51 protein-coding genes, 1 rRNA gene and 1 riboswitch (1 of these 53 running past the window's edge) are annotated in these 57,671 nt (G+C 55.7%); of the genes, 13 read left to right on the top strand and 39 right to left on the bottom strand.

The genetic code is table 11. From position 1 onward, the window contains the following. The 5 genes from AC3WJN_RS15400 to AC3WJN_RS15380 form a co-directional block, all read right to left on the bottom strand. Positions 1-228, bottom strand: partial view of a cytochrome c oxidase subunit II gene (locus AC3WJN_RS15400; protein WP_005833289.1) — the beginning only. 240 nt of this gene lie to the left of the window's left edge; the window shows 228 of its 468 coding nt (coding positions 1-228); it begins with the start codon at positions 226-228; its stop codon lies beyond the left edge, outside the window. Positions 229-252: 24 nt separating this feature from the next. After that, complete coding sequence (locus tag AC3WJN_RS15395; RefSeq protein ID WP_005833287.1) at positions 253-420, bottom strand: cytochrome c oxidase subunit 2A; 168 nt, start codon at positions 418-420, stop codon at positions 253-255. A 205-nt stretch (positions 421-625) separates the two neighbouring features. Beyond that, a complete protein-coding gene (locus AC3WJN_RS15390) occupies positions 626-2,323 on the bottom strand; it encodes a YcdB/YcdC domain-containing protein (RefSeq protein ID WP_026558299.1) in 1,698 nt (565 codons plus the stop codon). A 160-nt stretch (positions 2,324-2,483) separates the two neighbouring features. After that, entirely contained in the window at positions 2,484-3,140 is a 657-nt protein-coding gene (locus tag AC3WJN_RS15385; protein ID WP_005833283.1) for a response regulator, read from the bottom strand. Then, the gene (locus AC3WJN_RS15380) at positions 3,115-4,206 is read right to left on the bottom strand and encodes a PAS domain-containing sensor histidine kinase (RefSeq protein ID WP_005833281.1); all 1,092 of its coding nucleotides are present in this window, start codon (positions 4,204-4,206) and stop codon (positions 3,115-3,117) included. Before AC3WJN_RS15380 ends, AC3WJN_RS15385 begins: the two co-directional genes overlap by 26 nt. Before the next feature lie 175 nt (positions 4,207-4,381). On the opposite strand from AC3WJN_RS15380, the gene AC3WJN_RS15375 reads away from it, so the two are divergent. Both AC3WJN_RS15375 and AC3WJN_RS15370 read left to right on the top strand, forming a co-directional pair. Next, positions 4,382-4,897, top strand: coding sequence for a GNAT family N-acetyltransferase (locus AC3WJN_RS15375; RefSeq protein WP_005833279.1), 516 nt, complete (start codon positions 4,382-4,384; stop codon positions 4,895-4,897). 88 nt (positions 4,898-4,985) lie between these two features. Next, a complete protein-coding gene (locus AC3WJN_RS15370) occupies positions 4,986-6,167 on the top strand; it encodes an MFS transporter (RefSeq protein ID WP_005833276.1) in 1,182 nt (393 codons plus the stop codon). A 132-nt stretch (positions 6,168-6,299) separates the two neighbouring features. Here the strand turns inward: AC3WJN_RS15370 and AC3WJN_RS15365 are convergent, their stop codons facing one another. After that, entirely contained in the window at positions 6,300-7,292 is a 993-nt protein-coding gene (locus AC3WJN_RS15365; RefSeq protein WP_005833274.1) for a copper amine oxidase N-terminal domain-containing protein, read from the bottom strand. 542 nt (positions 7,293-7,834) lie between these two features. On the opposite strand from AC3WJN_RS15365, the gene AC3WJN_RS15360 reads away from it, so the two are divergent. Continuing rightward, entirely contained in the window at positions 7,835-8,167 is a 333-nt protein-coding gene (locus AC3WJN_RS15360) for a hypothetical protein (protein ID WP_327920133.1), read from the top strand. 98 nt (positions 8,168-8,265) lie between these two features. On the opposite strand, the gene yunB is transcribed toward AC3WJN_RS15360, so the two are convergent. From yunB to AC3WJN_RS15280, 16 genes are all read right to left on the bottom strand, one after another. Beyond that, entirely contained in the window at positions 8,266-8,967 is a 702-nt protein-coding gene (gene yunB, locus AC3WJN_RS15355; RefSeq protein ID WP_327920135.1) for a sporulation protein YunB, read from the bottom strand. Positions 8,968-9,013: 46 nt separating this feature from the next. Next, entirely contained in the window at positions 9,014-11,818 is a 2,805-nt protein-coding gene (locus tag AC3WJN_RS15350) for a calcium-translocating P-type ATPase, SERCA-type (protein WP_007782603.1), read from the bottom strand. 172 nt (positions 11,819-11,990) lie between these two features. Beyond that, the gene (locus tag AC3WJN_RS15345) at positions 11,991-12,251 is read right to left on the bottom strand and encodes an HPr family phosphocarrier protein (RefSeq protein WP_005835578.1); all 261 of its coding nucleotides are present in this window, start codon (positions 12,249-12,251) and stop codon (positions 11,991-11,993) included. Between the two features lie 16 nt (positions 12,252-12,267). Next, positions 12,268-14,184, bottom strand: a complete 1,917-nt coding sequence (locus tag AC3WJN_RS15340) for a PTS fructose transporter subunit IIABC (protein WP_005835577.1) — start codon at positions 14,182-14,184, stop codon at positions 12,268-12,270. Positions 14,185-14,197: 13 nt separating this feature from the next. Further along, the gene (gene pfkB / locus AC3WJN_RS15335; RefSeq protein WP_005835575.1) at positions 14,198-15,112 is read right to left on the bottom strand and encodes a 1-phosphofructokinase; all 915 of its coding nucleotides are present in this window, start codon (positions 15,110-15,112) and stop codon (positions 14,198-14,200) included. Continuing rightward, complete coding sequence (locus AC3WJN_RS15330; RefSeq protein ID WP_007782597.1) at positions 15,109-15,861, bottom strand: DeoR/GlpR family DNA-binding transcription regulator; 753 nt, start codon at positions 15,859-15,861, stop codon at positions 15,109-15,111. The genes pfkB and AC3WJN_RS15330 overlap by 4 nt, the downstream gene beginning before the upstream one ends. A 238-nt stretch (positions 15,862-16,099) precedes the next feature. Further along, a complete protein-coding gene (locus AC3WJN_RS15325; RefSeq protein ID WP_007782594.1) occupies positions 16,100-17,704 on the bottom strand; it encodes a methyl-accepting chemotaxis protein in 1,605 nt (534 codons plus the stop codon). Between the two features lie 428 nt (positions 17,705-18,132). Then, on the bottom strand, positions 18,133-18,873 hold the full coding sequence (locus tag AC3WJN_RS15320; RefSeq protein ID WP_007782591.1) for an MntP/YtaF family protein: 741 nt from the start codon (positions 18,871-18,873) through the stop codon (positions 18,133-18,135). Positions 18,874-19,111: 238 nt separating this feature from the next. Further along, the gene (locus AC3WJN_RS15315) at positions 19,112-20,071 is read right to left on the bottom strand and encodes a sporulation protein (protein ID WP_005832237.1); all 960 of its coding nucleotides are present in this window, start codon (positions 20,069-20,071) and stop codon (positions 19,112-19,114) included. A 35-nt stretch (positions 20,072-20,106) separates the two neighbouring features. After that, entirely contained in the window at positions 20,107-21,021 is a 915-nt protein-coding gene (locus AC3WJN_RS15310; RefSeq protein WP_007782587.1) for an arginase family protein, read from the bottom strand. Then, positions 21,011-21,790, bottom strand: coding sequence for a hypothetical protein (locus AC3WJN_RS15305; RefSeq protein WP_007782586.1), 780 nt, complete (start codon positions 21,788-21,790; stop codon positions 21,011-21,013). Before AC3WJN_RS15305 ends, AC3WJN_RS15310 begins: the two co-directional genes overlap by 11 nt. 12 nt (positions 21,791-21,802) lie before the next feature. Further along, positions 21,803-24,130 carry a histidine kinase gene (locus AC3WJN_RS15300; protein WP_007782583.1) on the bottom strand — a complete coding sequence of 776 codons (2,328 nt, stop codon included), beginning with the start codon at positions 24,128-24,130 and terminating at the stop codon, positions 21,803-21,805. 15 nt (positions 24,131-24,145) lie between these two features. Beyond that, the gene (gene kdpC, locus AC3WJN_RS15295; RefSeq protein ID WP_007782580.1) at positions 24,146-24,706 is read right to left on the bottom strand and encodes a potassium-transporting ATPase subunit KdpC; all 561 of its coding nucleotides are present in this window, start codon (positions 24,704-24,706) and stop codon (positions 24,146-24,148) included. Between the two features lie 34 nt (positions 24,707-24,740). Beyond that, positions 24,741-26,780, bottom strand: a complete 2,040-nt coding sequence (gene kdpB, locus AC3WJN_RS15290) for a potassium-transporting ATPase subunit KdpB (RefSeq protein WP_007782577.1) — start codon at positions 26,778-26,780, stop codon at positions 24,741-24,743. Between the two features lie 27 nt (positions 26,781-26,807). Further along, positions 26,808-28,481 carry a potassium-transporting ATPase subunit KdpA gene (gene kdpA / locus AC3WJN_RS15285; protein WP_007782574.1) on the bottom strand — a complete coding sequence of 558 codons (1,674 nt, stop codon included), beginning with the start codon at positions 28,479-28,481 and terminating at the stop codon, positions 26,808-26,810. 50 nt (positions 28,482-28,531) lie between these two features. Beyond that, the gene (locus AC3WJN_RS15280; RefSeq protein WP_353505650.1) at positions 28,532-28,588 is read right to left on the bottom strand and encodes a potassium-transporting ATPase subunit F; all 57 of its coding nucleotides are present in this window, start codon (positions 28,586-28,588) and stop codon (positions 28,532-28,534) included. A 619-nt stretch (positions 28,589-29,207) separates the two neighbouring features. Next, positions 29,208-29,351: riboswitch (cyclic di-AMP (ydaO/yuaA leader) on the bottom strand. Positions 29,352-29,628: 277 nt separating this feature from the next. Here AC3WJN_RS15280 and AC3WJN_RS15275 point away from each other — a divergent pair. Next, complete coding sequence (locus AC3WJN_RS15275; RefSeq protein ID WP_005832223.1) at positions 29,629-30,000, top strand: Na-translocating system protein MpsC family protein; 372 nt, start codon at positions 29,629-29,631, stop codon at positions 29,998-30,000. Positions 30,001-30,055: 55 nt separating this feature from the next. On the opposite strand, the gene AC3WJN_RS15270 is transcribed toward AC3WJN_RS15275, so the two are convergent. The 10 genes from AC3WJN_RS15270 to AC3WJN_RS15225 form a co-directional block, all read right to left on the bottom strand. Next, positions 30,056-31,111 carry an ABC transporter ATP-binding protein gene (locus tag AC3WJN_RS15270; RefSeq protein ID WP_005832222.1) on the bottom strand — a complete coding sequence of 352 codons (1,056 nt, stop codon included), beginning with the start codon at positions 31,109-31,111 and terminating at the stop codon, positions 30,056-30,058. Further along, positions 31,108-32,850: an ABC transporter permease gene (locus tag AC3WJN_RS15265; protein WP_007782567.1), complete on the bottom strand. Its 1,743-nt coding sequence runs from the start codon at positions 32,848-32,850 to the stop codon at positions 31,108-31,110. The genes AC3WJN_RS15270 and AC3WJN_RS15265 overlap by 4 nt, the downstream gene beginning before the upstream one ends. Then, the gene (locus tag AC3WJN_RS15260; protein ID WP_005832219.1) at positions 32,840-33,931 is read right to left on the bottom strand and encodes an ABC transporter substrate-binding protein; all 1,092 of its coding nucleotides are present in this window, start codon (positions 33,929-33,931) and stop codon (positions 32,840-32,842) included. Before AC3WJN_RS15260 ends, AC3WJN_RS15265 begins: the two co-directional genes overlap by 11 nt. Before the next feature lie 35 nt (positions 33,932-33,966). Then, on the bottom strand, positions 33,967-34,746 hold the full coding sequence (gene surE, locus AC3WJN_RS15255) for a 5'/3'-nucleotidase SurE (protein ID WP_005832217.1): 780 nt from the start codon (positions 34,744-34,746) through the stop codon (positions 33,967-33,969). Positions 34,747-34,761: 15 nt separating this feature from the next. Beyond that, a complete protein-coding gene (locus AC3WJN_RS15250; RefSeq protein ID WP_007782563.1) occupies positions 34,762-35,544 on the bottom strand; it encodes a sugar phosphate isomerase/epimerase family protein in 783 nt (260 codons plus the stop codon). Continuing rightward, entirely contained in the window at positions 35,520-36,341 is an 822-nt protein-coding gene (locus AC3WJN_RS15245) for a PHP domain-containing protein (RefSeq protein ID WP_005832214.1), read from the bottom strand. The genes AC3WJN_RS15250 and AC3WJN_RS15245 overlap by 25 nt, the downstream gene beginning before the upstream one ends. 249 nt (positions 36,342-36,590) lie before the next feature. After that, positions 36,591-36,791: a copper ion binding protein gene (locus AC3WJN_RS15240; protein ID WP_005832212.1), complete on the bottom strand. Its 201-nt coding sequence runs from the start codon at positions 36,789-36,791 to the stop codon at positions 36,591-36,593. A 68-nt stretch (positions 36,792-36,859) separates the two neighbouring features. Beyond that, complete coding sequence (locus AC3WJN_RS15235) at positions 36,860-39,277, bottom strand: heavy metal translocating P-type ATPase (RefSeq protein WP_005832210.1); 2,418 nt, start codon at positions 39,275-39,277, stop codon at positions 36,860-36,862. A gap of 203 nt (positions 39,278-39,480) precedes the next feature. After that, positions 39,481-40,407, bottom strand: coding sequence for a pseudouridine-5'-phosphate glycosidase (locus tag AC3WJN_RS15230; protein WP_005832208.1), 927 nt, complete (start codon positions 40,405-40,407; stop codon positions 39,481-39,483). Between the two features lie 3 nt (positions 40,408-40,410). Next, a complete protein-coding gene (locus tag AC3WJN_RS15225; protein ID WP_007782554.1) occupies positions 40,411-41,511 on the bottom strand; it encodes a carbohydrate kinase in 1,101 nt (366 codons plus the stop codon). Positions 41,512-41,688: 177 nt separating this feature from the next. Between AC3WJN_RS15225 and AC3WJN_RS15220 the strand changes: the two genes are divergently transcribed. The 5 genes from AC3WJN_RS15220 (at position 41,689) to AC3WJN_RS15200 (ending at position 44,688) form a co-directional block, all read left to right on the top strand. Next, positions 41,689-42,123, top strand: a complete 435-nt coding sequence (locus AC3WJN_RS15220) for a MarR family winged helix-turn-helix transcriptional regulator (protein WP_005832205.1) — start codon at positions 41,689-41,691, stop codon at positions 42,121-42,123. Between the two features lie 124 nt (positions 42,124-42,247). Then, positions 42,248-42,874, top strand: coding sequence for an FMN-dependent NADH-azoreductase (locus AC3WJN_RS15215; RefSeq protein WP_007782549.1), 627 nt, complete (start codon positions 42,248-42,250; stop codon positions 42,872-42,874). Between the two features lie 77 nt (positions 42,875-42,951). Beyond that, the gene (locus AC3WJN_RS15210; protein ID WP_005832202.1) at positions 42,952-43,338 is read left to right on the top strand and encodes a DoxX family protein; all 387 of its coding nucleotides are present in this window, start codon (positions 42,952-42,954) and stop codon (positions 43,336-43,338) included. A gap of 59 nt (positions 43,339-43,397) precedes the next feature. Continuing rightward, the gene (locus tag AC3WJN_RS15205; RefSeq protein WP_007782545.1) at positions 43,398-44,174 is read left to right on the top strand and encodes a pirin family protein; all 777 of its coding nucleotides are present in this window, start codon (positions 43,398-43,400) and stop codon (positions 44,172-44,174) included. 199 nt (positions 44,175-44,373) lie between these two features. Then, positions 44,374-44,688 carry an MFS transporter gene (locus AC3WJN_RS15200; protein WP_007782542.1) on the top strand — a complete coding sequence of 105 codons (315 nt, stop codon included), beginning with the start codon at positions 44,374-44,376 and terminating at the stop codon, positions 44,686-44,688. Between the two features lie 175 nt (positions 44,689-44,863). Here the strand turns inward: AC3WJN_RS15200 and scpC are convergent, their stop codons facing one another. Next, positions 44,864-46,375: a succinyl-CoA:acetate CoA-transferase ScpC gene (scpC, locus tag AC3WJN_RS15195; protein WP_035317175.1), complete on the bottom strand. Its 1,512-nt coding sequence runs from the start codon at positions 46,373-46,375 to the stop codon at positions 44,864-44,866. 150 nt (positions 46,376-46,525) lie between these two features. Then, a complete protein-coding gene (locus AC3WJN_RS15190) occupies positions 46,526-47,197 on the bottom strand; it encodes a LytTR family DNA-binding domain-containing protein (RefSeq protein ID WP_005832196.1) in 672 nt (223 codons plus the stop codon). A 227-nt stretch (positions 47,198-47,424) separates the two neighbouring features. Here AC3WJN_RS15190 and AC3WJN_RS15185 point away from each other — a divergent pair, with 227 nt between their 5' ends. The 4 genes from AC3WJN_RS15185 (at position 47,425) to menC (ending at position 53,489) form a co-directional block, all read left to right on the top strand. After that, entirely contained in the window at positions 47,425-49,446 is a 2,022-nt protein-coding gene (locus AC3WJN_RS15185; RefSeq protein ID WP_005832195.1) for a sigma-54 interaction domain-containing protein, read from the top strand. A gap of 180 nt (positions 49,447-49,626) precedes the next feature. After that, positions 49,627-51,045 carry a YfcC family protein gene (locus AC3WJN_RS15180; RefSeq protein WP_005832193.1) on the top strand — a complete coding sequence of 473 codons (1,419 nt, stop codon included), beginning with the start codon at positions 49,627-49,629 and terminating at the stop codon, positions 51,043-51,045. 96 nt (positions 51,046-51,141) lie between these two features. Beyond that, positions 51,142-52,284: a M20 peptidase aminoacylase family protein gene (locus AC3WJN_RS15175; protein ID WP_005832192.1), complete on the top strand. Its 1,143-nt coding sequence runs from the start codon at positions 51,142-51,144 to the stop codon at positions 52,282-52,284. Positions 52,285-52,340: 56 nt separating this feature from the next. Next, on the top strand, positions 52,341-53,489 hold the full coding sequence (gene menC, locus AC3WJN_RS15170) for an o-succinylbenzoate synthase (protein WP_005832191.1): 1,149 nt from the start codon (positions 52,341-52,343) through the stop codon (positions 53,487-53,489). Between the two features lie 75 nt (positions 53,490-53,564). Here the strand turns inward: menC and AC3WJN_RS15165 are convergent, their stop codons facing one another. The 5 genes from AC3WJN_RS15165 to AC3WJN_RS15145 all read right to left on the bottom strand — a co-directional run. Continuing rightward, positions 53,565-54,473, bottom strand: coding sequence for a hypothetical protein (locus AC3WJN_RS15165; protein WP_007782530.1), 909 nt, complete (start codon positions 54,471-54,473; stop codon positions 53,565-53,567). A 141-nt stretch (positions 54,474-54,614) separates the two neighbouring features. After that, positions 54,615-54,908 (bottom strand): HesB/YadR/YfhF family protein, encoded by a 294-nt coding sequence (locus tag AC3WJN_RS15160; RefSeq protein ID WP_005832187.1) that lies wholly within the window; start codon positions 54,906-54,908, stop codon positions 54,615-54,617. A gap of 142 nt (positions 54,909-55,050) precedes the next feature. Next, a complete protein-coding gene (locus AC3WJN_RS15155; protein ID WP_005832186.1) occupies positions 55,051-56,340 on the bottom strand; it encodes a sensor histidine kinase in 1,290 nt (429 codons plus the stop codon). Then, on the bottom strand, positions 56,340-57,014 hold the full coding sequence (locus AC3WJN_RS15150; protein ID WP_005832185.1) for a response regulator transcription factor: 675 nt from the start codon (positions 57,012-57,014) through the stop codon (positions 56,340-56,342). The genes AC3WJN_RS15155 and AC3WJN_RS15150 overlap by 1 nt, the downstream gene beginning before the upstream one ends. A gap of 307 nt (positions 57,015-57,321) precedes the next feature. Continuing rightward, positions 57,322-57,671: ribosomal RNA gene (locus AC3WJN_RS15145) — 23S ribosomal RNA — on the bottom strand; the annotation flags it as partial.

The following is a 57,671-nucleotide window of genomic DNA, read 5'->3' as shown; positions in this document are numbered from 1 at the left end:
GAAGGCAAACGCCGTCATGTAAGCGTCGTACTCCTTGTCCCCTACCTGCTTCAGCCCCGGTTTGTCAAAAGGAGGGGTTTCCATCACCTGTTCGGGGTCGATCATTTCCATACTGCTTGGCGGGGCCATCCCCATCGCAAACGCATTGACGCACAGCAACAGGACAAACAGCGCCAGTCCGCCCGCACCAAGCATCAGCCATATTTTTTCATAACGGTGCAAATGCATAAGTATCCTCCTTCTCTTCCTCTATTACGCCCGGTCCAGGAAAAGCCCGAATACACCCAGCCAACCGACGAGAATGATGCCTCCCACAATTAACACAGCGGCAAACGTTCCCTTCAGTTCCTCTTGCTCTGGCTGTGTCTTTTTTTCTTTTGATTTTTTGCCTTGTTTCAATTTGTCGATTTGCGTCTCCATCGCACTGTTCTCCTTTCTGTGTGCCGCGCAGGCGCATCATATCTTTCACGCCTTCATTCTACCCCTGGGACCAGTTGGAAGTAATTCGGGGAAATCCCCTAAAATGATCAGGGAAACTCCTGATTCTGCCCGGTTTGTGTCACAGGTTCGACAAAAAAAGCCGATTTCTGCAAGAGCAGATCGGCTTTAACGGTTTTGGAGAGGCTTACCGGTATTTGATTTCGATCAATTTTCCAGTAGTGGCGTCGACGAAGCGGTAGCTGTCCTCCCGTTTTCGCTGATAGACCAGTTTCGGCTCAGGTGCGCGCTGATCTTCGTACTGTTCCCAGTAATACACCAGCTCCAGCTCGACTTCCTTTTGATACGTTTCTTTGGCTTCCTGGGCGCTGACCAGCTTCGTGGCAGCAGGCAAGGCGATGTCAGGGTGGATCGGGTGGAAACTCAGCCCTGTAACCGCGCCTGTCACCTGATCGATGCCAACCCGGTAAAATTCATCCGACACGGGGATTCCGTTGCGTTTCCCCTGAAAATTGAAGTAATACTCACGCGGCTCGTTCCTTTTTTCCAGCTTGCTTTTGTCCACCCAGTCCGGGATTGCTTCATCATGTCTGAACGTAAACAGCGTCAGCTCGGAAACAGCCGGATCGAGGTATGGCTGCAGCGCGGCAATCGCTTTTTTCCGCGCTTCGTCGACGCTGATTTTTTGCTTTTGCTCCTGTCTTTCCGGCAGGTACAGATGAAAGTCGATCAGGCGGTCGCTGGCAGCATCAGTCGTAAGCGTAATGGTTTCAAAAGCCTGATTGGCCTTTTCCGTGAAGTCCATCCAGTGGTACGACTCAATCGCCTGCAGTCCTTCCCGCAGATTGTCCTTGTGATCGTCGTATTCAAAAGTAGCGCCTGCAACGTCAATGCCAAACTGCGACTTCAGCCATTGCTCGGCCTCTTTTTGCGAAGCGATTTTGATGGTCTTCCCTTCTCCTTTTACCTGAACGCTCTCCTTGGCCTGCTGGTCTGGCTCGTCCAGCACCTCTCCGGTGAGGGCGTCGATTCTGTACACACCGTATGGCTGATAAACAAGCATCGGCTTCTTCTCCTCTGCCCTGCCAGGCGCGGAGTAGGAAGTCGGCTGCTCGGCTACGTATTCCAGCTCCATTTTCAACTTATCCTGATAAATTTGCTTTGCTTTTTCCAGGGAGATCGCTTTTTGCGGGTCGGGCCATTTTACCTCGTCAGGCCGGATTTGATTGTACGCGTCAAAGCGGATGACATGCCCGGCGTGGTCGACAGAAACCGAGAGCGCGTTGCCATCGAGCGCAATCTGATTGATTAGCGTCTGGTAGTAGACGGTAGAGTTTACCCATTCGATCATGGCGCCTTTGCCGTCGCCTATCCCTGCTTTTCCTCTGCTTAGCGCTTTTGACTGCTTGAATTGGCTGGCATCCTTGCCGAGCATGCTGGCGAGAAACGCATCGGCCTTTTCGCGCGCCAGCTTTTCGTCCGGGTAGTCAGCAGACGCCCAGGCCGGATTTTTCACATCCAGGTAAAGCAGTCGCCCCGTCTGGGCATCCAGCTCGATTCTGGCCGTTGCGTAGGCAAGGCGGCTTTTCTCTGCTCCTGTTTCCGGCCGATCCGTCAGCAGCACAGTCCAGACCTGATGTGGATAGTTCCGGAAGCTCGGCTTGCCTACGGACTTTCTTTCCAGGCGTAGCGCCTTTATTTCCGGAATGGCTTCCTTCAGCTTGTCCAGCGTGTTTTGCACTTCCTGGGAAAACTCCTTTTGTTGCGGCAGTTGCTCCTGCGCGCTGCCTGCTGCTTCTGCCTGCGGCGGCATTGTCCAGATCGGCGTGGCAGCCAGCAAGCAAGCCGCGACGGCCGTCATGACAGACTGGTTGATCCTCTTCATCTCGATCCTCCTGATAACCTGTTTTGGGTATTTTTTACACGTTCACCCAATAGACGGACAAACCAGCCGTCAGGTTACATAATCTTCCAATCTCTGCCGCAATAAAAAAACACGCCCTGGCACAGCGGCAAGGGCGTGTTGAAGCGTGAGCATTGGACCTTTATTCAAAATCAAGCCAGCCTTTTTTGATGGCATACCGCACCAGATCGGGACGCGTGCGCAAATGCAGCTTTTCCATGATGTGCGCCTTGTGCGACTCGACGGTCTTCACAGAAACGGTGAGCTGCTCCGCGATTTCCTTGTTGCTGAAGCCTTTGGCGATCAGCACGAGCACTTCTTTTTCACGATCAGTCAAAATCTCGTACTTGGCCTGCTCCTCGCCGTTTTTGACCATCTGCAAAAATTCCTCGATCAGCGATTTGGTCGCTGACGGATACAAATAGGCCATGCCGTTGTTCACCGAGCGGATCGCGGCGATCAGATCGAGATCGGGAGCGCTTTTCAAAATATATCCGGCAGCTCCGGCCTGCAGTACGCGGAACAAGTATTCTTCGTCGTCGTGCATGGTCAGGACGAGCACCTGAATGTCCGGCGCCGCTTCCTTCAGTCTTGCGGTCGCGGTCAGGCCGTTCTCCCCCGGCGGCATGCTCAAATCCATCAGCACCACGTCCGGGCGAATTTCCAGGGCTTTTTCGCAAGCTTCCTTGCCATCAGCCGCATAGCCGACGACCTCCATGTCCTCCTGGGCGTTGATTAGCATGCCCAACCCGGACCGTACAATCGCATGATCGTCAGCGATCAAGACGCGAATCGTCATCCAAAATCCCCTCCTCTGGCAACGGAATACGGACGATGACAGTCGTCCCCTCTTGGGGCGCCGAGCGAATATCGACCGTACCTCCGAGCAGTTGCGCCCGTTCCTTCATGCCGAACACGCCAAGCCCTTTGCCGAAATTCAACGTCTTCTCCACCTCAAAGCCGATACCGTCGTCCACTATCGTTACAACTACTTCTTTTTCGCGATTCTCGAACATGATCCCGAGCTGGCTCGCCTGCGCGTACTTCGCCGTATTGGTCATGGCCTCCTGAACGATCCGGTACAGCGCGGTTTCCATCGGGGCCGAGTACCGTCGCTTCTCTCCCTGCACGTGCAGCTCGACCTGGATGTGAAACGTCTTTTCCACACGCTTCATCAACGAGCGCAAGGCGGGCAACAGACCGAGGTCATCGAGAGCGGACGGGCGCAGCTCCAGCGCCATGCGTTTGACTTCCTCCATCGCCCTGGATGTCATGTTCACCAGCTCTGTTACATGCTGCATGACCGCTTCGCCCGGATTGCCTTGCCTGACCACATTCAGTCCAACCAAAATACTGTAAAGCGCCTGCCCGATACCGTCGTGCAGCTCGCGGGCAATACGCTTGCGTTCCTCTTCCTGAGCCTGAATGGCAAAGTGGGTCAGCTTGTGCTGGTAACGCTCTTTTTCCGCACGCTGCTGAGCCGACATGTCGCGCAAAATCATCACCAGCTTGCCGCCTGATTCTTCAGGCAAGCGGGCAGAGCTGGCCGCTACGGGATAATCACGCCCGTCTTTTGTACGGAGCTTCATTTCAAAGGACGGCATTTGTACGCGTTTGAAAAAACAGTCCGTACAGCTCGTCTCCTCCATACAGGTTGCCATCCCCAAGCAAAGCTCGCAAATATGCTTTTCCCGGATCAGCTCGTCTTCGGTCCAACCCGTCATCTGCTCCAGCGCGGCGTTGGCCCTGACGATCCGGCCCTCATGGTCAATCACCAGGATGGCGTCACTGACGTTGGCAAAGATGGACTGCATCAGGGATATGGCTTCATTGGATGTCCCCAGATCTTCTCTCCACGTACTCATGCGCTCCTCCTTTGAGACAATCATCTAAATGCTATTGTAGAGTTTACATGGGCGGTTGTGTATCAGGGAATTCCCTTAACCTGCGCGGGCTGGCGCGCTGAGGGCATTGACAATACTATACATTAGATTATTATCTAATTAGACTATTATTTAATATGAATAAAGGAGCCTTCGTATGCCACATTCTCCTGCTTTTGTCTCATGCAGCAAGCGGCTGCTTTTTTCGCCTGTCACTTCCGCAGATTTTGCCGAGTTGCTAGCCGTCTACAACTCCAATCCCGATTATATGGAGTGCGCCTTCGGGAAACGCGTCGTCACCGTCCGGGAGGTGGAGGCCGATCATCTGGAAAACCTCGCCCTCGAGGACTCCTACAGCATGGCGCTGCGCGAATCTGCCAACGGCAACATCATCGGGATTGCACAGTTTATTCTCTGCAATCCGCGGGACAAACAACCTTGGCTCGGGCTTATCATGCTGCACAGCGACTGTCAAGGCAAAGGCTACGCCAAAGAGTTTCTCGACTGCCTGATCCAATGGTACCGGGAACATGGCTATACGTCCCTGCACCTCGCCGTCCTCGCCAAAAACAGCAAGGTCGTTCCGTTTTATGAAAAGTACGGCTTCACGGCCTACGAGGAACGGGAGCATGCGACACTCGGCCGGGTCATTTGCATGGCGTACGCTTTTTGAACAAAACAAGGCACCAGCCCGCCGCTCCCCCATATATCTGAATAGAAGCATGCTGTTAGCTTGCAAAAAGTCGGGAGGAGCATCGGAAATGCCCGGTAAATCTGCCCTTTTGCTTTTGACAGGCGCGGCGACCCTGTTCATTGTCGGCACAGATGTGTTTGTCGTCTCGCCCCTGCTTCCTTCCATTGCAGCAGAATTTGCCGTGACTCCGGCCGTAGCAGGCTGGCTGGTGACGGCGATGTCGATCATGTACGCTTGCGGCTCTCCGCTGATGGGCATGTTATTCGACCACCATCCTCGCAGCCGCCGAATGATTTTGTGGAGCGGCCTGATGCTTTTTTGCCTCGCCAATCTGTGGACAGGACTTGCCACGAGCTACGCCTCGCTGCTGGCGAGCCGCGCGCTGTCCGGCTTGGCGCTGGCGGCAATCGCCCCGTGCGTCTACGCCTTCATAAGCGACCTGGCCCCGGCTTCCCGCCGCGCTGCCTGGCTGTCGATTGTCGTGTCCGGAAATTTGACTGGCTTGTGGGCAGGCACACCGCTTGGTACCTTGATCGCCGAACAGCACGGATGGCGTTTTACTTTTTGGCTGATTGCGGGCGCGAGCTTTCTGCTTTCCTGGGTGAATCTCGCCATTTGGCCGCAGTTTTCCGGCACTTCCCAGCAGCCCGGCCGGAAGCCAGGCGCTCCTGTGACGCTCATGTTTCGCTCGGTGCTGGTCACTGTTTACTGGTCAGCAGCGATGTACGGCGTGTACACCTATCTCGGCACGGCGCTGGCCCAGGACAACCGCTTTTCCCCGCTGCAGATCGCTTCCGCCTTGATCGCCTACGGCGTAGGGGCCATGCTCGGAAGCCTGAACGGAGGACGGCTCGCAGACAAATGGGGGGCCAAGTCCATCTCCACCGCCAGTCTCTTTGGCATCGTTGTCATGCTGACGGCAATTGGCCTGCTTTACCAGGCTGAGGGCTGGCTGCTCCCGTTTTTATTTGGCTGGGCGTTCATCGGCTATGCGTTCGTCCCGTCCTACCAATCGCGGTTGTCCCAGGAATACCCGGCACGGCTCGGACGAATCATGGCCTGGAACATCACGGGCATGTACATCGGCATGACTGTCGGCTCCTACCTGGGCGGCCCCGTTTTCGAGGCGTGGGGCTTTTTCCCGCTCGCCTGCGTCTGCGCCGCGATTGCCCTGATTGCCGGGCTGTGCAGTCTGCGCCCTGCCCCGAAACAAAAAGAAGCGGTCGGGTCAGTGCCGTTCCGCTCTTGAGTCTTTGCAAAAGCCGGGTGATTTTTCACAGAAAAACCGGGGCAGCAAGTGCCGTCCCGGTTCGTTTCTCTTCCCTCCTGGAAGAGACTTTTCGTATTATCAGGTCAGCCAGTACTTGCTGGTTGGCCTTTTTTATTCGGCGATTTCCACGACGATTTTCTCCGCTACACCGATTGGCGGCAGGCTGCGCGTCAGTTTTGGCCCGTAGAACGCGAACACATTCATGTCAGCCTTCAGGTCTTGCGGCTTGATTGCTTTGTTGTCTTTGGCATTGACGATGACCGTTTTGTCGTTGATAATCAGCGCTACTTTTTCCGGAGAGGTCGCTGTCAGGCCGCGGCCCTCTACCAGCATTTTGTAGGTGCCTTGCTGGTCAGGCTCGATGCTGACTACTTTACCTGTTGTCCCCATTACTTCCGCAGATTCCAGGCTGTTTTTGACGACGATGCTGAGCGCACCTGTTTGCGGCGGCATGCTCATCGCCATGTATTTTTGGTGTGTCGCCTCTACTTCCATGCCCAGCTTCAAGTCTTCCGGCTTCAGCTCTTTGCCCGCAGCATCCGTAATTTTGGTTTCCTCGCTGATGTGCAGGATGATTCCCGACAAATATCCGTCCAGCGCAATGGATACTTTTCCAGCTTCTGTTTTGTCGATCGTCGTGATCGTGCCAGTACGCACTGGCGCTTTTTCTGCCTCTTCGTCCACCACCGTCACCGCGCTGTCTGTCACATTGACTTCTGCTTGCAGAATTTCGTCCACGAAGGCAACGGGAACGTAGGTGCTGCCATTCAGGAGGCGCGGCTCCGCTCCGAGCGTCTTGTACATTTTCGCGAACGGGTAGCGATCCTCTCCGGCTTTTGCGTAGCTTGCGATCGCGCCTTTTTGCACTTCGGCTGCTTTCAGTTCGTTGTTCCAGCTTACTTTGTACCCGAGGGATTCAGCCACAGGGCGCAGCGGAACCAAAACGGTTTGTTGCCCTTTATCAAAAATCGCTGCTTGCTCAATCGCGCTTCCATTTACATTGACCGACAGTTCTTTTACTGGTTTGGAGGTAGCCGATACGATATTCGTTCCCAACACGGCCAGCGCCGCCAATGTCATCATGCCTGTACGAATTGTTTTCATGTTGTATTCCTCCAAATGATTGTTTTTCACTTGTTTCGTGTTTCTATTCATTGGACGGAGGGGTTTTATAAACGTTTCAACATTTTTTTGTGGTGGTAAAAAATCAATACCATTTTTAATTTATATGACAAAATACGACCTAAATCCCAAAATACGTATTATATATTATTCTTGCAAAATTTTACCACAATCGAGGTGGTTTAATATGTTTCAGATTTAAAATTTCATCAGATCACAAAAAGAAAAGGTGAGCTAAAATTGCTTATTTAGGTGTTGTTTTCACACTTGCCGTTTCCGGTGCTCTTGCATGCGCAGAAGGAGCATCTGCTAAAAATTGTGACAATGATCCAACTTCAAGCTCGGGTTGCTCCCATAGTTATGGAGGAACTTGGTCATATCAAAGCAATCAATCAGGTAGCTACAATTCCGATCATCGCCTTTCCCGATCTGGCGCAAGTACTAGTGATTGGTATACATGGAAATTTCCAATCCTTTCTTCAGGAAGAGCTACATTGGAGGTTTACTTAGGCAGTTAAACGGAATTGGTTCCAGCCGTCATTGATTCAAAGTCCCTTCAAGAAAAAATGCTTAATGCGATCGACAACTATCAAAATGTTAGCGGCTCCTATCGGGCAATTCTCACTCCGATTGGTGTCGACGAAACCGTAGAGTTTGAGGTTCAACAAGGAAAGAATCCACGCAGTCATGTAAAAGTACTGAATAATACGAAAGCAGAACTCATCAAAGAAACTGCATTTGATGGAGAGTTTTATTGGAACGTCCAGCATAACCGAAAAACGTATAAAAAGACCAAGGCCAGTAAAGAAAATGGAACAACTGCGTTTAACAAAAATGAACCTCGAATATACTTCTAACATACTGCATCCCCATTTGAACAAGCTGAGTTTGACCAAACAAAAGAATCCGAAAAGTAACAATAGAAAAGGGCGGCCAAGTTGCCGCCCCCAACACTTTATGGCTGGTTTATCATCTGCGCATTTTTCGGCATCGGTACGTCCGGCTTTCCGGACGGGTTGTTGTACAAGTAGCTCGGCACCTTGCCCACGATCAATGCCTCGCTGATCGGGATCTGCGTCGTGACGGTCTGCTGCTTGGTCGCAAACGGAATGACTACGCGCAAATCGACCTCGACGTAAATGTAGACGGTGACGAGCACCATGTTGATGCCAGCCTGCTTCATCTCCGTCTCCAGGCGGGTCTTCACGGCGCCGATCGGCACGAACGAGACGGGAATTTCCGGGCCGAAATGTTCCAGAAACACGTTTTTGGTAGCCAGGCCGAGCGGGATCGTCGTCTGGACGTTCTCCTGCTCCAACTCCTTCAGCCGATTTTGAATGCGGGCGGTCGTCTCCCCCACGATCCGCGAGTATTCGCGGAAGTTGAAATTGACCGCTTTGATGCTCCCTTCCTCGTCTTTTTCCATCATCACAATCTCGTTGAAATCCACGCCTTGCTGCGTCAGACGCTTCGTGACCGCATCCGTAATGGCGAGCTTTGCCACCTGATCGGCTTTGGCTTGGGCGATCAGCAGCAAGGTCGGCTCGATCCTTCTTTCCACAACGATGAACAGGATCACCAGGGATACGACAATAAACAAAAACGTTACGAAGATGCGTCTGCCGCGCCTTTTCCAGCCTCCTTTTCGAAAACGCACAATTTCTTCCTCTCCCTCGTTTCGCCGTACGAAACCAACTCAGTTCTCAATCAGGACGTACTGTGCGCATGGAAGAACGCTTTTGCTTGCCTGCTCGTGGTCGGCCGCTGGCGAGCACGCCGCCGATCCCTGCCACGAACGTCGGGACACCGGATGTGACGAGAATCAGCGCCCAGTCGCGAATGGACAAATCGGTCGTTTTGAAAATCGGCTGGAGAGCGTCGATGTACACGACTCCGAGCACCAGCACCAGGGACGAAATGACGGCCCAGACGAGGTATTTGTTTTCAAACACGTTGCGGTGAAACACGCTGTACTGGCTGCGGCAATCGAACACGTGAATCAACTGGGCCATGACCAACGTCACGAAGGCGACGGTCTGGGCGTGGACCAGATCGTTCGGATTCTCGCGCAGCGTCAGCCAGAAAGCGAGCAGCGTCATGGCTCCGATCAAGAAGCCGCGGCTGATGATCTTCCAGCCCAAGCCCCTGCCGAAAATGTTTTCCGCCTTGTTGCGCGGGCGCTGGTACATCGTGTCGGCCTCAGCCTGATCGACCCCGAGAGCCATGGCGGGCAAGCCGTCTGTCACCAGGTTGACCCACAAAATCTGAATGGGAACGAGCGGCAACGGCAAGCCGAGCAGCATCGCAAAAAACATGACGAGAATCTCGCCTACGTTGGACGCGAGCAAATAGCGGATAAATTTGCGGATGTTGTCGTATATGTTGCGCCCTTCCTCGACGGCGGCGACAATCGTGGCGAAGTTGTCGTCGCGCAAAACCAGATCGGCCGCTTCCTTCGTCACGTCTGTCCCGGTGATCCCCATGGCGATGCCGATGTCCGACGTTTTGATTGCCGGGGCGTCATTGACGCCGTCGCCTGTCATGGCGACTACGTGCCCTTTGCTTTGCAGGGCGCGCACAATCCGCAGCTTATGCTCGGGGGATACGCGGGCGTACACGGTTACCCGCTCGGCGTGGTCGGCGAGAGTCTCATCCGACATCCCGTCCAGCTCCCGGCCCTCCAGCACTTCGCCGTAGCCGCGCATCAGCCCGATCTGGCGGGCGATCGCTTCGGCCGTCACCTTGTGGTCGCCTGTAATCATGATGGTCTTGATGCCCGCCTGATGGCACAGGTTGATCGCGGAACGAACTTCCTCGCGCGGCGGGTCGATCATCCCGGCCAGTCCGACGAAGACGAGATGGTTTTCCATCGTGCCGATCGGCTGCCCAGGGCGATAGCCTTGCAGCGTTTTGTAGGCGAAGCCGAGAACCCGCAGCGCTTTGCCCGCCATCAGCTCTGTCTGCTCCAGCACCCGATGGCGCAATGAAGCGGTCAACGGCTGCAGTTCGCCGCCCCAGAGAATGTGCGTGGATCGCGCCAGCACCGCCTCTGCCGCGCCCTTGGTCAACAGGGAGTGAACGCCGTCTGCGCCTTTCTCGACGACGGACATCATTTTGCGGTCTGAATCAAAAGGCAGCTCTTCGACGCGCACCGACTGCTGTTTCGGGTTGCCCCGCTCTCCGGCATTGCCCGTTGCTTTTGCGGCCAACACCTTCAGCGCTCCCTCTGTCGGATCGCCGACGATCTGCCAATGCCGCGTGGTTTTGCCCATGCCAAGCAAGTTGCGCGTGCCTTGTTCCTCGCAGATCAGGCGCGCATTGTTGCAGCGGTCCGCGATGCGAATGATTTGCGTCAGCGCTCCGTCGCGGGCAGGCGACACCATTTTTCCTTGGTAGTGAAAAGCTCCCTCCGGCGCGTAGCCGCTTCCGGTGACTTCATAGGTGGAATCGCTGTGCCAGACATGGGTCACCGTCATTTTGTTCTGGGTGAGCGTGCCTGTCTTGTCGGAGCAGATGACCGATGCGCAGCCGAGCGTCTCTACCGACGGCAGCTTGCGCACGATCGCATTACGCCGGATCATCCGCTGTACGCCTAACGCCAGCGCGACGGTCACAATCGCTGGCAAGCCTTCCGGGATCGCCGCTACCGCGAGGCTGACTCCTGCCAAAAACATCGTGAACAGCTCATGTCCGTGCCAAACCCCGGCGACGATCACGACAATCGTCAACAGCAAAGCGACGACCACGAGAATTTTGCCCATTTGCTCCAGGCGCACTTGCAGCGGCGTCTCCGCTTCTTCCGCTGTATTCATCAGGTGGGCGATCTTCCCGATTTCCGTCTCCATCCCGGTCGCCACGACGATGCCGCTACCTGTTCCGCCCGTCACCATCGTGCCCATGAAGGCGAGGTTTTTCTGATCTCCCAGCGGAACCGTCGAGGCCTGGGCCGTGTCCAGTTTTTTGACGTTTTTTCCGACAGGGACAGACTCCCCCGTCAGCGCCGACTCTTCTACCTCCAGCCGATTGGCGGTCAAAAGCCGCATGTCTGCCGGAACCCGGTCCCCCGCTTCGAGCACCACCAGATCGCCCGGCACCAGGCGCGAAGCGGGAATCATGGAGATGTGCCCCTCGCGAATGACCCGGGCCATCGGGGATGCCAGCTCTTTTAGCGCTTGCAGGGATTGTTCAGCTTTGGCCTCCTGAATGAACCCGAGTATGCCGTTAATGATGATGATCGCAATAATCGTAATCGCATCCAGATACTCTCCCAGGAAGTAGGAAATCAGCGTGGCGATAAACAGGATGAGCACCATAAAATCCTTGAACTGGTCAAGAAAGACCGAGTAGAGAGGCTTGCGTTTGTTCTCAGCCAACTGGTTGGCACCTTGCTTAACCAGTCTCCGCTCCGCCTCCTGCTGGGTCAATCCCTGCGCCGCATCGCTATGAAGGGCTTCGGTCACGTCGGCCGCTGCCAGCGTGTACCATTTTCGAATTGGCTGTGTATCCACCTACATCTCCTCCATCCACTTCTCACTCATTGTCATGTGTATGCAGACGAGCCAGAAAATAAAACAGGGGCTGTCCAGAAAGTCAGTGTAAACTGACTGCTGGACGCCCCGTTTTTATTGAATGGTAACGCGAGCTTTTCCCTGTCGTTCCCCGAAGGCGGCTTCCTGTCTGTTACTCGTGAACCGACTCAAGCAGCTTGCCCAGTTCCTCCATCGCTTCCTCTACTTGTTCTCCGGAGATTTCCAGCGTGATTTGATCTCCCTTGGCTGCTCCCAGCGTCATCAAGCCCATGATGCTCTTGCCGTTGATTTTCTTGCTGCCTTTGACGACGTTCACTTCGCACGGAAAGGAGGTCGCTTTCTCCACAAACAATCTGGCCGGACGGGCGTGGATGCCGCTTGGATTTTGAATGGTGAATGTTTTGGTCAACATGATGCCCAACTCCTTTTTACTCTGCCATGTCTTTTTTCAGTACTTTTATCATCAGGGCCGTAACAATGACCCCCGCAACAATCGAAACGAGGTACAGCGGCCAGTTACCGACAACCGGCAGTACGAACAAACCGCCATGCGGAGCCGGCAATGTGCACCCGAACAGCATGGACAATCCGCCGGCAACGGCAGAACCGGCCATAATGGAAGGAATGATGCGGGTAGGGTCAGCCGCCGCAAACGGGATCGCCCCTTCCGTGATGAAGGAAGCGCCCAGGACGTAAGCGGTTTTTCCCGCGTGCCGCTCTTCGGCCGTAAATTTCTTTTTGAACAGGGTAGTGGCCAAGGCAATGCCGAGCGGTGGAGTCATGCCGGCAGCCATAATCGCTGCATGCGGGGCGTAATTCCCCTCGGCAATCATCGCAATCCCGAACGTAAAAGCCGCTTTGTTGACGGGGCCCCCCATGTCAAAGGCCATCATCGCGCCCAAAATGACACCAAGGATAACAGCATTTCCCGTACCCATGTTTTTCAGCAAGTTGCCAAGCGCCGTGTTGGCTGCCGCGACGGGATCGGAGACGATGTAGACCATGATAAAGCCGGTAATCAAAGTACCCAGCAGCGGGTACAATAGCATCGGCTTGATCCCTTCCAGCGATTGCGGCAGTCCAACAAACAGCTTTTTCAGCCCAAGCACAATATACCCGGCCAAAAAGCCGGCAATGATTCCTCCGAGAAAGCCGGAGCCCGATGTAGTTGCCAGCAATCCGCCCACCATACCGGGCGCAAAGCCTGGCCGATCGGCGATGCTGGAAGCGATAAACCCGGCCAGTACCGGAATCATCAGTTGAAATGCCGTTTTTCCGCCGATGTCCATCAATACTTTGGCCAGCGGATGGAAGGACGGATCGTTCGGGTCAGACGCGTTAATCCCGAACAAAAAGCTGATCGCGATGATAATCCCGCCGCCCACGACAAACGGAAGCATATTGGACACGCCATTCATCAAGTGACGATAAAAGGCTGGCTGCTTGGACTTTTTCGCGTCCTTGCCTTCCTGAATCTTTTCCTGATAATTGGTCGCGCTCCCGCGGTAGACGCTGCCCCTCTGATTGACGGCGCGCTGCAGCAGGTCTTCGGCATTGCGGATTCCTTCGGCTACCGGTACTTCGATGAGAACCTTTCCGACGAAACGCTCCATCTCCACCTGCCGGTCAGCGGCCACGATGACAGCAGCGGCTTCTTCAATATCGCTCGACGTTAGCTTGTTTTTTACTCCTCCGGAACCGTTCGTCTCCACCTTGAGCGAGATCCCTAGCTCCGCCGCCTTTTTCTTCAGTGCATCGGCAGCCATGTAGGTGTGGGCGATGCCGGTCGGGCAAGCCGTTACTGCGACCACTTTGGCGGACACGTGCTGCTGATCGGCTGCCACGTCTTCTGTAACGCTTTCATCTTCGCTCTCAAGTTCCTTTTCCTTGTTCGTGATAATCTCAAGCACCCGTTCCTTCGTCTCTGCTTTCATCAGCTCCTGGCGAAACGACTCGTCCATGAGCATCTGGGAGAGCAGTGCAAGCGTCGCCAGATGAGCCTGGTTGGCGTCTTCGGTTGCGGCGATCATAAAGAAGAGATGCGCTTTTTGTTGATCCAGGGAATCAAATTCCACGCCCGCTTTGGAAAAACCGTAGGCGATGGCAGGTGTCTTGACCGCGGCTGTCTTGGCATGCGGGATGGCTATTCCCTCGCCAATTCCCGTAGAGCCTTGAGCCTCGCGGGCGAGAATGGCCTGCTTCATGCCATCCTTGTCGTTCAGTCGTCCCGCTTTGTCGAGTTGCTCGATCAACTCATCCAGCACAGCTTCTTTTGTGGTCGCCGACAAATGAACGACAATCGTGTCTGAATTCAGCAAATCACCAATGCGAATCTTATTGTTCATGGGTAACCCCCCATCACGAAATGAAGGTAATCGTAACGTCCTGAATGAATGCTTCTATTTTTTCACGCGTGCAAAAACCTTCCGACAGGGCGGTCGTACTCCCGGCCGCTACGGCAAAACGAAACGCCGCTTCGGTATCCATCCCGCGTGTCAGACCGTAGAGAAATCCTGCTACCATCGAATCTCCGGCGCCGATCGAATTGACCGGTTTGCGCTGTGGAATCTGGGCAAGATAGGACTCATTCCGGTTGACAAAGACCGCTCCTTGTCCGGCCATCGAGACGATGACGTTTTGCGCGCCCATCTGGAGCGCTTTTCGTCCCCACTCGATCGCTTCGGCAGGAGTCGCAATCGTCACGCCGTACAATTCGCCCAGTTCATGGTGATTCGGTTTGATGAGGAACGGTTCTTCCGGCAAACCGTTTTTCAAGGCCTGCCCTTTGGCGTCAAGGAAAATGCGGACTCCCTTGCCGCGCAGCCGCTGCATAATCATCTGGTACATATCGGAGGGCAAGCTCTTGGGGACGCTTCCGGCGAGGACGAGGTAATCGCCGCTTTGCAAACGGTCGATCTGCTCAAAAAGGCGCTCAAGCGCTTCTTCAGGAACGGGGGGAGAGACCCCGCTAATATCCGTCTCGTTCTCAGCCTTTATTTTTACGTTGATCCGCGAATCGTGATTAATCTGGATAAACTGATGAGCAATGCCGGCTTGCTCGATCTGCTGCTGTATAAATACTCCCGTAAACCCTCCGACAAACCCCAGAGCCGTACTGTCTTCACCGAGGGCGCGGAGAACTTTGGAGACATTGATCCCTTTTCCGCCTGCAACCTTCCACTCTTTTTTCGCCTCGTGAATCGCTCCTTGCGACAGGGCAGACAGCCAGATGTGGTAGTCAATCGACGGATTCAGGGTTACTGTGTAAATCATGCTTTCACCACTTTAAGAGTTGTTATTCTGCTGTATACTTGTTGTTCCTCTTGGCTGATACCGCTATCCGTGATGAGCGTAATTCCGTGCAGGTCGCCCACTTTGGCAAACGTGACGCGCGAAAACTTGTCGGAGTCGCACAAGACAAAGCGTTCATCCGAAAACTGCAGCGCCAACTGCTTGACGTACGCTTCATCGGGATCCGGTGTAGTCAGACCGTGGCTTTGGTCGATCCCATTCATGCCGAGAAAACATTTATCAAAGCGATATTGGCTGAGCGACTTGATCGCGTCTCGCCCGACGAGCGACAATGTAGCCGCTTTCAATTCACCTCCCAGAAGAATCGTTCGGATGTGGCGGTTAATCAGATGGAGGGCTATATCCACCCCATTCGTCACGACCATGATGTTCTCGGGCAAGTACGGGAGCATCTGATAAGTCGTGGTGCCCGCATCGATAAAAATCGAATCGCGGTCTTGTACCAGGCTGGCAGCGTATTTGGCGATCGCCGTCTTTTCCCGCTCGCGTTTGACCGACTTTTCCAGAATCGTCGGCTCCTCGATTTTGCTCTGCAGCACAGATGCTCCACCGTGGACGCGCTTGAGCAAGCGCTGTTCTTCCAATTCGCTCAAATCCCGCCGAATCGTCGACTCGGACGCTCCTGTAGCCTCGACAAGTTCATGGATTCGCACGAAGTCTTTTTCTTTTACGAGCGCAATAATCAACTGATGACGTTCCGGAGTTAGCATCGTACCCTCCCTTCTGGCAGTGCCATCTGATTGATTTTGATTATACATGCACATTCAATCAAAAACAATCACAAATGCTCATAATCAATCAGTAATGCTGACGGAAAGTGTTCACGCCTCCGCCAAACAGCCGTTTGATTCAAATATGTCAGCAAAAAAACCACGACCAACATGCTCCACCATGGTTGATCGCGGCTTCCTTTGTAATCCCGTATGATACTTGTGTTGTACGGCCCGCTTACAGCTCGAACCGCTCGGCAATCTGGTGAATCTTCACAGATGTCTCGTGGAGTCGTCTGGCTTGGTCGGATACCTGCTCGGTTGCGTTTAGCTGGGCCTCGCCGGCTGCTGCCGCTTCCTTCGCTGATACAGAAAAGCTTTGCGAGATGTACATGACCTTGTCGATATTTTGTTCGGCCGCGTCGACATCGCGCAGCACTTCGCCCATGACTTCCGCATTGCGCGCCGTATGAGTCGCAGAGAGGGCTGATTTTTCGGACAGGACGTGCACGATTGTTTGCAGCTCCTGCACGAGCGCGAGTCCGCTTTGCACCTCCTGGCGTTCTTCCTGGACGACTTGCACGGTCTGTTGGGACTTCTTAATAATCGCACCGGCGACGTCCATAATGTGGGAAGCAGCTTCGTCTGCCCGGTTCGCCAGCTTGCGCACCTCATCCGCGACGACTGCAAATCCCCGTCCTTCCGCACCCGCTCGCGCAGCTTCGATCGCTGCATTCAGCGCCAGCATGTTTGTCTGTTCGGCGATTTCCCGGATGTCGCGAATCATTTGCTCAATCCCGGCAGCCTGGCGCTTAAGCTCATACATGGAGGTCTCTGTCGTATGGCTCGCCTGCTCGATGCGCTGCATTTGCATGTGCAAGTGGCTGGTTTTCGCAATCCCCTCCCGGGCGGCCAGCTCCGCTTCCTGGGTCAGCGTACTGGTCTCTTTCAATTCGCTCCCGGCTTTGCGAATCAGTGCCGTAATCTTTTTTAATACCGCCTCTGTATCTTCAACCAGACTCGCCTGCTCCACCGCTCCGCCGTGCACCTGCTGCAGACCGGCAGAAAGCTGCTCGGAAGCGCTTAGCAGCTCCTGAACCATCGCTTCCTGCTTTGTACTGATCTCTTTGGTCGCATGCGACGTCTGCCGCAACTCAGTCAATATGCCATGAATGCCAATTAACATTTTGTTGATTTCAAACGACATTTGCCCCCATTCGTCGCGCCGTGCAGTCTGCACTCTCGCTTTCAGCTTTCCTGAAGAAATGGCTTTCGTGACCCTCATCCAATCGCGCCAGTTGTGACGGAAATTGCGATGGGTCAACAGCCCGATACAAGCGGCGAGCATGAGAGCTATCGCTGCAACCGCTCCTTTTGTCCAGGGCGACTGAGCCAGCCACAGACCAACTGTTGCGAAACAAACGGGCATGACGAAGGCCGCCACCAGCTTCCAGCCGTAGGACAAAGCGGGTACGACCACGCCTAAGCGCAGACTGTAAGCGTTTTCTCCTCTTACCTGAACAGGTACTGATGTGTCCAGCAAAAGCTCACCGGTGTTGCGGGGGTACATTTGTGCCAACGGTTCATTGGTTCGTGCGGCACGTAAACCGACTTCATCGTTGAACAACGTGCCTTCCCGCAACCGGTTAGTGTGAATGATCCCGAGTCCCTCCCGCGTGACGAGAACAAAATATTCGTCTCCTTCCAGCATGTCATCCAGCCTTTGTCTGATTTTCGCGCTATCGTCCTGGACCGTTCCTTCCTGCAAGAGCGCTTCGATTTCTTTTGCGGCTTGCTGCACCTTTCGCAATGACCTTTGCTTCAGCTTTTGACTCGCTTTCACAAAAACCCCCACCCCATTAAGCAGAATAATACCGTATTGTTATATTTCCCCAAGTACGATCGCTCTCCTGTCTACCGCTTTGCATTTGCCCGCAAAAAATGCCATCGTGCCCATGAAGGCGAGGTTTTTCTGATCGCCCAACAGAACCGTCGAGGCTTGGGCCGTGTCCAATTTTTTGACGTTTTTGCCGAGGAACAGACTCCCCCTTCAGCGCCGACTCTTCTACCTCCAGCCGATTGGCGGTCAAAAGCCGCATCGCTATGAAGGGCTTCGGTCACGTCGGCCGCTGCCAGCGTGTACCATTTTCGAATTGGCTGTGTATCCACCTACATCTCCTCCATCCACTTCTCACACTGGGGGTTTTCGTTAGAGAACGAATAAAACAACCCGTCCTTTTTCCAGGACGGGTCCGAATTTTTGAATGGAAGTTATTTCAAACTTTTGGCCAACCCGATGCAAATGAGCAGAATCGGCGGCAGCCAGGTCAGGCGGGCAAGCCACCTCGTTTTTCCCGCACGCCGTCCGATCGCCAGCCCGACCGCAAGCAGCAGCGCGCTCATTATCGCGATGCACAACGCGACGACGAGTGGCGAGTAGCCCAAAAATGTGAGGCTGATTCCCGCGCCAAAAGCGTCCAAAGAGAGCGCCAGCCCCAGCATAACCGCCTCCCAGCCCATGATATGACCCGAACGGTCCGCATCGGCTTTGGAGGGGTCTTTCAAAATTTGAATCATGACACCGAAAATGCGAAATTGCGTTAATACTGTGCGATCCAGCTCTACCTGCGTTTCTCTGGCTGACACTGCCGCCTCGCCATTCGCGGGAGTCAGCGCGCCTGCTTGACCCGCCGGCATACCGGACTGTGCGGGCAGCAAATCCGGCTCCTTTTCCCTGCCCTGACGCGAAGAAAAAAGCCGCCAGAGAGTAAACAAGCCCATCAAAATCAAGACGGCTGCGCCGATATGCTTGCCAATCTCAGGCGTCAGCCAATCCGTCAACGAAGCACCTACGAGCATGACACCATACACAACGGCAAAAGAACATCCCGATACGACGACCAGCGACAAAAACGGCATTTTCATGTTGCGCAAACCATACGTCAATCCTACGCTGACACTGTCCATGCTGATGGCCAGGGAAACGAGCAGGAGTGCGAGCCATCCGCTCATATGTGGTCACCTCTTTCCCATTGCCTATTAGATATACGCGAGAAGGGCTTTTCATGTGCAAACAAACAAGGGATCGGCTCATCACCGAAGCGCTCGGCGCTCCACGAAAAGTCCGTGAGTGGGCGTGCCGATGAGATCACGCCCGTTTTCGCTGCATTCCTACACAAACAAAAGCCATCGCCTGCCGTCATCCAGCAAGCAATGGCTTTCTTTCCTGTATGTGTATGCGAAATGCCTTTTACAGTTCCTCGTCAAATCCGCCAAAGTCAAAATCCATCTCTTCGCCCTCGCCGCCATCCTCTGAGGCCATTTCCTCATCCGGCGACATCAGCTCGCTAAGCAGCATGCCGCCGAGGAACCCGGCTGCCATGCCCCCGATCATGCCGCCCATGCCGCTGCCGCGATGTCCGTGGTGGCCGTGTCCGTAATGCCCCTGTTGGTAGGAAGCGAGCGACACGTACGGAATCGCTTGCGGATTGTTCGCGTATTCGCGAATTTTTTCGATCAGATAACGGGACAGCTCTTCCTCTTGTCCGTCTGCGAGCAATTGCTGCGGAACCACGATTTCGGCCTTGTACTCCTTCTCGCGGCGCAAAAAGCCTGTAGCCAGGTCCAGCTCTACCAGCATGCGCAGCTCGTCTGGCGCGGTGAAAAAGACCACTTCCAGCTCATTGAGCGGAATGCCCAGGTTGGCAGCCGGGAAAAAGGAGAACTCTTGCCCGTACGGCGTCAGCTTGCCGGAGTCTGGCTTTTGGCGCAAGTTCAGGCGGTCAAACGCACAGAGTACGCGCTCCACTGGCTCGGGCGGCAAAATCTCGACGCGGTCAAAATCGGTCGGGTCGAGGGCCATTTCCACATCGAGCTTGGTTTGCAGCGCGTACTGGATCGCTGGCGTCGACACAGCCAGTCCATGCGGCATCTCAAACGAAAACGGAATCTCCTGCACGAACGGCTTTGGCTGTACCGTAAAGTTGCGGCTGATCGGGTACACCTGCACCTGCTTGGTCACTTCCTGCCCGCGCAAATTCACTCTCATCAGCAGGACTGCGCTCAGCTCGGAAATGCGCTGCTCCACGTTGCCGCCCTCGATTCGCACGACACCGGTCATCGTCTCTCCCAGTCGGTAGCCAGGGGCGTCCAGCTTGAGATCAACCGTTGCCGCTCCTACACCGAATTTTGCCATCAGCTTTTTGAACATCGGCTTCTCCTCCATATATAAGCAATTACTTATATTTATAGTGTAGCAGAAAAAGAGCCTTTAACGCGAGTGGCTAATGCGCGAGCGAGCAATTGCACCAGTCTGGCGGCCTGCTCCCCGGTCGTATCCCGCAGCGCGGAAAACTCCGTCACTTCCATGGCGACGACACGCTCGTCACCGAGCGCTGCGGCGAGCAAGGCTTCCGCTTCCTGCAAAGACAGCCCCGTCTCGCTTGGCGCATAGGCGGCTGCCATCGCTTCCTTGTGCATGACATCCACATCAAAATGAACGAGAATCCGGGCATCGGACGGAATCGCCTGCAAGATGCGGGCGATGGAACCAACCACGCCGTCCTTTTGCAGTTGCTCCAACGTCGTCACGTCGATCCCGTATGCTTCGGCAGGCTGCTGCTGACAGCCCACGAGCCGGATTCGCTCTGCCTCCCAGCCGCTGCGCTCGATCCACTGTCCCTGATCCTGGAGCAAAAACCACAAGCCCATCCCTGCCGCGCCAATGCACCGCGAAGCCGAGGGAACTACGGCGTCGAGATGGCCGTCGATGACCAGCAAAAACGCCTTTTCTTTATGTCGCGCCTGGTGAGCCAAAGCCGTGCCCACAATCAGGCCGCAGTCTCCGCCCAGCATCAGCACAAACTCGTCAGACGCAAACCAGTTCTGCGCCTCTTTGCCCAGCAAGTCCCACAGCATGCGCGGAGCTGGCCAGTTGCGAACTGGCGGAATATTGTGACGGGGCAAGTAATCAGGGAGCCGCACATTCCCGATGTCCTCGACGCCAAGACCTGCTTGCTGCAATTGCCCGATGAGTCCTGCTTTGCGTAGCGCATCCGGGGAAAGCTCCGTGCCGGAGACGTACGCTCCCGTGAAATGCGGAATACCAGCCACTTTTACGTTAATAGACAGTCCCTCCATTGCTTGTGAACTAGGAATCATCACCAGTATAGCACAGCCTGGACTGAATATATTGCACAAGCTCGCTGACGGAAGGCGCAAGCCAGCCGTCCGGCATGAGGGCGCGCTCGCCTCGCAGCAGGTGGCAGGCAAACGCATTCGGATGGACGCCCGGACTCAAAAAATACACTTGCTGAAACGGAGCCGGAATCGCGTCCATCGCTGCCACGCATTTGCTGACATACGTTTGCAGCGCCTTCTGATAGCGCGGAGCGGTCAGCGCCGTCCCGCAGCGGACTTCGATTCCGGTCAATTCCTTGGCGTGCGCGGCATCCAGGCTTTTGGCGAGCGAGCAGACCACAAACAGCAGCTTGTCGGGCGAAAGCTTGTAACGCTTCTGATACTGCTTGGCAAAACGGGCCAGGGTAGCGTTCCAGGAAGGAGTGTCGTAGCTGCCCAGATCGGGAATGCACTTGAGCGCCGCGACCAACTGGTCCTCGCTCCAAAGAAACAGCAGACCGTCCATCACCTGAAAAGACAATCCGGCAAGTCGCCCCGCCAAAAACTCCCCGACCCGCTCATGCATGACCCGCGAGATGCGTTGGGACGACTTGCGCTTGAGCTTTTGCCGAACACGAATTTCCTCTTCCTCCACATAAATCCGCACAAGCGTCAAAAACAGCAAGGCTTCTGCCCTCCTCTGGCGCTCGTCCTCCTGCCCCTGCCGGGCGCACGCTTCGGTCAGGCACTCCAAACGGCTGTAGGCGTCCCGGAGCCTTTTCGCCCAGCGTCCTGCTTTTTCTGTGCCCATGCTACCCCTCCTCTAGCTCTTGTCAGATGCCTGATCGGCTACGACCAACACATCCATGTGCCGCGCCTCCCGCAGCAACCGCTGAACGACCGAGCCTTCGCAGATTTCCTTCCACCTCGTCCGCGCCGATTGCCCGATGATGACCTGTGTCGTGCCTTTTTCGTTCATGTGGAAGATGAGCTGGGTAAAAACTTTGCGCCGCCCCGCTGCCTTGTATTGCTCGAAGCGTCCTCCCAGCCGCTCGGTCAGGCCGCGCAGCTTGGCCAGTTGCCCCGCTTCCTCTTCCGTCAGCGGCTCGTGATCCTGGACATACGCCACATGCCAGACAGCCTTCAGCCGATAGGCGATACGGAAGCCTCGGCGAATCAACCGCTCGCTGTCCGCCCGCAGATTGACGCAGACAAAAATGACTTCCCGTTGCCGCCAGGGACCGCGCAGCGTTCGCCGCTCCCACGCTTCGAGCCGTTCGTCGACATCGTCCGCCACCTCGCGCAAGGCCAGCTCCCGCAAGGCAATCAGGTTTCCCGTCCGAAAAAAATTCGCCAGCGCCTGCTCCACCTTTTCCCGCGCGTAAATGTTGCCCTCGCGCATCCGCTGCCGCAGCGCCTTGGGGGAAATGTCGATCAGCTCTACTTCGTCCGCCTGATGCAAAATATGGTCGGGAACCGTCTCCCGCACGCGGATGCCCGTGATTTGCTCCACGCTGTCATTCAAGCTCTCCAGGTGTTGAATGTTCATCGTGGCAATCACCGAGATGCCTGCCGCAAGAAGTGTTTCTACATCCTGGTACCTTTTTTCGCGCTCGCTGCCTGGTGCGTTGGTATGAGCCAGCTCATCCACCAGCACGACCTCCGGATTGCGCCGGATAATCTCGTCCGTGTCCATCTCTTCCAGCGTCACGTTTTTGTAGGGGATGCGTTTGCGCGGAATCAGGGGAAGGGCGCCGATCTGCTCGCTGGTTTCTTTTCGCCCGTGGGTTTCCAACAGCCCGATCACCACATCAATGCCGCTTTTGGCCAACTCGTTTCCTTCGCGCAGCATCGTGTACGTCTTGCCGACGCCAGGAGCTGCTCCGACGTACACCTTCAAAGTGCCGCGCCTGATTTTTCCGATCTGTTGCTCCAGCTCTGCCTGCGACAGACGGCGGTACGGGTTGGCGGCTTCCGCAGCTTTTCGCCTGGCTGGCAAAACCCGCTCCCCGTTGCGCTCCGAGCGGTCGGCCACGATCAAAATATCAATGTTTTTGGTCTGCCTGAGAATTTTATGGACAATCGAGCCGCGCCAGATTTCTTCCCAGCGCGTTCGCTTGGACTGCCCCATGACGATGCGGGTCACATTGCGGGCCATCGCGTAGGCGACCAGCTCGCTCGCCACGTCCTTTTCCCGCCGCAACGGCGCTTCCGCAAACGTCCCGCCCACTTTATCGACGAGCTTGACGATCGCTCTGCGAAAAGTCGCTTCCTCCTTGGTCAGCTTTTTATGCAACGGGCGAAAACAGACGACCAAAAGTTCTCCGCCGAGTCGTTTGGCAACCTGTTGTCCGCGCCGGACCAGAATCGAGCCGTTCCAATGATACTGGGCCGAGACGAGGATTCGCTCCGTCGCCCCAGAAGCGCCCACCATGCCGTGCTTCTCGCGGTAGTCCTCCAAATCTTCATTCACGCCTGTGGCGACGAAGCGCAAAGCCAGCTCCCGCAGCACGTGCAGATTGTCCCTGCGAAACAGCGGATGGTTGCTGCGGGTGGCCGCTCCGTCCTCCTGAAGCCGTTTCAGAATCGCTTCCGGGGTCACGTCCAACAGCTTCACCTCATCTGCGAGCGACAGCGTGTCTTCCGGTACACATTGGTCGATCTGCACCTGCGTCCGGGTCAACCGCTCCGCCAGCTCCTTCATGCCCGCCAGCTCGTAAATATTGACGGTCGCCATCACGCTGATCTGATGGTCGAGCAAATAGCGGACGTCATCGAGGCGCGTCGGACGGGACGCATCGGGACGATTGCGGTGGGCCAGCCCGTCGACCAGCACGACCTCGGGATCGCGCTCCAAAATACGCGGCACATCGAGATCGTGCCGCGTCTCCCCTTGCAAAAGCCAGACGTGAGAAGGGATTTGCTCCAGCCCTTCCCGCATCTGGGCGAGCTTGGGCGAGGCATCCCCTCCGGTAGCGGCGATCACGACATCAATCCCTTTTTTCCGCAGGCTCTGCCCTTCCATCAGCAAATGGTACGTCTTGCCCGAACCGCTCACGGCCCCCAAAATGATTTTGAGCCTGCCCCGGTGCATGTTGGAGATGGACTGCAAAATTTCCTCCGGGGACTTTCGGCGAAACTGCTCGACCATCTGGCAGCCCTCCTGCTATTTCAACTGGTCCAAAGCGATATTCAGCTTCAGCACGTTCACCCGCGGCTCTCCGAACACGCCCATGCTTCTTCCCTCCGTATGCTCCGCAACCAACACCTGCACCTTCGCCGGGTCGAGTTGGCGCGCTTTCGCGACGCGCTGCACCTGAATGGCAGCCGCCTGCGGCGAGATATGCGGATCCAGACCGGAACCGGAGTTAGTCAGCAGGTCGACTGGAATGTCTTCCTGCCTGACGCCGGGATTGGCTGCCAGAAAAGCGGCGATGTCTTTTTGCACGCGCTCGATCAAGGCTGGATGGGACGGCGCATAGTTGTTCGAGCCGGAGCCTGCCGCATTGTTGTCGATGGAAGAAATGCGGCCCCAGAAGTATTTCGGATCGGTGAAAGTTTGCCCGATCAGCTCGGAGCCGATCACGCTTCCGTTCGCATCGGCAATCAGGCTGCCGCTCGCCTTGGCTGGCATGAAGACCTGAGCGATTCCCGTCATCGCCAGCGGGTAGGCCAGACCGCAAACAAAGAGTAAAACGAGAGACAAGCGGAGATTTTTCCAGACCATACAGATTCACCTTTGCTTTCTTTTTTCAATGGGTTTACACAAGGTTCAGTCCGACGAGCAGCAGGTCGATCAGCTTGATGCCCGCAAACGGGACGAGGATGCCGCCTCCCCCGTAGATCACGAGATTGCGGCTGAGCAGCCTGGACGCACTCATCGGCGTGTACTTCACGCCTTTCATCGCCAGCGGAATCAGGAGCGGGATGATGAGCGCATTGAAGATCAGCGCGGACAAAATGGCGCTTTGCGGCGTAGCCAGCCCCATGATGTTGAGGGCGTTCATCTGCGGGATCGCCAGCATGAACATCGCCGGAATGATCGCAAAGTATTTCGCCACGTCGTTTGCGATACTGAACGTCGTCAAGGCGCCGCGCGTCATCAAAAGCTGCTTGCCGATCGCCACGACTTCGATAATTTTCGTCGGGTCGGAGTCGAGATCGACCATGTTAGCCGCTTCCTTCGCCGCGACTGTCCCGCTGTTCATCGCCAGCCCGACATCCGCCTGGGCGAGCGCGGGCGCGTCATTCGTTCCGTCGCCTGTCATGGCGACCAGCTTGCCTTCTGCCTGTTCTTTGCGGATTAGCGCGATCTTGTCCTCCGGCTTCGCTTCCGCCACGAAGTCGTCGACGCCTGCTTCGCGGGCAATCGTCGCTGCCGTCAGCGGGTTATCGCCCGTGCACATCACGGTGCGAATCCCCATCCGTCTCAACTCTTCAAAACGTTCGCGCATACCCGGCTTCACCGTATCCTTCAGGTAAATCAGCCCGAGAATCACGTTGCCCTCCGCCACTGCCAGCGGCGTTCCGCCTGCGGTTGCGATCCGGCTGGCCTTTTCGTCCAGATCGGCAGGGATCTTCCCGCCCTGCTCCTTCACGTATGCTTTGATCGCATCGACAGCGCCTTTGCGGATGAGCACGCCGTTTGCCAGATTGGTGCCGCTCATCCGCGTCTCCGCCCGGAATTCCACGCCCAGCGACCCCGGCAGCTCCAGCTCGCTTGCTGACAGCCCCTGCTTTTTCGCCAGCTCCACGATCGAGCGGCCTTCCGGTGTTTCATCGTGCACAGAGCTTTGCGCTGCCGCCCGGTTCAGCTCCGCGGCCGTACCTGCACCTACCGGGACAAACTCTGCTGCCATGCGGTTTCCGTACGTAATCGTGCCGGTTTTGTCCAAGATGATCGTATTGATGTCGCCTGACGCCTCGACCGCTTTTCCTGACATCGCAATGACGTTGAACTGTGTGACCCGGTCCATGCCGGCAATCCCGATGGCCGACAGCAGGCCGCCAATCGTGGTCGGAATCAGGCATACGAGCAAAGCGACCAGGGTAGCGACGGGAAGCGCCGCATTCACGTAGCTGGCAATCGGCTGCAACGTCGTGCAGACGATCAGGAAAATCAGCGTCAGACTGACCAGCAAAGTATTGAGCGCAATTTCGTTAGGCGTTTTCTGCCGTTTTGCCCCTTCGACCAGCGAAATCATCCGATCGAGGAATGACTCGCCGGGATCAGCCGTCACCCGCACGCGAATGCCGTCGCTCACGACACGCGTCCCGCCTGTGACCGAGCTGAAATCGCCGCCCACCTCCTTAATCACCGGAGCCGATTCACCCGTGATGGCCGACTCGTCGACGGAAGCGACGCCCTCGACGATCTCGCCGTCGCTCGGGATCAGCTCGCCTGCCTCCACCAACACCAGATCGCCCTTCCGCAGCTCTGTAGCGCTGACCATCTGAATCGTGCCGTCTTTGGCGAGCCTTCTCGCTTTTGTGTCCTGCTTCGTTTTTTTCAGACTCTCGGCCTGTGCTTTGCCGCGCCCTTCTGCCAAAGCTTCCGCGAAGTTGGCAAACAGGAGGGTCACGAGCAAAATCAGGCTGACGACGCCGTTGTAGAGCCGATCCGATGCCCCGCCGAACAGGTCGGGAAAAATCGTCAACAGCAGCGTCAGGAAAAATCCGACTTCGACGACAAACATGACCGGATTTTTCAGCATGACCCGCGGGTCCAGCTTTTTCACGGACTCGACAAAGGCTCGCTGGTACAAATCTTTGGGAAGCGCAGTCGTGCGCGTTTTGCTCATGGGAATATCTCCTTCGTCTTCTCTGTATTAGCGGATGGTCAGCCACTCGGCAACCGGACCGAGAGCGAGCACGGGCAAAAACGTCAACGCCCCCACGATCACAACCGTTGCCAGCAACATCACCAGAAATACGCTGTTGTCCGTGCGCAACGTTCCCATCGTCTCGGGCACAGGCGTTTTCGCGAGCAGGGAACCCGCTACCGCCAGCATCACAATGATGGTGACGTAGCGGCCAACCAGCATGACCAGGGCAGTAGAGAGGTTCCAGAACGGAGTGTTGTCGCCCAATCCCTCCAAGCCCGAGCCGTTGTTGGCTGCCGAAGAAGCAAACTCGTAAAGCACCTGGGACACGCCGTGAAAGCCGGGATTGGAAATGCCCGCTGCGCCCGTCTCTGTCGCGAGTGCCACCGCAGTCGGCGCCAAAACAATCAACGGATGAACGAGAATCGCAATCGCGATCAGCTTCATCTCTTGGCCTTCGATTTTTCGCCCGAGAAATTCCGGTGTGCGGCCGACCATCAAGCCTGCGATAAACACAGCCAAAATCGCGTACATCAAGATGTTGACCGTCCCGACGCCATCTCCGCCGAACACGCAGTTCAGCATCATTTCCCCAAGCGGCACGAGGCCGCCCAGCGGGGTCAATGTATCGTGCATGTTGTTGACCGCCCCTGTCGTAGCTGCCGTCGTCACCGCTGTATACAGGGCGCTTTGCGCGATGCCGAAGCGCACTTCTTTTCCTTCCATGCTGCCCATCGCCTGCGACAAGCCAGCCCGCTCCAGCGCCGGGTTGCCGTTGGCCTCGCTTGTGTAGGCGAGCGTCAAAAATGCCAGAAACATCAGGCCCATTGCGCCGAAGATCATCCAGCCCTGCTTGCGGTTTTTCGCCAGGAAGCCAAACGTAAACGGCAAGGCCGCCGGAATCAGGAACATCGCGAGAATTTCCATCACGTTTGTCAACGGCGTCGGATTTTCAAACGGATGCGCGGAGTTGACCCCGAAGAACCCGCCGCCGTTCGTGCCCAGATGCTTGATCGCTACCAACGAAGCGACCGGGCCGCGCGCGATTTGCTGCTCGGCGCCGCTCACCGTCGTCGCCGTCGCCGTCGGTTCCAGCGTCTGCGGCACGCCTTGCGCCACCAGGAGCAGCGTCACCACCACCGCCAGCGGAAGCAACAGCCGCGTATGCGCCCGCACCAGGTCCACGTAAAAGTTGCCGATGCTGCGCTGCCCGGTCAGCCCGCGCATGAACGCCATGACGACGGCAATCCCCGTGGCCGGAGTCGTAAACATCAGGTACATGACCACCATCATCTGCGACAGGTAGGACAGACCGCTTTCCCCGCTGTAGTGCTGCAGATTGGTATTGGTCAAAAAGCTCACAGCCGTATTGAACGAAAGCAACGGGTCCATAGCCGCTACCCCGCCCGGATTGCCCGGCAGCACCCCTTGCAGCCGCAAAAGCACATAGGCAATGGCACCCATCGCGAGATTGCTGACCAAAACCGCTCCCGCGTACTGTTTCCAGGTCATGTCTGCGGCGCGAATCCCCGACAGCCTGTAAATCCCTTTTTCCACCCCGCCAAACAGACGGTCCAATCGAGTCTCTTCCAGCGAAAAGGCTCGCGCCAGATAGCGCCCCGTCGGAACAGCCAGTACGAGCAGCACCGCCAAAACGAGCGAGATTTGTATAAAGTCCACGGACAATTCCTCCTACTTCCTCTATGAAATGAATCGTTCGACCTTTTCGCCTAATACTTTTCCGGGTAGAGCAATGCGTGACCCAAATAGAGGGAGAGTCCAGCCACAATCAGCAGCAACACGATCATTTCCCCTTCCCTCCCTGCTCTCTCACCACGGCGTCACAAAACTGGATGAGTGCAAAAAACGCACTGAATGCAAGCCCCAAGAGCAATATCGAAACCAAGTCCATTCGAAGCCCCTCCTTTTTTCATCTGCTGCCTGTCGTTTCTTTCGCGCCATCCTCTTTTTCTGGCCCCTGCCTCCGCCTGCTCATGAACAAAATCGAACCGGATCGCCTCTTTCGCCCCCTTTTGGAACAAGCTTTCTCGCCTGAAAAAACCTGCCAATCGGGTAAAAAAATAGACCAATGCTTACCCATTCCCCGACACGCAGATCGTCACGACAGGCCGGCAGAGATGGACAGACGGGCAAACCCCGCCCGCATCCAGCGGCATGAAAATGAAAAACGATCGCTACTTCGGAGAAAAAGTACTCATTGGTCTACCTAACGCCCAGCCGACTTGATTTGCCTTCTTTGCGTTTTGTCTCCCGTTTCCTTTTTCAAAAAAACAGCGTATGCTTTTTTTGGGCAAAACGAAAAGACCTGCGGATTACGTTTCGAGCAAGTCCTTCTCGCCGTCCCGACGGACAACAAAAAAGGCCTCCTCAAACAGGCGGTCTTTTGACCTCCCTCGCTTTAGCCGACGAAGTTAGCTGACGGGTAGGATGGCGAAAGAGTCTCTCATCCCTTCCACGAAACCGTGGAATTAACCCCAGAAGATTGGGTCCTCCGTTCCCGAGTGCCTCGGGATTAGGCCAGATTTGCAATTGTTGGTTACGAGTCTCATTATACGTCTGGCATAATCGGTTGTTAATGTCTTGTTTTTCGCTTTTTGGCACGCTTTGCGCATTCTTTATCGATGTAAGCGCTTTAGCTGCATCAAGCCTCAGCCGCGCGCTATATTTCATCCGTTCTCTCCTATTTTCGCGAAAAATCATCCGGCTCGCTCTCCGCCTTGTCGATCCAAAGTTTTGCTTTGTTGACAGGCTTCCGTCCGTCTCAGTAAGATTAAGCTCAACGAAGCAATCTTGGGAGGAATCTCGTTTGGCCATCTCGATCAAAAAGAAGCTGGAGGCCGAAATCAGCGAAGCCTTTATCAAATTTCAACGCGACCTGATCGGACGGGGGCCGCAGGAGGCCAAGACATATATCGTCTCTGACATGGTGATCGCTCGCTTCAAAGGCGTCCTCACCGTCGAGGAAAAGCATCTGTCCAGCCACGAAAAAGGCAGGCGGATCGTCAAGGAAATGCGCGAGATTTTGCGCGAAATGTACAGCGAGGAATCGGAACAAATCGTCGAGAAGCTGACCGGGTGCAAAGTGCTGTCCAGCCACAGCGACATCAGCACGAAGATGGGCGAGCGGATCGAGGTTTACGTCCTGGATAAAGATTTGGAAAAACAGCTTGGCTCGTAACCGGATAAACAAGCAGAAGGCTTCGCCTGCGCGTGCAGTGCGAAGCCTCGCTTTTTTACAAGCACACCTCAACCTGCACCGGCTCGTCATACGCAAAACGCTCGCTGATATCGGTGACGACCTCCCATTCTTCCTCCCCGACGCGGATCGAATAAATCAGCTCGCGCCCCTGAAACTGAACGTGAACGACCTTCCCGACAATCCCGTCCGCGCCTGGCTGCCAGGCGGAGAGCTTGAGCTGGTCTGGGCGCACAGGCAATACTTGCTGGGCATAAAAAGCGGAGAAGTCGCGGGAAACGGTGATCGGCAGCGCTGGCGCCCCGTGCTTTTCCAGCAAAAACGTGCCCGGAGCGGCCCAGCTTCCTTTTAAAAAGTTGGCCCTGCCGACAAACTTGGCGACAAACGGCGACTCGGGCGCGTAGTAAATATCGTGCGGCGTGCCCGCCTGTTCGACTCTGCCGCTCTTCATCACGACGATCTGATCCGCCATTGCCAGCGCCTCTGACTGATCGTGCGTCACGTAAACAATCGACGTTCCCAGCTCGCGGTGGATGAACTGGATTTCTTTGCGCATCTGCATGCGCAGCTCTGCGTCGAGGCTACTCAGCGGCTCGTCCATCAGCAAAAGCGTCGGGTTAAACACGATGGCCCGCGCCAGGGCGACACGCTGCTTTTGCCCGCCGGAAAGCTGGCTCGGAAAGCGCTCCTCCATTCCCCCCAGCCCGACCATCTCCAGCATCTGCGCTACGCGCGCCTTCGGGTTTTGCCTGAACGCCTCCGGCACCTGCTGTTGATGCTGCAAAGGAAACGCCACGTTTTCGTACACCGTCAAATGTGGCCAGAGCGCGAACGACTGAAACACCATGCCGATCCGCCGCTCCTCTGGCGGCTTACGCTTGCTGGCATCGGCTACACACTCGTTGTTGATCCAGATTTCACCGCTCGTCGGCGATTCAAACCCGGCCAACAGCCGCAAGAGCGTCGTTTTGCCGCAGCCGCTCGGCCCGAGCAGGGCGACAAATTCGCCTTGGCCGATCTGTAAATCGAGCTGGTGCAGCGCCGTCACACCGCCGAATTTTTTCGATACCCCTACTACACGCGCACTGTTCATCGTTCGATCCTCCGTTGCCAGTATCGTTTCCACAGGCTGCCCGCCGAAAGCGCCAGCAGAATAGCCACTACAATCACGGTAGAGAGGGCCGTGCTGTAGGTAGTGGAGCCCGCCTGCTCAAAGCTGAAAATGACGACGCCGATCGTTTCCGAACCGGAAGTCCACAAGAGCGACGATATCGTCAGTTCCGTAAAGGCGGTGAGAAAGACCAAAAACAAGCCAGTCGCCATCCCCGGCGCATAGAGCGGCAGCAAAATTCGCCGCCACCTCGTCCAGAAACGCCCGCCGTTGATGCGCGCCGCTTCCTCCACTTCCTTGCCTACCTGCATGATCGAGACGGTGCTGCTTTTCACCTGCAGGATGAGAAAGCGCGTCACATAAGCGATCAGTATGAGCCAGACGGTTCCATACACCCCTGGCTGCCAACCGGGAATCGGCTCGATCCAGGTCAAAATCATCGCCAGCCCCAGCACCATGCCCGGCAACGCATACGGCAGCGCCACGACGCCTTCCATCGCTTTGCCCGCCGCAGACGGTTTATGGATGCGCCAATAGGCGAACAGCGTACCGGCCACAACGCACAAGACACCTGCCATGCTGGCGAGCATCAGGCTGTTGCCGATCGCCCCCCGCGTGCCCGCGTGGTCGAACAGCACGAAGGCAAAATGCTTCCAGGTCAAATTTTCCGGGACAAACGGCAAGCCGTACGCTTTGACGAAGGCGTTTGCCGCCATGGACAACAGCGGCAGCACGCTCGTCACGAGCAAAAAGCCGCCGACGGCAATCTCCACTGCCAACCGATGTTTGCCCAGCGAACGCCGGATCGACTTGTCTTCGGCGCTGGTCTGGTCGACGCGGCTTTTTCGCAGCAACACCCACTGTAGCCCTGTCCCCGCAAGCGCGATTACGCCGAGCAGGACAGACAGGACAGCCGCCCGCGCAAAAGCGCTCGGCCCAAATCCGATGACTTCTTCGTAAATGAGCGTGCTGAGCACCGCGATGTTTTCCGGGATGCCCAAAAATGCCGGAATGCCGAAGTTGTCCAGCCCGGAGATAAAGGCCAAAAGCCCTCCCCCGGCGATGCCCGGCAAGGCGAGCGGCAGCGTCACCCGGGCAAATACCGTTCGCGCACTCGCGCCGGAGGAATGCGCCGCCCATTCCAGCTCCTTTGGAATCCGGTACAGCACGGACAGCGTCAGCATGTACACCAGCGGATAGTGAGTCAGCCCCATCACGACGACGATGCCGTCAAGCCCGTAGACGTTCCACAACTCGACTGGCCCTCCCGCAAGCCAGCTCGCTGCCCGGTTCAGCACGCCCTGCGGCCCTGCCAACTGCGTCCAGGCCAACGTCATTACGTAGGAGGGAATGAGCAGCGGCAACAGAGCAAGGGCGTGAATAGCGGCCTTCCCGCGTATGTCCGTATAGGCGCACAGCCAGGCCAGCGACACGCCCAACCCAATGGAGATGAGCGTGGAGAGGCCAGCCGCCGTAATCGTATGTCCGACCGCCTCCCACGTCCGGGCATTGGCGAGCACTTCTGCAAAATACCGCAGCCCCAGCCCTGCTTCTGTTTGTACACTCAGCGCAATCAGCTTCCACAACGGATAGACAAAAAAGAAGGCGACCGGCACCAGCACGATCCACGTAGCCGCCTTGTCCAACGACAGGGAGGCGGCGAATTTGCGCCGCTCCCCCATCTGCCTCTCGCTCACCGCCGTCTGCCAGTTAGTTGCCACCCATCATCTCTCCAAATTTCTTTTTGTCCGCTTCTCTCGCTGCTTCCAGCTCATCAATATTCGCAGAAAGCGCCTTGATCTGGTCTTGCGCGCGCAAGCCTTCCGGTGCCTCGACGCCTTTGCGGATCGGCGTGTAGCCAAGGCTGCTGGCGAGCTTTTGTCCTTCTTCCGAGAGGACGTAATCGACGAACGCTTTTGCCGCAGCCTCGTTTTTCGTCGCCTTCATGATGCCAATCGGCTCGGTGATGACAGGCACGCCCTCGTTCGGGTACACCAGTTCGACTGGCGAGCCTTCTTTTTTCGCGCGAGCCACCAGGTAATCGACGACCATGCCGTAATCTTTTTCGCCGCCCGCTACGCTTTTGAGCACGGCGCCGTTCCCTTTTGTGACGGTCATCTGGTTTGTCTTCAGCCCGGCAATGTAGTCCCAGCCAAAATCGTTTTGCCGCGTCAGTACGCCTACGTTGTACGCCGCCGCTCCCGAGTAGAGCGGGCTTGGCATGATCGCTTTGCCTGCCGCCTCCGGGCTGGTCAGCACCTTCCAGCTATCCGGGAGCGTCTTGACTTTGCTGCTGTTGACCGCGAGCACAGTCGCCATCACTTTTGTTCCGGTGTACGCGCCGTCCGCGTCCTTCCACTCTGCCGGAATGTCCGCCGCCTCAGGCGATGCGTATGGCAGGAGCAAATCTTGTTTTTTCAGGCTGGCAAAAGTCGGCGCATCCGCGACCAATAGCACGTCCGCCTTGACTTGTCCCGCCTGTGCCTCCGCCTGCAAGCGGCTGATGACCTCCTCTGTCCCCGAGCGGAACAGCTCTACTTTTACGTCAGGATACTTTTTGGAAAAACCGTCGATCAAAGCAGCCGCGTCGGCATCCGGCTGGGACGTGTAAAAGCTCAGCGTCCCCGCTACTTTGGCCGAAGCAGGCTCCGCTGGCGCGGCAGTTGCGGCCGTTGGAGCCGATTGCGGCGCTGGCTGCGACGGTGTCGACGAAGAAGGCTGGGAACCGCAAGCGGCAAGGCCGAAGACCGATGCGGCTGCGAATAAGGAAAGAGTCCATTTTTGCAACAGAACACGTTTCATTTTTCATTCCTCCTGATTCAAGTAGGCGTGCTTCGTTAAGAGCTTTGCTTCGCGGTTTGAAACCATTTTCCGATCTTGGCCTTCATGGCGGTGTTCGTCATGTTCAATTGCAGCGGTGTAATCGTGATAAATCCGTCACGCAGCTTGTAGTAATCCGATTCCTCGTCCTCGAAGTGCAACTCGCTCAAATGGTCGGACAGCCAGTAGCACAAGTAGCCTTGCGGGTCGTTCAACCCGACGTACTGGTAGCGCAGCACGTCCATCGCGAGCGGCGTGACGGCCACGCCTTTTACCATCTCCTTGGACAAATACGGCAAATTGATGTTCAGCACCGCTTCCGGGCTGAGCTTGTGCCGCAGCAGCGTCTCAAACACGTCGTAGGCAAGCGGCTCGACGATGGAAAAGTTCGGGCTTGGCTTGAGCGTGGCGAGCGACACGGCAATGGAAGGAATCTGATACATCGCTCCTTCAATCGCCGCCGAGATCGTGCCGGAGTAAAACACATCCCGTCCCAGGTTCGGGCCGCGGTTGATTCCGGATACGATCACGTCCGGCTTGTCCTTGAGAATCACCTCGACTGCCATTTTCACGCAGTCAGCCGGAGTGCCGTTAACCGCCCAGGCTTCGAGCGACGTATCGAAAAAGTTCACTTTGTTCGCTTTTACAGGGGATTTCAACGTGATCGCATGGCTGATCGCGCTGCGCTCCTGGTCCGGGCAGACGATGGAGACGTTGCCGAACGGCTGCAAGGCTTGCGCCAGGCACAGCACGCCGCTTGCAAAAATGCCATCGTCATTCGTTACAAGAATATTCAAAACAATACAGACCTCCTATCCAAATGAGACACAGTTTCCTTGCTGCAAATACAGCAGGTTTTGCTTGAGCTGGGACAAATTCCGCGCATCGTCGAAGCCTTCGACGACCAGAGGCTTGTCTGCGGCAAGCAGCAACGGCCAGATCGTTTCCAGATCAATTTCCCCTGTTCCAAGCGGCACGTGCAGCTTCGTCGCCGTCGCGTCGCTCACGTGAATTTTATCGACTCCCTCCAGTTCCTGGAAAAATTGCGGCAGGGAACAGGTCAGAGGTACGTGCGCAATGTCAAAGGTGGCTGCCGTCGGGTAATCGAGCGCGGCGCGCAGCCTGTTCAAGTCTTGCGGCGTCACGATCAGTTCCTTGGGCAGCGGCTCGATATGCTCGATCGAGAGCACGCGGCCCTGTCTCATCGCCTCTTGCGCCAGCTCGTTCAGGCTCTCGACGAGAACGGCCTCGTGCCATTCCCGGTTTTTGTGCGTCAAGGTCACACGGCCCGGATGGATCGTGACGCTTTTCGCCCCGATCTCGCCCGCAAGCGCCAAAGAACGCTTGATTTCCTCGACAGACTGCTTGCGAATGCCGCTGTTCAGCGAGCACAGGTTCAAATCCCAGCTCGCCGCATGCAAGGTCAGCTTCATGCCCACACGCCTGGCTGCCTGCTGGATTTCTCGCGGGTGGCTTTGGTGGAACCAGACGTGCTCGGCCCAGACTTCCATCCCGGCAAAGCCGTATTGCCGGGCGATGAGGATCGCTGCCTCTACCGGGTACGCCCACATCAATGTTGATGAAACATACAGCATTTCCACCACTCCTTTACTTCAGCCGGGATGGGCACGCTGCCGACCGGATACGGGTTGCGCGACTGGTGCCCGTGAAAGTCGCTGCCTCCCGAGCAGATCAGGTGATTCGCTTTGGCCTGCCGCTCCCAAAATGCCGTCTGCGCCGCCGAATGTTTCGGATAATACACCTCGATGCCGTCGAGGCCATAGGCGAGCAGCGCCTCCAGCTTCACTTCAAAGGAGTAGATACCCGGATGAGCCAAGACCGCAATCCCGCCTACCTCGTGCGTAAGTTCGATCGCTTCGCGTGCGGAAAAAGAAGGCCGGGGCACGTACGCCGCGCACCCTTTGCGCAAATACGTCTCGAACGCAGCCTGCGGCGTGGGACTGTAGCCGCGCTCGGCGATTGCTTCTGCCACGTGCGTGCGCACCATCACGCCGCCTTTTGCCCGCGCTGCACATTCTTCCATGGTGATCGCCACGCCCAAGCGGTTACAGCGCTCGATCATCTCGGCGATCCACTCGATCCGCTCCCGCTGCCGCCTGTCCATGACGTGCAAAAGCCGCGGGTCGGCCATGTCGAAGCCGTAGCCCAAAATGTGCAGCTCGTCTTCCGGGCCGTCCGTATTCCACTCGATTCCCGGCAGGAGCGCCAGGCCGAGCCGTGCGGCGTCTTCGCGAGCCAGCAGATATCCATCGACGGTATCATGGTCTGTAATGGCTAGATGAGTCACGCCCCGCTGCTTGGCCCAGACGAGCAGGTCTGCGGGAGCGAGCTTCCCGTCAGAAGCGGTGGTGTGCATGTGCAAGTCCATCATCTGACCATTCCTCCTGTTCTTGTCCGACTTGTTTGCCTTCGTTTGATTTCATTGTAACTGCCGTTTTTGAAGGTCGTATAAAGCGGGCGACAAGGTTTGATAAAGGAGAGGCGCGTGTTTATGCGGGTTTTCAGTTGTTCGGTTGGCGGAATATTGAGGTTGTGTTAACGATTTACGAAGTCTTTACAAAAAGAAAAAGCCCCCGCCCGAACTCGTAGTCCAGGCAGAGGCTTAGCGTGCTGACAGCTATTAAACGACGTCGTATCCTTGCTCTTCGATAGCTTCCTTGATCGCTTCCAGCGTCAGAGTGCTTTCGTTATAAGAAACCTCGACTGTTTTGGCTGCGAGGTTGACTTTTCCCTCTGCGCCAAGCTCCTTCAACGTTTTTTCCACAGCGTTTACGCAATGGTTGCAAGACATGCCTTCTACGTTCAATGTGACGTTTTTCATTCTCAATCTCTCCTTTGGTTTTATGTGTATAGGGATGCGGACAATGCCGCTTGTTGCTGTTTTTTGGCTTACAGCTTCACTCGCTGCAGTCGCAGGGCGTTGAGCACGACGGAGACGGAACTGAAGGCCATTGCCGCTCCGGCGAGCCACGGGGCGAGGAAGCCCAGGGCGGCAAACGGAATGCCCAATGTGTTGTAGGCGAAAGCCCAGAACAAGTTTTGCTTGATGTTGCGAATGGTGCGCTTGCTCATTTCGATGGCGTCGGCGACACTGGTCAGCTCGCCGCGCATGAGCGTGATATCGGCCGCTTCCATCGCCACGTCCGTCCCGGTTCCGATTGCCATGCCGATGTCAGCGGTGGCAAGCGCCGGGGCGTCGTTGATTCCGTCGCCGACCATGGCGACCTTTTTGCCTTGGGCTTGCAGCTTTTTCACTTCGGCGGCCTTGCCTTCGGGCAGGACTTCGGCGATGACGCGCTCGATTCCTGCCTCGCGGGCGATCGCCTCCGCAGTTTGGCGGTTGTCGCCGGTCATCATGATGACCGTCAAGCCCATTGCTTTCAGCCGCGCGATCGCTTGCTTCGAGGTCGGCTTGATCGTATCGGCCACGGCGATCAACCCGGCCAGCTTGCCGTCCACGACAGCCAGCATCGCCGTTTTTCCCGCCTGCTCCAGCGAGAGCATGGCATCTGCCACCGACTGGTACGACACGTGATGCTGCTCGAGCAGACGGCGGGTGCCGACCAGCACGTCCTTGCCCTCAACTGTGGCCCGAATGCCAAAGCCGGGGATCGCTTCAAACGAGCTGGTTTCGGAGAGCGCCACGCCTTTTTCCGCGATGCCGCGAACGATCGCCTGGGCCAGCGGATGCTCGGAGTTTTTCTCCGCCGCCCCCACCAGTGCCAGCAATTCCTGTTCGGCAAAATCAACGGGGATTACATCTGTCAGCTCAGGCTCCCCTTTGGTGACGGTCCCCGTCTTGTCGAGGACGATCGTGTCCAGATGGTGCGCAGTTTCCAAATGCTCTCCGCCTTTGAACAGAATGCCTAGCTCGGCGGCGCGTCCGGAGCCAGCCATGATCGAGGTCGGGGTAGCCAGACCAAGTGCGCACGGGCAAGCGATCACCAGTACGGCAATCGCCTTTTCCAGCGCCTCGGCGAAGTTGCCGGGAATCACGGCGAAATACCAGATGAGAAAAGTAACAACAGCAATCCCGACGACGATGGGAACGAAAATCCCGGAAATGCTGTCAGCCAGCCGCTGAATCGGCGCCTTTGTTCCTTGCGCCTCTTCCACGACCTTGATGATTTGCGCAAGAGCCGTTTCTTTGCCGACTTTGGTCGCGGTGACCTTCAGGAAGCCGTTTTTGTTCAAGGTGGCCCCGATGACCGTATCGCCAGCCGCTTTGTCTACCGGGATGCTCTCTCCCGTCAGCATGGATTCATCCACCGCAGACTGGCCTTCCAGCACGATGCCGTCGACAGGCACTTTGTCGCCAGGCTTCACATACACGACGTCACCCGGCCGCACATCCTCGACGGAGATCGTCATTTCTACGCCATCGCGAATGACTACCGCCGTTTTGGCTTGCAGGCCCATCAGCTTGCGGATCGCTTCCGAGGAACGTCCCTTTGCCTTCGCCTCAAACAGTTTGCCCAACAGGATCAACGTAATCAGCACCGCGCTTGTTTCAAAATACAGCTCCAGCATGTGCGCGTGGGAACCGATGGAAGAAATCGCCACGTACAGGCTGTAAAAGTAGGCAGCCGAAGTGCCCAGCGCGACAAGCACATCCATGTTGGCGCTTTTGTTGCGCAGCGCTTTGTACGCCCCGACGTAAAACTGCGCCCCGATGATGAACTGCACAGGCGTCGCCAAAGCGAGCTGCACCCACGGATTCATCAAAAAGTCCGGCAGCCAGATGAACGAGGTGAAGGAAAAGTGACTGACCATCGACCAGAGCAGCGGCAGCGAAAAGATCAGTGAAATCCAGAACTTTTGCGTCTGCCGCCTGATCTCTGCCATCCGGCGATCGACCTGTTCCTCTTCTTTGCCTTCTTCCTTGCGGGCCGCCTGATACCCGAGCTTTTCCACCTGGCGAACCAGATCGCCCACGCCCACCTGCGCCGAATCGTATTCAATCGTGGCCGTTTCCATGGCGAGATTCACGTTCGCCTTCAGGACGCCGGGCATTTTATTCAAGCCTTTCTCGATGCGGGTCGAGCAGGCTGCACACGTCATGCCTGTGATGTTCAGCTCTACCTTGTCTGCGGCCACGCCGTAGCCAAGTGCTTCAATTTTCGAGCGAATATCGTCGAGGCTCGTTTTCGCCGGATCGAAGACGACCGTCGATTTTTCCAACGCCAGATTCACATTGGCTGTCTCGACGCCATCCAGCTTCTGCAAGCCTTTTTCAATACGAAGCGCGCAGGCCGCACACGTCATCCCGGAAATCGGAACTGTAGCTTCTGCCGTTTTGACACTCATACCAATTCCTCCACATACCCACACGGGGTATAATTTATCGTATTGTTTCCCTGAGGCTTATTTTTTATCACACCTTCACTATACAATACCCCCATAGGGTATATCAAGTGGTTTGGCACAAATTTTTCCCGCCCCTCGATTGTGCCCCGAAACCAACGCAAAAACCCCCGATGGATACCACCGGGGGCTTGTCTGTTCTTCGCTTATTTTCCTTCGTTCACTGCTTGCTGGTACGCTACTGCCACTTTCGCCGCTACCTCCGCATTGTGGCGCACCAGCGCGATGTTGGTCTGCAAGCTTTTGCCTGCGGTCAACTGCTTCACTTTGTCGAGCAAGAATGGCGTTACTTTTTTGCCCGCAATGTTGTTTTCCTTCGCTTCGTTGAGCGCTTGCAAGATCACGCCCTCGATTTGCTTGTGGTCAAGCGCATCCGCTTCCGGCACCGGGTTGGCGATAATCAGGCCGCCGTTCAGACCGAGGTTCCATTTGGTGTTCATCAGGGTCCCTACTTCTTCCGGCGTATCCAGGCGGAAGTCTACGCCAAATCCGCTTTCGCGGGCGAAGAAGGACGGGAACTCGGAAGTGCGGTAGCCGACTACCGGAACCCCTTGTGTCTCCAGGTATTCCAGTGTGCGGCCGATGTCGAGGATAGACTTCGCCCCCGCGCACACAACCGCGACATTCGTTTGCGCCAGCTCTGTCAGGTCTGCGGATACGTCCCAGGTGATTTCGCCTTCACGGTGTACCCCGCCGATGCCGCCAGTCGCGAACATGCGGATGCCCGCCAGGTCTGCTGCGATCATCGTAGCCGCTACAGTCGTCGCGCCGATTTTGCCGCTAGCCAAAATGTAAGGGAAGTCGCGGCGGCTCACTTTTTCTACCGACTTGTTGGTCGCGAACTCTTCCAGTTCGCTCTCGGTCAAGCCGATCTTGATTTTGCCGTTCATGATCCCGATGGTCGCAGGTACCGCACCGTTGTCGCGGATAATTTGCTCGACTTCTTTTGCCATCTCGATGTTTTGCGGATATGGCATGCCGTGGGAGATAATCGTCGTCTCCAGGGCAACGACCGGCAAATTGTTCTCCAGGGCGTGGCGTACTTCCTCTGTAAAGGTCAAGTATTGTTTCATCATTTATCGCTCCTTTTCGTATTGTTCAACGGTCAGTTGCAGTTGTTCCGGTTTTAATAAGGGAGAAACGGATTGCTCTGTTTGCAGGGTCAAGGCCGAGGCAGCCAGTCCGAGACGGCAAGCTGTCTGGAACGACTCTCCATTCACGATTCCATACAGCAGGCCGGATGCAAACGCATCTCCCGCCCCTGTCACATCTACCACTTCAGTCGGATACGGCGCCATGTGCTCCGATACGTCCTCCGCCTGATAGTAAATGCCCGCTTCGCCCATGGTCACGATGACGTGCTTGACGCCTCGCTCCCTGATTTTGCGGCACGCCTCTGCGCAATCCTCAATCGAGCGGATCGCCATGCCAGCCAGCAGCTCCGCTTCTTCCCGATTGGGCAGGATCGCTTCTACTCCGTCCAATTGCTGTGGGAGCTTTTTCGCTTTTGCTGAAGAGACCGGGTCAACGAAAAGTCGAATGTTCTCCTCCCGGCACCGGCCGATAATGTAGGCCAGGCAATTCCCCGGTATGTTCGTATCAATAAAAATCGCGTGGGCTGCGGCAAGGTGGGACCATTTCTCCGCGAACATTTCCGGCGTGAGCGCGTCGTAAATATCCATGTTGGCCAACGATACGACCATTTCTCCATCTATATCGAGCAGCGCGGTGTACGTCCCTGTGCGCTGCATCGGCAGACGCCACACCTGGCTGATGTCTACGCCGTGCTTTTTCGTCTCCTGCAAAATCCACTCGCCTTCCTTGTCCTCACCGACACTGGTGAAAAGTGACGTATTGCATCCGAGCCTGCCGAGATTCTCCGCAATGTTGCGCGCCACCCCGCCGCACGACTCCATGATCGTGACCGGATTGGAAGAGTGCAGCCGCACCGCTTGCTTGCCGCGCGCTTTCCGGTCGAGGTTCGCTCCGCCGATGCAGGCAATCATGCCTTCGTCGCGCAATATATACGCTCTGCCTTTGATCTCGCCACGCTTGGTCAACTGGGCAATGTACCCGGCAACAGCCGAACGCGAAATCCCGATCAAGTCAGCCAGCTCCTGCTGGGAGATGAACGGATTTTGCCGGATGTGGTGAAGGATCAACATGTCTTTTTCCACGGTCATCCTCCTTTCTTCTGATTAGCATTCACAGCTTCGTTCACAAACAAAAGTCTATCACAGAAACTTTTGTTTTGCAAAGGAATCATTTTCGCCATTTGACAAAGGCAAACGAGATCATGTAGGATTGTCTTAAATTCAAGATATTGAAATTTCGATGGAAAGGAGGGCTTTTTCATGGAGCGAAACAATGCCCTCGACCTGTTTGTCGTCTTGTCGCGATCGTATAACTGGGTGACCGCCCATTCCAATCGTCACATCCGCCAGCACGGTTTGAACCCGACAGAGTTCGGCGTCCTGGAAGTACTCTACCATAAAGGCCCGCAGCCTTTGCAGCAAATTGGCGAAAAGATCCTGATCTCCAGCGGAAATATCACGTACGTTGTGGACAAGCTAGAAAAGAAGCAACTGCTGATTCGCAAGCCCTGTTCGGCCGACCGCCGCGTCATTTACGCCGAGCTGACCGAGAAAGGACACGCCTTTTTGGCAGAGATTTTCCCTCCCCACCAGCAGGCGATTGAAAAAGCGGTCGCAGGACTCACTCCCGAAGAACAGCAGCAAGCCATCGGTTTGTTAAAAAAGTTGGGACGTGCTGCTCAGGATACGTATTAGACTGAGCAGCACCCAACAGGTGCAAAAAAGTGTTGACAAAACGTTCAGCACATAATAATCTTGAAATCAAGATTTACGCATTTGAAGTTAGATGCTTACGAAAAGAAAGGTGAATAAATTTCTCATGAGTAAAGTACTTTTCATTAAAGCAAATGATCGCCCTGTTGAACAGGCTGTGAGTGTAAAGCTGTACGAGGCTTTCGTCCAATCGTATAAAGAAAACCATCCAAACGACGAAATCGCCGAGCTGGACCTGTTCGCAGAAAACCTTCCTTACTACGGAAACGATCTGCTCACGGCTATGTTCAAGGCAGGCCGCGGCATGGAGCTGACTGCCGAAGAGCAAAAAGGCGCAGAGCTGGTCAACAAATATTTGAACCAATTCGCTGACGCTGACAAAGTGATGATCGCGTTCCCAATGTGGAACTTCACCGTTCCGGCTGTGCTGCACACCTATGTGGACTACCTGTCTCAAGCAGGCAAAACATTCAAATACACCGCGGAAGGCCCTGTAGGACTGATGGGCGACAAAAAAGTGGCGCTGTTGAGCGCACGCGGCGGCGTTTACTCCGAAGGCCCAATGGCAGAAATCGAGCTGGCTAACCGCTACGTTCGCACGGTGCTTGGCTTCTGGGGAATCAGCAATATTACCGAAGTGATCGTAGAAGGTCACAACCAATTCCCTGACAAAGCAGAAGAAATCGTAGCAGCAGGCGTAGAAAAAGCAGCAAAACTGGCGGAAACCTTCTAAGGCCCGCCAGCCTTTCTTGTCCAAATATCTCAAATTTAAAATACTATAATTTAAAACAATTAAGGAGAGATGAAAAAATGATGGATCTTGGTTTGCTGATTATTCGTTTGGTTGTTGGGTTGTCGTTCGCAGGTCACGGTGCGCAAAAGCTGTTTGGCTGGTTTGGCGGTTACGGTCTGAAAGGCACAGGCGGCTGGCTGGAGTCTATCGGGGTGAAGCCTGGTGTGACCATGGCGCTGCTTGCCGGATTGGCTGAACTCGTCGGCGGCTTGCTGTTCGCGGCAGGTGTCGGCACATGGGTTGGCGCTCTGCTCATCGTCTTCACAATGCTTGTTGCGATTGTGAAGGTTCACGGTCAAAATGGATATTGGGTAACGCAAAACGGCTATGAGTACAATCTGACCTTGATCGCGGTCGCTATCGGTGTCGCTTTGATCGGTCCAGGCGCATACGTTTTGTTTTAAGCAACCGCTCGTAAATCCGTACCCGTAAGCCAGCATTCCACCAAGGGAGGACACAACAGATGAAAATCCGCGTCTACACACAAAACGAACAAGCAAAAGGACATTTTGGCGACGGTGAAATCGTAGAAAACAAACCGATTGGCTTCCCTCATGAAGGCTCCGTTGTAAAACGGGTTGGACCGCTTTTTTACTGGGCGTGGGCAAAATCTCTCAAAACGTTCGAGATTCCCCTGCACCCGCATTCCGGCTTTGAAATTTTGTCTTACGTCCTGCAAGGTACAGTCGGCCACCGGGACACGCTGGGCAATTTGCAGCAGGTCACTACGGGCGGTGCGCAGATCATGCAAACAGGCTCAGGCGCTTACCATGCCGAAGAGCTGGGCAAGGATACCGAGATGTTCCAGATCTGGTTTGAGCCGCACCTCGCCAAAACGACCAAAAACCCGCCGACGTACAACCAGTACGACCACGAGCAGTTTCCGACCGAGACGGCGGATGGCGTACGGGTGAAAAACATCATCGGTCCCGCTGCCCCCATCTCGCTCGTGACCGATTCGCTCATGAAAGATATTGCGATTCCCGCAGGCAAAGCTTACTCGCTGCAACTTCCGGCCGGCTACGCCCACGCTGTCGTCGTCGTGGAAGGAAGCGGAAGCGTTGGCGGGCACAGTGAAGCGGGCGAGCCGCCGACCGTCGCACACAAAGGAGATTTTGTCGTAATCTCTGCGGAAGCAGAAACAACAAGCGTCACTTACCAGGCGCAAGCAGATGCGCCGTTGCGGATCGTGCTCATTCAAGTTCCGCTGGAAGTAGACTACCCGCTCTACCGCAAGTAACCTTGTCTGAAAAACCGCCCTTATGCATGGATAAACCTTGGACCGTCACCTTGTCGTGACGGTCCTTTTCGCCTTTTCTGCCGCCTTCAAAAAATCTTCTCTTCCTCCAGCATCATTTTTTGCTCAAACGGCGCCGTCAGCACGATCAGCGTATAGGAATAGCCTGCTGCTCCATGCGGTCGTCCTGCTTTTTTTGCCGATGTCGACAAAGCTGTTGGCAGGCGCAATCGTCGCCGTCATGCTCTGGGTAGCTGCCGTGCAAACGACCGTCCCTGCCCAGCAGTATTACTTGATCTCGTTGCCCCCGCACTCTTCGCAAGTGGCGCTCAGCATCAATACATCCGTTTTTCAGCTCGGGCTGGCGCTGGGCGCGGGACTTGGCGGCGTCATCGTCAACCATGCGGCAATCTGGCACATAAGCTGGGTCGGCGGTCTGTTCGTGCTCGCGGGCTTCGGCTTTGCCCTGGCTTCGTTTGCCCAGCCAAAAGAGGCGCGAAAGGCGAAAAGCGCGTAAGCAAGGTCTGGCAACCGCAGACGCGAAAAAACAGAAATCACTTGCGTTACTCACAACACCCGCTAGAGCAGCAACTGCTCGCGTTCTGGCGGGCGCGCCCGCTTTTTTCAAAGCAAAACCCGCCCAGGCAGCAGCGCCCGAGCGGGTTTGTTTCTATGATACGGTTCGATACAACTTACACCAGCGCCGGCTTTTGCTCCAGCATGGTTCCTTCCTCGGCGTAGCGCACGTGCCAGGAAAATGCTTTTTCCAGTACGTGCGGAGTGTGCCCGCCGCGAGTGAGCGCTTCTTCATAGTACGCTTTAAGCTGCTCACGGTACATTGGATGCGCGCAGTTTTCGATGATTTTCAAGGCGCGCTCGCGTGGTGCCAGCCCGCGCAAATCAGCCAGCCCTTGCTCGGTGACGATGATGTCGACGTCGTGCTCCGTATGATCGACATGGGAGGCAAACGGCACGATGCTGGAGATTTTTCCGCCTTTGGCGATCGACTTGGTTACGAAAATGCCCAGACGCGCATTGCGGGCAAAGTCGCCAGATCCGCCGATCCCGTTCATCATCTTGCTGCCCGAAACGTTCGTCGAGTTGACGTTGCCGTAGATGTCCACCTCAATCGCCGTATTGATGGCGATCAGCCCCAGGCGGCGAATGATTTCCGGATGGTTGGTGATCTCCTGCGGACGCAGCAGCAGCTTGTCGCGGTATTTGGCAAAATGTTCGGTGACGTACTGCATTTTGTCAGCCGTCAGCGTGATCGAACAACCGGAAGCAAACGAGATTTTCTCCGCGTCGATCAGGTCAAAGACCGCGTCCTGCAGCACTTCCGAGTAAACGGTCAGATCGGTGAACTCGGAGTCGAGAAAACCGTTGAACACGGCATTGGCGACAGACCCGATACCCGATTGCAGCGGCGCGAGATTTTCCGGCAGCCGTCCCGCCTTGACTTCCTCGCGCAAAAACGCGATCAGATGAGCGGCGATTTCAGCCGTCTCCGCGTCCGGCTCGACGATTGTCGACGGCGAATCCAACTGGTTCGTCAGCACAATGCCTTTGATTTTTTCGGGATCGACCACAATGCCCGCTGTTCCTATCCGTTGGTCTACCGCCGTGAGCGGAATCGGCTCGCGCGCTCCCTGGCTCGCTGGCGTGTAAATATCGTGAATGCCCTCCAACTCAGCGGACTGGGCGAGATTCAATTCAATGATGACATGCTTCGCGTAATCGACGAAAATGTTCGAGTTGCCGACAGAAGTGGCGGGAATAATCATGCCGTCCTCTGTGATTGCAACCGCTTCCACAATCGCGTAATCAATCGCACTCATCGCTCCTTGGCGAATCAGCTCGGCGGTGTGGGACAAATGCTGGTCCACGAACATCATGCTGCCGTCGTTAATTTTTTTGCGCATGACCGGATCGGCTTGAAAAGGCAGCCGCTTGTTGACAATGCCCGCCTCCGCCATGACAGCGTCCACGTCTGATCCGAGCGAAGCTCCTGTATATACATTCACGCCAAAAGGCTTGTTGTCTTGTTTGACTCGCTCTGCCAATGCGAGCGGTACAACCTTGGCATCCCCTGCACGAGTGAAACCACTTAACCCGATTGTCATGCCATCCTCGATCCAACTCGCTGCTTCCTCAGCCGTCACGATTTTATCTGCCAATCTTTTATCGCGTAAGCGCTCCCACATCATTGTGACCCCCTATGCCATCTTTTCTTGTTCATACACTAGCACAAGAATTCTGAGCGGGCACTCGATTTTCAACAAAGCAGAATATTTGAGCAGCGAGTTAGCAAAAAAGACAGCGAACCATTCTCACTGGCAAGGGGCCTGCAAAAGCTAGAAGCCGAGCAGTTGCCGGAACGTGCTGGCATACGTCTGGCTCACGGGAACTCTCGTCTTCTGCTTGTCCTTCATCTCCAGCATGAAAGTCGAATGGAAATGCGGATGGATAAAGCCGATGGACTCCAGATTGACAAAATAAGAGCGATGGCAACGCGCGAACCGCTCAGGCGGAAGCATGTATTCCAGCTCGGACATGCTGTATTTGTTCGGGTACGACCCGCTTGCCGAATGCAGCAGCGTCTTGCCCTCGTGCGAGCTGATGTAAACAATCTCGTGCAGCGGAATCGGCAGCCAGCCATCTTCCCCTTTTCCAATCAAAAACGACAGCCTAGGCTGCGGATTAGCCAGCGGAACGCTTTGCAAAGGATAGATGGCGGTAATACAGCCCATGACCTCTCCCCCGCGGAACAGCGGCAGCGACAAACCGTAGTACGGCACGCCAAAAATGCGGCTCTCCACCTGATGTCCGACTTTTCCTCTCTCCATCAGCGCCTTGTGCGTGGCAGAGCCAATCGGGACCTGGTCGCCCGGGGAGATTTTCAGATCAATGTTTGAGCTTGGCTGATAATACAAGTATTGGGTGCCGTCCGAGATCGCAATCGACACTTCTTCCGGCACAGCTTGGCCAATCATCTGCAGCATTTCTGGAACAATCTTGTTCTCCATGCTGAATCCTCCTGCTCCTCTTCACTCTTTTTCTTTTTTCTCTTTCTTCTATTAAACCACACTTCCCTCCCGGCAGATCAATCCTTGTCTTTCCTGCGCAGACAAGGGAATCCATCCGTTGCGGGACAGCCGTTGTGCTATCATGGTATCAACAGTTTTTTGCGAAAACTTGGCAGCGCCAAGCCATTGGCGAAAGCTTTAGTCTGTACAAAAAAAGGCGGTGCACCATGGACCACACCATTGTCTTGATTGCAAAAGGAACCGACACGCTCGCTTTTCTGCTCAAGGAGCTGCGGGCGTATTTTGAGCCTTATTGCAAGGTCATCGGCTTTGCCAGCCACGAACAAATCCCTGACCTCTCCGGGGTGTCCCACGTCTTCATTACGACCAGGGCGCCTGAGTTGTACACGATCGCCCGTCAGGCCGTCCCCGAAACGGTCCCGATTACCGTGCTGAACCGTTTTTTTGAACTGCGCAAAATAAAGGCGCTGATGCAAATCCCGCCCGGAACGACCGTGCCTGTCATGAACAACTCGCCGGTCACAGCCCAGGAGGTCATCCAAAACTTGCTGGAAGTCAAGATTGACCACCTGAATTACGTCCCTTTTCACCCAGGCAGTACGTTCGAGGAGCGCTTTCGGTATGCGATCATTATGAGCATTCCCGATGTGCCGCTGCCCCCTCACGTGGAAGTCATCGACCTCGGCTTTCGCAAAATCAGCATTCACGATCTGATTGATACCGGGCGCAAGGTGGGCGTCCCGATTGAATGGGAGCGGCAATACCTCTCCGCCTTCATCGTGGAAATGTCCGAGCTGGCCAAAATGCTCGGCACTTCCTACGCCGAAGTGCAAAAGCTCAACAGCCAGCTTCAATCCACCTTTCAGGCGGTGAAGGATCCGGTCATCGCCTGTAATGAGGACGGTCTAATCACGTTCATTAACGATGTCGCCGTCGAGCTGTTCTGTCCGCACGAATCGGTCGTTATCGGCAAGCCTTATACGATCCTCAAGGAACACGGCCTGCTCGCCCCCTTTTTTGAACAGGAGGGGCAGGAGGATGCGCTCATCGCCATCGACCAGCGGCAATTCATCGTCAGCAGCCACAGCATTCGCCGCAGCCATGAGCATCTCGGCTTCGTCTGTACGCTGAAAGACGTGACGGAAATCCAGCGCCTGCGCACCCAGCTCGCCCTGCGCGGCCACACCGCTACCTACTCGTTTGCTGATATAAAAGGCAGCAGCCAGCCGCTCCTGCACGCCATCGAGCTTAGCAAAAAGATGGCGAAAAACAACCAGACGATCCTGCTCACGGGTGAAAACGGGACGGGCAAAGAGCTGTTCGCCCACGCGATCCACCAGCATTCACTGCGCAAAAACGGCCCGTTTGTCGCGATCAACTGCGCCTCCCTGCCGGAAAACTTGCTGGAGAGCGAGCTGTTCGGCTACGAGGACGGAGCCTTCACAGGCGCGCGCAAAGGAGGCAAGCCCGGACTGTTCGAGCAGGCGGATGGCGGCACGATTTTTCTCGACGAGATTGGCGATATCTCCCCCGCGATCCAGGTCAAGCTGCTGCGCGTCCTGCAGGAAAAGCAAGTGATCCGCGTCGGCGGCACAGGGATTTTGTCCGTAGACTGCCGGGTGATCGCTGCCACCAACCGCAATCTGGAGGATGCCGTCCGGGATGGCGCTTTTCGCGAAGACTTGTTTTACCGGCTGGCCGTCCTGCCCATCGAAATCCCGGCGCTGCGCGAGCGAACGAGCGACATTCCGCTGCTGATTGACGATCACTTGAAGCAGCAAGGGATTCGCAAAAGCTGGTCGCCGGAAGTCATGGAGCTGTTGCTCGCCCACGACTGGCGAGGCAACATTCGCGAGCTGAAAAACGTCGTGGACTACGCCATTACGGTAAGCGAGCATCCTGTCATCGGCATTGCCGACCTGCCCAAGCGTTTGACCGAGCGGATATTTCAAAAGCAATCCGCAGCGGCGGCCGTGCCTCTCGAGGATGAGCGGAATCTGGATATTTTGCTCGGACTGTATCAATATTACCTCGCCAACAAACCAGTGGGGCGCTACCAACTGGCGCACACCCCCGTCCTGCAGGCGAACGGCTGGACGGAAAGCGCGCTACGCAACCGCTTGAAACAGCTTGAGCAGCTTGGACTGGTGCGCTCAGGCACAACCCGTCAAGGAACCTCGATCACCCGTGACGGCATCGAAATGTTGAGGAAATATGGAAAAATATAGTGCAAGGCAAATGAATATTAGGTTGTATTAGGACGAATAAATCCTAATAAACATTCCTAAAGAGTGCGTTTTCGTTTGGACGCTGCCACCCTCCGTCCAATGAAAACGCCTTTTTTCGCGAAATTTCGACAGTTGGCACGCCACTTGCTTATAGAAAAGGCAAAAAAGCGAGGTGACCTCATGGCTACAAAACATTCTTCTCCAGCAGCGCCAGCCAAAAAACGTTTTTCCGTCCCGCACACTTATGCCATTCTCTTTATCATCATCATTTTGGCAGCGCTTGCTTCCTACGTGCTTCCGACAGGCGAGTTCGAACGCATCAAGGACGACGCCTCGGGCAGAACCATCGTGGTAAACGGCAGCTATCACGCTGTCGAGAGCAGCCCTGTCGGCTTTTTCGACATGTTCAAAGCAATTCCTGAAGGGATGCAAAAAGGCTCGCAAATCATCTTTTACATCTTCATCGTCAGCGGCGTTTTCGGAATCATCCGCCAGACGGGGGCCATTGAGGCGGGCATCAACAAAGGCGTCCGCTATCTGGAAGGCAGGGAAAAGCTCCTGATCCCCGCATCCATGTTCCTCTTCTCCATCGGCGGCTTCACGATGGGGATGGCGGAAGAAAGCATTATTTTCGTGCCAATCGGCATCGCTCTCGCCCGCGCAATGGGCTTTGACGCCGTAACAGGTACCGCCATGATTACGATGGGGGCAGCGGCCGGCTTCATGGGCGGCATGCTCAATCCGTTCACGGTAGGGGTCGCCCAGTCTTTGGCGCAGTTGCCGCTCTTCTCCGGTCTGACCTTCCGCGCTATCGTGTACGTCTTTGTCCTCGGCTTTGCCATCTGGTACGTCATGCGCTACGCCTACCGGGTGAAGGCAGACCCGACCAAGAGCGTCATTTACGCGATCGAGCAAAAGGAAAGCGACGAACAAGTCGCCGTCGAAATTCCCGATCTCAACGGACGCCACAAGCTGGTCTTTCTGGTCATGGTCTGTGGACTCTCCTTCAACGTCTACGGCGTGTTCGAGTACGAATGGTTCCTGACCGAGCTTACCGCTTCCTTTTTAATCATGGGACTGGTTGCCGGGCTTGTCGGCGGGCTGAATGTAAACAAGCTGTTTGACTCCTTTGTCGCTGGCGCCAAAGCCGTTACCTTCGGCGCCCTGATCGTCGGCTTCGCCCGGGCGATCACCGTCGTGCTGGAAGAAGGAAAAATTATCGACACGATGATTTACGCGCTGACTTCCGCCATCGGCCATTTGCCGGATGCCATCAACGTGCTGGCCATGTTCCTGATTCAAGCGGTGTTGAACCTGTTCATTTCGTCCGGCAGCGGCCAAGCGGCGACAACGATGCCGATCATGGTGCCAATCGCCGACCTGCTGGGCATTTCCCGTCAGGTCGCCGTCCTTGCCTTCCAGTACGGGGATGCGGTGACGAACTCGATCATTCCGACTTCTTCTGCCTTGATGGGCTATCTGGCTGTCGCTGGCATTCCGTATGAAAAATGGGTCAAGTTCATTTGGAAGCTGCTTCTCGGCTGGGCCGTCATCGCCGCCATCGCCCTGATCGTCGCTGTAACCATCGGCGTTTCCTAGAGCTAAAGACGACGCACACCCTTTTCAAAACAAGCTGGCTTGCGTCGCATGCACCCCGCTGTGGCGCAGCCCCAGCCGCAAACCTGTGGAGGAACCATGCGCACAACAATCAAACAATTGCAGCCCGCCATTTTTTCTCTGTACGAGCATTTGCATCGACATCCGGAGGTTAGCTGGCAGGAAGTAGAAACGACCGCTTATATCGCCCGTTTTTTGCAGGAGCGTCATTGCCGGGTCACGACGTTTGACGACGTAACCGGAGTGGTGGCGGAATGGGGAGACTTGACCCCGGGAGGATTGACGGTCGGCGTGCGGGCAGATATGGATGCGCTCTGGCAGGAGGTAAACGGCGTCTTCCAGGCGAACCACTCTTGCGGGCACGATGCCCATATGACGATGGTGCTGGGCGTCCTCATGGTGTTGCAGGCGCAAAACATCCAGCTCCCCGGCCGCCTCAAGCTGATTTTCCAGCCGGCGGAGGAAAGCGGAAACGGCGCTTTGGCTATGGTAAAAAAACAAGTGGTCGACGACATCGACTATTTGTACGGCGTCCATCTGCGCCCGGTTCAGGAGATTCCGCGCGGCACGGCTGCCTCTGCCATCATGCACGGCGCGGCAGGCACCATTTTCGGGCAAATCAAGGGAGACGATGCCCACGGGGCGCGCCCGCACCTTGGCGTCAATGCCATCGAGGTGGCAGCGGCGATCGTCGAGCAACTCAAAGGGATTCACCTCGATCCGCTCGTCCCTTATTCCGTGAAAATGACGCAGCTTTCTGCGGGCAGCAAGAGCAGCAACATCATTCCCGGCTCGGCCCAGTTCCACCTGGACTTGCGCGCCCAGACGAACCTTGTCATCGACGCGCTGTTTTCCAGAGTCGAGCACATTTTGCAGCACGTCGCCCAGCTTTATGAGGTAGACTTGTCCTATGACATCACCGAGCGGGTGTACGCCGCCGAAGTCCACGAAGAGGCGCGGCAAATCATGGCCGAGGCGATTGTGCAGACGCTCGGCGCAGACCGTCTGGAAGCGCCGATTCAGACGCCAGGCGCGGAAGATTTTCACTATTACACCAAGGAGCGCCCTCACCTGCGCGCGACGATGCTGGGACTGGGCTGCGGCCTCGCACCCGGCCTGCACCATCCGCAGATGACATTTGACAAAGAAGCGCTGCTGGATGGGATCGAGATTTTGGCCCGTACAGTACTCACCACGTTTGAGCGGCACGCTGGCAAGTAAATCCGCCTGTGCGCCGCCATCGCTCATACGAATCCCAAGTCTGAGGAGAGATGGTCATGAAAATCGAACGCGTCGATCTGCAAAGAATCAAAATCCCGTTGACAGCCCCTTTTGTCACCAGCATGGGCTTGGAGACGCACAAGGAATGTATTCTCGTCCGCGCCTACAGCGGAACACATGTCGGCTTCGGCGAGAGCGTCGCGATGGACGTTCCGGTCTACAACGAGGAGGATGTCGATACAGTCTGGTATATGCTGGAAAAATATTTGATTCCACAACTTTTTTCCCGTGAAATCGAGCACCCTGATGAAGTATCGCAAATCTTTTCCTGGATGCGCCGCAACCAGATGGCGAAGTCGGCGTTGGAAGGCGCGGTTTGGGACCTGTATGCGAAAATGAACGGCATGTCCCTCTCCCGGGCACTTGGCGGAACCCGGACGACGATTGACGTAGGGGTCAGCATCGGCATCGAGCCGACGATCGAGAAGCTGCTTGCGCGCGTAGACAGCTTTATCCGCGACGGCTACAAAAAAATCAAGGTCAAGATCAAACCGGGCTTTGACGTAGAGCCGATCCGGGCGATCCGTCACACCTTTGGTCCGGACGTTCCGCTGATGGCCGATGCCAACTCCGCCTATACGCTGGCAGACATCGACATGCTGAAGCAACTGGACGACTTCGGGCTGATTATGATCGAGCAGCCGTTGGGGCACGACGACATCATCGACCATGCGACATTGCAAAGAGAACTGAAAACGCCGATCTGCCTCGACGAGTCGATCCATACGGTGGAGGATGCGCGCAAAGCGATTGAACTGGGAAGCTGCCGCATCATCAACATCAAGATCGGGCGTGTCGGCGGCCTGACCGATGCCAGGAAGCTCCATGACCTGTGCGCGGCAAAAGGCGTTCCCGTCTGGTGCGGCGGCATGCAGGAAGTCGGCATCGGCCGCGCGCACAACATCGCCATCGCTTCGCTGTCCAATTTCACCATCCCGGGCGACACGTCCCCTTCGCACCGCTATTTTACAGAGGATGTAGTGACGCCGATGATCGATTTCGTTTCGCCGGGCGTACTGGCCGTTCCAACCGGAGCCGGCATTGGTTATACAATCAATGAAGCCGCCATTCTCCGCGCACTCGTTCAGCACAAGAGCTACTTTGCGAATCAAGAATCTACCACTACCGTCATTCCGAACTGGTAGGCCACATAGCCACAGGCAAAACAGGGAGCGCTACAGCAGCCTCCCTGTTTTTTTAACGCCCGTCTGCTCGTCTGTCTACTCCATCGTCGTCAACAGCTTGCACAGATTGCGTTCGGCATCCGGCCGCTCCCCGGCAGGCAGTCTTCCGAGCAGATCAAGCGCCGCATAAGGAAGCTTCAGCGCATGCGGGTCGCTGTACGTTTTTTCCCAGTATGCAGGCGAAAAAATGTACGCAAACGCAGGCTCCTTCACCTCATCCGCCAAAACAAACTCCGGCATCTGCCGATTGAGGTAAGTCTGAATCCGGTGGTTCACGATGCCTGCCTGCACCAACTCCCCGTATCCGAAGCGCTCCAGGTCCGTCAAAGCTTGCGCGTGCGTCACGCTGTGGACGACCTCGCCTGCAAAGTGGTAGCGCTGCCCGTCGATCACTCGCCCCGGCACGACGGTATGCAGCTCGGCAAACGTCCTTCGCGCCATCTCCTCGGTTGTGTCGTACGGAGCCACTTCCTCCGCCACATCCGCAGTTGTGACGGCAAAATAGCTGTCGATGCCCCAATAGCGCGTCGGTCTGTCTTCTGTCGTCTTTTTCAGCATTTCGACCAATCCGGCGACCACGCTCGGACGAACCAGATCGGGCCGATCCCGCAACGCCTTCAATGCCAGCACGCCCAATGCCAGCCCATGCCCGGATGTCCGCAGTTGCTTCACATTTTGCGTCAGTCCGTCAACGACCTGCTGCAGCAAAGCCGGATCAGCCTGTTCCTCTTGACCCAGCGGCGCAAACCATTCCGGCTGCAAGCGCCGAAACGCCTCACAGGTTCGCTCAATTCCTGCTTTTACATGCTCAGGCAGCTCATGCTCGCGATCCATGTAGTAGCCCGCCAACAAAGCCGCACCGTAATGCCCTCCAAACCAGCCTGCCTGCGCGGCCCGCGCTATTCCCACTACGCTAAGCTCCAAATACGAATCGAGTAACCGCATGCTCCATCCTCCTTTTTCCAATCGGGTATAGATTCATAATATAATAAATATTTTTGTTTGTTAAGTATAAAAATAAAATGACTCCTGCTTCGGGAGTCATTTCGGTATCGTTTGTATCAGATTGAGCGGTTCGCTGCTTGCTCACGCTTCATCCAGTTTGAAATCCACTTCATCCGTCGCCGGTCGGTAGTCGACGATCAGTCCATTTCCATTCATATACCACAGCTCATCCTGCTCCATGTAAAAGGTAATGCCGTCTACTACCGCAGAAAGCCCGACTTCGTTCGGCTGCTCTTTGGCAATCCCCATGGAAAACGAATCCTGCACCGTGCTCACGCCTCCATAGCGGACAAAAAAGCGGACGCTGTCGCCTTCCTTGCATCCCCACTCTTCCTTGAACCACGCTACCGCCGGGGCCGTTACTGTCAGTTTCATCGCTCGTCACTCCTCTCTTCCCTTGTAGTTTACCTGACTTTCTAAATATGTAAAGCAAAAAAGTATATTATTCGCACTCGCCCCATGCGGCGGAACGGAAAAGAAAGACCGCTTTCCTTTTCGGAAAAGCGGTCTTCTTCTGTTACTTCAATGGAAGTGTAACCAAAAAACTCGTTCCTATGCCTTCTTCGCTGCTTACCGTAATTTTGCCGTGATGGGCGTCCACGATCCACTTGGCGATGGACAGGCCGAGCCCAGTTCCTTCCGTCGCACGCGAACGCATTTTGTCCACCCGGAAAAAACGATCAAACAGGAATGGAATGTTCTCCTTGGAAATGCCGATCCCGCTGTCCTTCACCAGAATGGCGACGCGGTTTCCTTCTTTTTTGCACGAAACAAAAATGGTGCCGCCTTTGTTCGTGTACTTGAGAGCGTTGTCCAGCAAAATGACCATGAGCTGGTGCAGGCGCTCCTCGTCCCCGACGATCTCCAGCGGCTCCTCAATCGCTGTCTCCAGGCTGATTTCCTTCACGATGGCGAGCTGGGAAAATACTTGCGTGCATTTCTGCACCATCTCATCCAGCCGAAATTTTCTGCTCATAATCTGCAGTTCATTGGAGTCGCTGCGGGCGAGCGTCAACAGGTCGGCTACCAGCTTGCTCAACCGCTTCGCCTCCTGCATGCCGATCATGATTTTTTCGCTTTCCTGCTCGATGGTATGATCGGGATGGCGGAACAGCCGCTCCAGATTGACCATGATCGCTGTCAACGGCGTGCGCAACTCGTGCGAGGCATCTGCAATAAACTGCTGCTGCTTTTCCCACGATACCTGGATCGGGATGAGGGCGCGTCTCGCCAAAAACCAGCCGACGATGATCGCAATGACAATGCTCACTATATCGCCAATGACCACGACGTACAACAGGCTGCTCAGCATGTTCTGCTCGGGCGCCAGATTGTAAATCAACTGAAACTGGTAGGCTACTTGCAAGTGATCGCCCACGACGACTTTTTTCGGCACGGTGACCGTCTGTACCCGATATACCTGTCCTTTGATCGTCACGGTTTCGATGCCGTCCGGCTTGCCGATATGGAAAAAGTTCGGCAACTCCTCCGGCTCCAGACGCTCGCCAAAAGCCGTTCCGATCACCCGGCCAAAGCTATCCCAGACCAGCAGGGCGTACCTGCGATCGAGATCCATGTACTTTTTTCGCTCCAGGCGATTGTAAGGAAAAGGATCATCGTTAATCCGCTGCAAGCGAGGCAGAGGGTCTACCGTAAGCCGCTGACTCACCTTCTCCAGCTCGCGGTCTACTTGCGAGTACAGCCGATACTTCATCGTATAGTAAACGGCACTCCCCAACGCATTGAGCAGCAGAAATACCACGATGACATTCAGTGTCACCAGGCGAATCCGCGTTTTTCGAAACATTACCGTTCTTCCTTTTTCAAAATGTAGCCCACGTTGCGGATCGTGCGAATGTAGCTTTCGTAAGCTCCCAGCTTTTTGCGCAAATAATGGACGTACAGATCGACTACTCCGTAATTCGCCTCTGAGTCGATGCCCCATACGCGGTCAAAAATTTGCTGGCGCGTCAGGATTTGCTCCCGATTTTGCAGAAAATATTTGAGCAGCTCGTATTCCTTCGTGGTCAGCTTCATCGGCTCGTCATCCACAAAGCCGTCGTATTCATTTACCTTTAACGAAATCGGGCCGTATGCCATTTCGCCTTCTGTGCCGGTCTTTCCGTTGCGCCGCAGCAAGGCTCGCACTCTTGCCGTCAACTCTTCTGCGGCAAAAGGCTTGACCAGATAATCATCGGCTCCCGCATCCAGTCCCTCGACTCTCGCCTTGACGCTGTCCTTTGCCGTCAAGAACAGAACAGGGGTCATCATTCCTTTGGCACGAAGCGTTTTAACCAGAGTCAGGCCATCCATGCCCGGCATCATGATGTCGAGTACAAGCAAATCATAAATGCCTCGCTGCGCCAGCAGCAAGCCATCATCTCCCCGATCAGCCGTATCCACTTGATAGCCTTCATCGCTCAAAACGCCAGCAATAGTCTGTAGCAGGGCTTGTTCATCTTCGACTGCAAGAATCAGCATGTATATCCCCTTTCATCTATAACAGCTAGCTGTTGTTGTTCATATGCTTCTTCTTTTCCAGCATGAATCGTTATTTCATCCAGCATAGCATAAACGACCGGAATCACAATGCTTGCGAGTAGACAGACACTTTCATTAGAGCATTCGTTCTTTTGAATGAGATTTGAGAGCCAAAAGCAGAGCGTCGTTGTCTTGTTGCCTGATCTATGCAAAAAAGCTGTATTCCCGATTACTTTTGTGAGTAATGGAGAATACAGCTTTTTTCTCATTCCTTCAAAACTGAATACGCATGTTTGCTAAGAGATGTGTGGATAAGTCCTCGACCGATTAGTATTCGTCAGCTCCACGCGTTGCCGCGCTTCCACACCGAACCTATCAACCTCATCGTCTATGAGGGGTCTTACCAGCTTAACGCTGTGGGAAATCTCATCTTAAGGGGGGCTTCACGCTTAGATGCTTTCAGCGCTTATCCCTTCCATACATAGCTACCCAGCCGTGCTTCTGGCGAAACAACTGGTGCACCAGCGGTATGTCCACCCCGGTCCTCTCGTACTAAGGGCAGCTCCTTTCAAATTTCCTACGCCCGCGACAGATAGGGACCGAACTGTCTCACGACGTTCTGAACCCAGCTCGCGTACCGCTTTAATGGGCGAACAG

It is taken from the genome of Brevibacillus sp. FW306-2-1A-C05A, assembly GCF_058781555.1.
Note: the sequence above shows the minus strand (reverse complement) of the source record. Positions and strands in the feature narration are given on the sequence as shown.

Bases quoted from the DNA above. Each gene is read 5' to 3' on its own strand.
- AC3WJN_RS15165 (WP_007782530.1), bottom strand. From the start codon at position 54,473: ATGCGGTTACTCGATTCGTATTTGGAGCTTAGCGTAGTGGGAATAGCG.
- AC3WJN_RS15160 (WP_005832187.1), bottom strand. From the start codon at position 54,908: ATGAAACTGACAGTAACGGCCCCGGCGGTAGCGTGGTTCAAGGAAGAG.
- AC3WJN_RS15340 (WP_005835577.1), bottom strand. From the start codon at position 14,184: ATGAACAATAAGATTCGCATTGGTGATTTGCTGAATTCAGACACGATT.
- AC3WJN_RS15395 (WP_005833287.1), bottom strand. From the start codon at position 420: ATGGAGACGCAAATCGACAAATTGAAACAAGGCAAAAAATCAAAAGAA.
- AC3WJN_RS15245 (WP_005832214.1), bottom strand. From the start codon at position 36,341: ATGATGGACTTGCACATGCACACCACCGCTTCTGACGGGAAGCTCGCT.
- AC3WJN_RS15240 (WP_005832212.1), bottom strand. From the start codon at position 36,791: ATGAAAAACGTCACATTGAACGTAGAAGGCATGTCTTGCAACCATTGC.
- AC3WJN_RS15155 (WP_005832186.1), bottom strand. From the start codon at position 56,340: ATGTTTCGAAAAACGCGGATTCGCCTGGTGACACTGAATGTCATCGTG.
- AC3WJN_RS15345 (WP_005835578.1), bottom strand. From the start codon at position 12,251: ATGTTGACCAAAACATTCACCATTCAAAATCCAAGCGGCATCCACGCC.
- AC3WJN_RS15210 (WP_005832202.1), top strand. From the start codon at position 42,952: ATGATGGATCTTGGTTTGCTGATTATTCGTTTGGTTGTTGGGTTGTCG.
- AC3WJN_RS15385 (WP_005833283.1), bottom strand. From the start codon at position 3,140: ATGACGATTCGCGTCTTGATCGCTGACGATCATGCGATTGTACGGTCC.
- kdpC (WP_007782580.1), bottom strand. From the start codon at position 24,706: ATGGTCTGGAAAAATCTCCGCTTGTCTCTCGTTTTACTCTTTGTTTGC.
- AC3WJN_RS15205 (WP_007782545.1), top strand. From the start codon at position 43,398: ATGAAAATCCGCGTCTACACACAAAACGAACAAGCAAAAGGACATTTT.
- AC3WJN_RS15320 (WP_007782591.1), bottom strand. From the start codon at position 18,873: ATGAGCGGATGGCTCGCACTCCTGCTCGTTTCCCTGGCCATCAGCATG.
- AC3WJN_RS15150 (WP_005832185.1), bottom strand. From the start codon at position 57,014: ATGCTGATTCTTGCAGTCGAAGATGAACAAGCCCTGCTACAGACTATT.
- AC3WJN_RS15250 (WP_007782563.1), bottom strand. From the start codon at position 35,544: ATGCTGTATGTTTCATCAACATTGATGTGGGCGTACCCGGTAGAGGCA.
- AC3WJN_RS15260 (WP_005832219.1), bottom strand. From the start codon at position 33,931: ATGAAACGTGTTCTGTTGCAAAAATGGACTCTTTCCTTATTCGCAGCC.
- kdpB (WP_007782577.1), bottom strand. From the start codon at position 26,780: ATGAGCAAAACGCGCACGACTGCGCTTCCCAAAGATTTGTACCAGCGA.
- AC3WJN_RS15330 (WP_007782597.1), bottom strand. From the start codon at position 15,861: ATGCTAACTCCGGAACGTCATCAGTTGATTATTGCGCTCGTAAAAGAA.
- AC3WJN_RS15190 (WP_005832196.1), bottom strand. From the start codon at position 47,197: ATGGAGAACAAGATTGTTCCAGAAATGCTGCAGATGATTGGCCAAGCT.
- AC3WJN_RS15380 (WP_005833281.1), bottom strand. From the start codon at position 4,206: ATGAGTACGTGGAGAGAAGATCTGGGGACATCCAATGAAGCCATATCC.
- scpC (WP_035317175.1), bottom strand. From the start codon at position 46,375: ATGTGGGAGCGCTTACGCGATAAAAGATTGGCAGATAAAATCGTGACG.
- AC3WJN_RS15215 (WP_007782549.1), top strand. From the start codon at position 42,248: ATGAGTAAAGTACTTTTCATTAAAGCAAATGATCGCCCTGTTGAACAG.
- menC (WP_005832191.1), top strand. From the start codon at position 52,341: ATGAAAATCGAACGCGTCGATCTGCAAAGAATCAAAATCCCGTTGACA.
- AC3WJN_RS15235 (WP_005832210.1), bottom strand. From the start codon at position 39,277: ATGAGTGTCAAAACGGCAGAAGCTACAGTTCCGATTTCCGGGATGACG.
- AC3WJN_RS15315 (WP_005832237.1), bottom strand. From the start codon at position 20,071: ATGTTCAAAAAGCTGATGGCAAAATTCGGTGTAGGAGCGGCAACGGTT.
- AC3WJN_RS15270 (WP_005832222.1), bottom strand. From the start codon at position 31,111: ATGAACAGTGCGCGTGTAGTAGGGGTATCGAAAAAATTCGGCGGTGTG.
- pfkB (WP_005835575.1), bottom strand. From the start codon at position 15,112: ATGATTTACACAGTAACCCTGAATCCGTCGATTGACTACCACATCTGG.
- AC3WJN_RS15310 (WP_007782587.1), bottom strand. From the start codon at position 21,021: ATGATTCCTAGTTCACAAGCAATGGAGGGACTGTCTATTAACGTAAAA.
- AC3WJN_RS15300 (WP_007782583.1), bottom strand. From the start codon at position 24,130: ATGGTCGAGCAGTTTCGCCGAAAGTCCCCGGAGGAAATTTTGCAGTCC.
- AC3WJN_RS15200 (WP_007782542.1), top strand. From the start codon at position 44,374: ATGTCGACAAAGCTGTTGGCAGGCGCAATCGTCGCCGTCATGCTCTGG.
- AC3WJN_RS15230 (WP_005832208.1), bottom strand. From the start codon at position 40,407: ATGAAACAATACTTGACCTTTACAGAGGAAGTACGCCACGCCCTGGAG.
- AC3WJN_RS15390 (WP_026558299.1), bottom strand. From the start codon at position 2,323: ATGAAGAGGATCAACCAGTCTGTCATGACGGCCGTCGCGGCTTGCTTG.
- AC3WJN_RS15370 (WP_005833276.1), top strand. From the start codon at position 4,986: ATGCCCGGTAAATCTGCCCTTTTGCTTTTGACAGGCGCGGCGACCCTG.
- AC3WJN_RS15180 (WP_005832193.1), top strand. From the start codon at position 49,627: ATGGCTACAAAACATTCTTCTCCAGCAGCGCCAGCCAAAAAACGTTTT.
- AC3WJN_RS15365 (WP_005833274.1), bottom strand. From the start codon at position 7,292: ATGAAAACAATTCGTACAGGCATGATGACATTGGCGGCGCTGGCCGTG.
- AC3WJN_RS15185 (WP_005832195.1), top strand. From the start codon at position 47,425: ATGGACCACACCATTGTCTTGATTGCAAAAGGAACCGACACGCTCGCT.
- AC3WJN_RS15375 (WP_005833279.1), top strand. From the start codon at position 4,382: ATGCCACATTCTCCTGCTTTTGTCTCATGCAGCAAGCGGCTGCTTTTT.
- AC3WJN_RS15305 (WP_007782586.1), bottom strand. From the start codon at position 21,790: ATGGGCACAGAAAAAGCAGGACGCTGGGCGAAAAGGCTCCGGGACGCC.
- AC3WJN_RS15220 (WP_005832205.1), top strand. From the start codon at position 41,689: ATGGAGCGAAACAATGCCCTCGACCTGTTTGTCGTCTTGTCGCGATCG.
- AC3WJN_RS15175 (WP_005832192.1), top strand. From the start codon at position 51,142: ATGCGCACAACAATCAAACAATTGCAGCCCGCCATTTTTTCTCTGTAC.